Genomic DNA, 56,359 nt, shown 5'->3' on the forward strand with positions numbered 1-56,359 from the left:
GTGCAGATACTCGCCGAGCCAGGCCATGCCGTGCGGGAACTTCGCCGTGTCGACGACCAGACTGCCCTGTGCGTCACGGCTCTTGGTCATCCAGCAGTCGTCGACGGTCACCGTGTCGTAGCCCTTGGCGGCGAGCCCGGTGGACACGAGCGCGTCGGCGTTGGCGACCACCGTGGCCTCGTCGATGTCGCACATGTAGTGCGCCCAGTTGTTCCAGCCCATGGGAGGGGTGAGCGCGAGCGGGGTGTCCGAGGTCGCCCGGGGCTCGGCCGCCACCGGGGCGGGGGAGAGCACGAGGGCGAACAGGGCGGCCGCGGTCAGACAGGGGAGCGTTGCACGCAGGCGAGGCGGCACGGAGTCTCCTTGACGTGGGGGCAGTGACGGCAGTGACGTGCGGGCAGTCGTGCGCCCAGTGCAGCGAGGTGATTACCCACTGTCAACACAAGTCGCTGATTGTCGGCCGATGACCAGCAATATGGCTGCAATCGGTGTCACACGAAAGTGCAGATACGTCGTATGTTACGGTGTATCTATGCCGCGAAGATCAGCCGCCCTGGACCGCGCGACCCCCGAGGCCATCGCCGTCACCGCCCTGCGGATCCTTGACGAGCAGGGTCCCGGCCACTTGAGCTTCCGCACCCTCGCCGACCGGCTCGACGTCTCCCACGCCACCGTCCAGCGCCGCTGCACGGACCTCGCCGGTCTGCTCGACCTGTGCACCGAGCACCTCGCCGGACAGCTCCCCGAGATCCCCGCCGGCACCGACTGGGCGCAGGCCACCGAACAGCGGTTCCGCTCGCTGTACCTGCTGCTCACCGCCCACCCCGGGCTGCTGGTGCTGCGCGGCGGACGGCCCTGGCTCGGCCGGCAGCTGCTGGCCCGGCTCGTCGAGCCCGCACTCGCCGACAGCGTGGCCGCCGGGATGAGCGTCGCCGAGGCGATGACCGTCTACCGCCGCATGTACCTGCTGACCCTCGGCAGCGCGGCCTTCGTCGACCACCGGGATCCGGCGGGGGCCACCGCCGCCTCGCGCGCCGCCCTGGCCGCACTGGATCCCGGGGACTTCCCCGTGCTCGGCGGCGCCCTGCCCGACGTACTGCCCGCCCTGACGGACCACGAGGTGTACTACGGCGCCCTGCGCCAGCTGATCGAAGCCGCCCGGCCCACCACCTGATGGGGAGACAGTCCATGCAAGCAGCACCGGCCCAGCAGCTCGACTACGCAGCCGTACGCGCCGCCGCGGCCCGGATCGCGGGCGGGGTGCGGCCCGTCACGGTGGCGCCCGCGGCCGAAGGCGTCTGGTACGCGCTGGAGTACCTCCAGCACACCGGGACCTTCAAGGCGCGCGGCGCCCGCAACTTCCTCGCCGCCCACCACGAGGCCGGCACCCTCCCGGCCGCCGGGGTCACCATCGCCTCCGGCGGCAACGCCGGGCTCGCCTGCGCCTGGGCGGCCCGCGCGCTGTCCGTGCCCGCGACCGTGTTCCTGCCCGCCAACGCCCCGCGCGTGAAGGTGGAACGGCTGCGCGGGTACGGGGCCGAGGTGCGGCTCGTCGGCGACCGGTACGCCCAGGCGCTCGCCGCCTGCGAGGAGTTCGCCGCCGGGAGCGGGGCCCTCAGCAGCCATGCCTACGACCACCCGCTCATCGCGGCGGGCGCCGGAACCCTGCTCGACGAGATCCGGGCCGCCCTGCCCGGGCTGGACGCGGTGGTCGTCGCGGTCGGCGGCGGCGGCCTCTTCGCCGGGATCGCCACCGCCGCGCGCGAGCACGGCGTACGGGTGATCGCGGTCGAGCCGGAGAACTGCCGGGCCCTGAACTCCGCCCTGGCGGCGGGCCGGGTCGTGGACGTGACCGTGGACTCCGTCGCCGCCGACTCCCTGGGGGCCACCCGGGTCTCGGCGGACGCGCTCGCCGCCGCGCAGGAGAAGAACGTGACATCCGTCCTCGTGTCCGACGACCGGATCACGGCCGCCCGGCGCGGGCTCTGGGAGGAGCACCGGATCGTGGTCGAGGCGGGTGCGGCCACCGCCCTTGCCGGGCTGCGCGCTGCGCCGGAGCCCCTCGGCGACCGGGTCGCCGTCATCCTCTGCGGGGCCAACACGGACCCCCGGGACCTGGTGGGCCCGGGAGTCTGAGCCAGGCCGGTCCGCCCCGGCCTCAGTCGTTGTCGTCCGCGCCCTCGCGGACGACAACGACCGTACCGGCGGAGTACTGCACGACCTGCTGGCTCACCGACCCCAGCAACGCGCCCTTGAAACCCCCGTACCCGCGGGTGCCGACCACCATCAGGTCCGCCTCCTTCGAGGCGTCGACCAGGACCTGCGCCGGGGAGCCCTGCTCGACCCGCCGGAAGACCGGCACGCCCGGCGAGGTGCCGACGGCCGCGGCGACCGTGTCCGCCAGCTTCCGGCGCGCGGCCTCCTCGGCCGTCACCGCCTCCGCGTCGGAGGTCTCGGCAGCCGTCGGGCCGATGGCGAACGGATTGCGGTTCCACTCCCAGGCCATGACCGCGTGCACCCGGCCTCCCGTCATCGCGGCCTGCGCGACCGCCCAGCGCAGGGCTTCCTTCGAATGGTTCGACCCGTCCACGCCGACGACGATCAGCTGCTCGATGGGCTGCTCACTCACGGTGGGGTCCTCTCGCTCCGCCCGAAATGGTCACTCTCCTCCCTGTATACACGGACCAGGGGGTCCGACCTCGAACGACGATCGTTGCGACGGCCGGCGACTTTCGAGGACAGCCCGCGGCTCCCGCCCCTTGCGAGGGTGTGAGTGTCCAGGCGACCGACGCCGGACACGAACGACATGGAGGAACGGGCGTGGCACAGCGCAAGGGCTGTCTGATCGGGTGCGCGGTGGCGCTGGTGCTGGGCGTGGGTGTCCTCGTGGCCCTGGTCTTCGGTGTGGGGAAGTTCCTCGACATGGCCGACAACACCATGGTCGACCCGGCGGTCTACGAGGCCGTGAAGACCGGCGACGCGGAGGGCGAGGTCCGCGGCAGGCTCCCGTCCGGCGAAAGCTTCGTCAAGAGCGCCCTCAAGGAGGGCGGCCCGGTCGAGCCCGAGGGCAGCGCCTGCGCCTGGTACATCTCCAGCGGCGATCCGGAGGGCGGGAACGAGACCGTGCTCCGCTTCTGCTTCAAGGACGGCAAGCTCGCGGAGAAGACCAAGTACCCGATGAAGTAGCAGGAACGCCCGTCACGGGGCGCAGGGCCGCGGGGCCCGGACATCGGCGCGGTTGCCGTGCCCGGGCCGTCGCGGACATGCAGCGGTGGGCTCCCCGACGGGGCGCCGCCCGCCCCCTCTGCGCCGACCGCTCCGCCAACTCCTCTTCGAACTCGGCGGAGTTGACATGCCGCCCGCCTGCGCGCTCCCTCCGCGCGGCCCGCGCTCCTCGACATGACCCCGCTGGTCGGTACCTACCGCCGCGAAGGGGTGGTCGTCACCGTCGGCGTGGGGCCCGAAAGGCCGCTACTTCCCCTTGAGCAGCTGGTCGACCCTGGGCACGGACAGACCCATCAGAGCCGACACCTGCTTGAGGGTGCGCCCCTGCCTCAGCTCGACCACGGCAGCGATGCGCACGTCCTTGACCGCCTTGGCCACATCCGGCAGCAGCTGGTCCGTGAACAGCCGCGCCGCCCGTTCCCGTGCGACCGGGTCCTCGACGTCGGCGATGCGAGCACGGACGGCGCTCGTGTACTCGGCGGTCAAGATGCGCAGGTCATCGCGTGCCTGCTGGTCGGACAGGCTGGTGTCGGTCATGTGATCAGCGTACGCAGTCATGGTAGGAATTTAAGATGACCTTCCCTGTCAACGCGTGTCACGCCACACGCCAGAGGGCGAAGTGGGCTACCGGAACGGGGGGTTCGGTGTGCAGCGCGCCAGGTCTGCGGCCAAGTTCCGCAATCCGTCGAGCCGTTGCGCGTAGCGGGAGGGGGCCGACCGTCCGTCCACGGCCGTCTCACACATCGGGAGCGCCAGCATGATCCTCGAACTCGCCGTGATCTACACGACCCGGCTCGACGCCTGCCGCGACTTCTACCGCGGCATCGGCCTCGTCCTCGTGCCCGAGCGGCACGGCAACGGCCCCGAGCACTACGCGGCGATGCTCGACGACGGTGGCGTGCTGGAGCTCTACCCGGCCACGGGCCGCCCGGAGACCGGCTACCTGCGCCTGGGTCTGACCGCCCCGCCGAACGGCGCCGGGTTCCTGCCGCCGGGCCGGCACACGCTCACCGACCCGGACGGCCGCACGGTCGTCCTCACCGTCGCGGAGGCCGCCCCGGGCGAGGCCCGGACGGCGCCGAAGGCCGGTGAGCGGGCGGCCCGTACGACCGGCGCCGCCTCCCGCGCCGCCTCCACCGGCGCACCGAAGGGCGGTCCCGTCCCCCGGGAGGGCCGCGCCGGCGTCACGTACACCGAGATAGCCGAGCACTACGGAATGAGCGCCCGCTACCTGTCGGAGAACCCCCGGTGGGGACGGCACCCCGGGTGGCCGCGCGCGATCGGAAAGCGCGGCAGAACCATCGAGTTCGACGCGGAGGCCATCGCCCGGTTCTTCGGCGAGCACCACACCCGTGAAGCCACGCCGCTCGACCCGGACCGCTGCTACACCGTCGTCGAGATCGCCGAGGCGTCCGGTCTGCAGCCCGACAGCATCCGGTCGGACATCAGCCGCGGCCGGTGGCCCGCCCCGGACGAGATGGACGGCGACCGGAAGCTGTGGCGCGGCCGGACGGTCACCACGCATCTGGCCGGCCGCCGCATCTACCGCAACAAGCCCAAGTGACTACGGGGCGGCGCCGGTAGCGGTAGCAGCAGCGAGGCGGAGGTCGGCCAGGGGCAGGGCGATCCGCGCGGCGCGGCGCGCCGGGAGGCGGGCGGCACGATCCCCGATCCAGGCGAGTACGCGGGCCTGCTCGTCCGCGTCGCACAGCGCGAGGTGGAACAGCAGCTGCCGCCAGGCGCAGGCGGTGCTCCTGGCCGTGGCGGCCGCGCCGGTCGCGGCGGCGAACGCGCCCCGGGCCGAGGCGCCCCAGCCGTCCCGTGGGGCGACGTCCAGCTGCACGACCAGGGTGGCGAGGTTGAACGTGGTGAGGATCCGGGCCTGTTCGACGACCGCCGGGTCGCCGGCCAGTGGCCGTCCAGGGCGCCCGGCACGCTCGGCGCACAGCCGCGCGAAGCCCTCCCGGTCCCCGGCGTCCGCCAGCTCCAGCACCGCCGCGTAGTCGATCCCGTAGTAGCGCTCGTACACCGTGCCGCGCAGCAGCCCGGCGGCGGTCCGCGCGGTGCCGAGGACGTCCGGATCGGCCATCCCGCTGTAGGAGTCGGCGAACGGCTCAGCGGCGAACGACACGGGCAGTGCGGCCGACCGGGCGAGCCGCGACAGCACCAGAACGAGCAGGTTGGGCAGTCCGGCGCCCGGGAAGGCCCGCACACAGACCTCGGCGAGCATCCGCAGAGTGGTACGCGCCTGCTCCGCCGGGTCGGTGTCCCCGGGGGTGACCGCGCGGACCCAGGGCAGCGCGGTGGTCCGGGCATGCTGCTCCGGGGTCCACCACAACGGGTACCGCCGGTCCCGACGGGCCCGGTAGGTCGCCGCGATCAGGGTGCGCAGCGCCTCGTCGGCGTATCCCCGGGCGGTGAGCGTGACGATCAGCTGCCCCGCCACTTCGCCCAGCACCTCCGCGGACGGGATCGCTCCGTGCTCCAGCAGTGCGGCCAGGGGCGCGCTGCGCGCCGAGGCGACCACGGCCCGGACCGACGCCGGGACGGCGGTTCCGGCGGGCAGTCCGCAGGCCGCGGCCTCGTCCGTGGTCACCGGGACGAGGAGCGCCTCGACGTCGGCCACGCCGCCGCCCACGTCGAGCGGGGCGAGCCGGCGCAGGACGAGGGCCGCCAGGTCGTGGTGCGCGGGCCGGTCCGCCTGCTCGGCCTGGGCCCGGCGCAGCCGGGCGTGTCCGGCGGAGCCGGGACGGCCGCGCCGGGCGGCCATCGAGGCGACGGCGTGGCGCAGCAGTCCGGCGAGGCGGGGCGACAGTTCGCGCCCGGCGACCGTCTCCTCCAGCGCGCGGCGCAGGACGGCCGCATTGGACTTGGGGTCGAGGTGCTTGGTGCAGCTGGTGTGCGTGGCCGCGAGGTGGCGGTACCGCGCGAGGAGGGCGGCGCCCTCTGCGGGGTCCTGTTCGGCGCGCAGCCAGTGGCCGAGCAGCTCGTCCTCGAAGGGCCGCCAGACGGTGATCGCCTCGTGCTGCGTCCGGATCCCGGGGCGGGGGGACCGGCGGGCGAGCGTGCGGGAGACCTCGCCGACGGTGCGCACGTGCACGGCGTCCGCGTCGGGGGCGGGCCGGTCCGCGGGGTACGGCGCGAACCGCACCTCGCCGGCGAAGGGCTTCAGTTCCTCGACGAGTTCGGCTGCTGCGCCCCTCTTCCCGGCACGCAGCAGCCACGCCACGCAGAGCAGCGCGGCCTCCTCGGGTGCGCGCAGGTCGTAGCGCCCGCTGTCGAGCATCCAGCACAGCCCGGCGAGACCCTCCTCGGTGAGGCAGTGGTCGAAGAGCTCCGCGGGGGAGAGCCCGGAGGCGGAGAACATCGGGCCCGTCGGCTGCTGTCCAGCGTTGTCGTCCATGGCCGGCGTGGCAGGTCCTGCCCCTGCGCCCTCCGACTGTGCAGGTCGGTGCTCTGGCTGCTGAGCTACACGCCGTTCGAGGCGAAATCTAGACGGGGGCCGTCCCGTCGCACAACCCGCCTGCGGCTAAAGCGGTTTCGCCGCACATGAGTAAAGCGCATTAGTGCGAGCCGCCGTGAACCGGCGATAAAAAGTCAAAGTTCGCCGGACTGGCTGCTTCGCCTCGAATCGACACCCTCCCCGACCGCCTTTGTACTAAAGCGCATTAGTGCAGCTCAAGATGGTGCCGGTGGGGGCCTCGGAGACATCCTCGGACCCGGTGCGCCATTCGGCACCAATGCGTCACCGGCCAGCCGCCTCCCCGCCTCATTGACGAGGTCTTGCTTCCGGACCACCGTGGGCACCGCCTCCGGCAATGAGGCCGGACTTCTGCGAAGGCGGCGACGATGACCCGTTCGAACCCGACCCGTATTGCTGCAGCCCTGCTGACGACGCTCGCCCTCCTGTCGACCGGAGCGTGCGGCCTGGGCGGCGGGGCCGCAGACACGAAGGAGGCGGAGAGGACGGGCAAGGTGGCCGGCGGGATCACCTTCCGGACCCTCCAGCTGAAGCCCACGTTCACGGCCTACGTGCAGGGGGTCATCGACGCCTTCGAGAAGCGCTACCCCGAGGTCGAGGTGAAATGGGAGGACGTGCCGGGCGACGGATACAACGAGAAGCTCGTCGCGGACGCCCAGGCCGGAGCCCTCCCCGACGTGGTCAACCTCTCCACCGACTCCTTCCAGCTCCTCGGCGACCGGGGCATGCTCGCCGACGTCGCCCGGCTCGACGGGGCGATGGCCAAGGAGTACGTGCCGGGCGCCTGGGAGCAGTTCAAGCTGCCCGGCAAGGGCGACAGCGTGTACGCCTACCCCTGGTACGTCACGCCGGAGATCCTCACGTACAACAGAGAGCTCTTCGAGAAGGCCGGTCTGGATCCGGACCGGCCGCCGACGAGCGTGGAGCAGTTCTTCGACTGCGCCGAGCGGATCGCCGCCACGTCCGGCGGCCGGTACTCCGCCTTCATGGCCGACCCCAAGGGCCGGCTGCCCGGGGACTGGCAGAAGATGGGCATCCCGATCCTCAGCGAGCAGCAGGACCGGTTCACCTTCGACACGGACAAGGCCGTCCAGTGGGTGGAGCGGATGAAGGACCTCTATGCCAAGGGCGCCATGCCCAAGGAGTCCCTGCTCAAGTCGGACGACATCAACCAGCTCTACGGCGGCGGCAAGATCGTCTTCGGGCCCGGCTCCCCGGGCTTCGTCAAGGACATCAAGCAGAACGCCCCGCAGATCTACGCCAAGACCCAGGTCGCCGGAGCCGTCACCGGCAGCCTCGGCCACATCGGCATCTACGCCCAGTCGCTCGGCATAAGGAAGGACACCAAGCACCTCGACGCGGCGGCCGAGTTCGCGCGATGGGTCACCAACGGCCCCAACCAGGTGGAGTTCTCCAGGAAGGCCACCATCTACCCCTCCAACGCCCGGGGCCTCGCCGACCCGTTCTTCTCCGACAAGGGCGACGGCAAGGACGCGGAGACCCTCGCCCGTGCGGTCGGCGCCGACCAGCTGAAGACCGCCGCGCTCGACGCCAACACCCCCGTCCAGTGGACCAACCAGGTCGGGGACGCCGTCGTGCGCGAGATGCAGAAGGCCATCAAGGGCGAGCAGGACCCCCGGACCGCCGTGCAGAAGGCTCAGGAGGCCGCGAACAAGCTCCTCGCCGCCGCGGCCGACAAGTGACCGGCGGCGCCCTCGGCGAACGGGTGCGCAGCGGCGGTGGGGCACACGAGCGGCGGCGCGCAGCGGGGCGGCGGCGCGCCCTGCGGGCCATGGAGACCGACACCGGGCTGGTCCACCGCAGGTGGTGGACCCCCTACCTGTTCCTCGCTCCGGGCCTCGTGATGGTGACGCTGTTCAGCCTCTGGCCGTTCGTCAACACCGTCGTCCTCTCCTTCACCGACGCCCAGATCCTGCGCGGCGGCGGCTTCGTGGGCCTCGACAACTACCGGCGTGCCTTCGCCGACCCCGACTTCTGGGTCGCGGCCGGCAACAGCGTGCTGTACCTCGTGGTCGTCGTGCCCTGCCTGGTCCTCCTGCCGCTGGCCCTCGCGGTCCTCGTCCGGACGGAGATCCCCGGCATCGGCTTCTTCCGCTCCGCCTTCTACACCCCGGTGATCGCCTCCGCCGTGGTCGTCGGGCTGATCTGGCAGTGGGTGCTGCGCAGCGACGGTCTCGTCAACACCGTGTTCCAGCGGCTGCACTTGATCTCCGAGCCGGTCCCGTTCCTGACGGACTCCGCGATGCTGCTGGTCTCCGCGATGGTCGTGACCGTGTGGAAGGGCCTCGGCTACTACATGGTCTTCTACCTGGCGGCCCTCGGGAACGTCCCCGCCACGCTCTACGAGGCGGCCGCCATCGACGGCGCCGGACCCGTCCGCCGCTTCTTCAGCATCACCGTCCCCCAGGTGAAGCCGATGATGCTGCTGGTCGGAACCCTCTCCGCCATCTCGGCGCTGCGCGTCTTCACCGAGATCTACATCCTCGGCGGCGAGAGCGGCGGCCCCGGCGGCGGCGCCCGCACCCTGCCCTTCCTGATCCGCCAGGTCGGCCTCGGCTTCTCCGGCGAGACCGGCTACGCCTCCGCCCTCTCCATCCTGCTGTTCCTGCTGACCCTGGTCTTCAGCCTGCTGGGCCGCCGTCTGTCGAAGGGGGACGAGAGGTGAGCGCACCGACCGCTCCCGCCGGCGGGCAGCCGCCCCGCCGGCCCGCTTCCGGCCGCCGGCGCCGTCTGATCGGCCCGGCCGCGCGGTACGCCACGCTGGTGCTGATGCTCGTCGTCATGCTGGGCCCGATCGTCTGGCAGTTCCTGACCTCGATACGCGGCCGCACCGAGAACGTGTACGACGGCGTGCTGCCCTCGCAGCCCACCCTCGACAACTACGTCCGGGTCGCCGAGTCCTTCCCGCTGCTGCAGTACGTCGGCAACACCCTCATCGTCGCCGCCCTGGCGATCACCTCGAACATGCTCTTCGCGGCGATGGGCGGCTACGCACTCTCCCGGGCCGCCTGGAAGGGCCGCCGGGCCGTCTTCACCGTCCTCGTGGCGACCCTGATGTTCCCCTTCGAGTCCGTGATGATCTCGATGTTCCTGACGGTCCGCGAAATGGGCCTGGTCGACACCCTCATCGGGGTCTGGCTCCCCGGTGCGGTCTCCGTGCTCAACATCATGATCATGCGGGCGGCCTTCCTCGCCGTGCCCAAGGAGGTCGAGGAGGCCGCGGTCCTGGACGGGGCGGGCGAATGGACCCGCTTCACCCGGGTCTTCCTGCCCGCCGCCAAGGGCGCCCTGGCCGTCGTCTGCATCACCAGCTTCATGGGCGCCTGGGACGACTTCCTGTGGCCCCTGCTGGTCCTCACGGACAGCGACAACTACACCCTGCAGCTGGGCCTGAAGACCCTGGCCGGCGCCACCACCGTCAACGACCAGCGCCTCGTCGCGGCCGGCGCGATGGCCGCGCTCCTCCCGATGATGCTCCTCTTCTTCGCCCTCCAGCGTTTCTTCTTCAAGGGCGTGGGCGAGGGAGCCGTCAAGACCTGATCCCACTGCCCGTCCGTACCGACCACCCTCCCCTGGAGCAGCCGTCATGCACGACGACCGCAGCATCACCGAGCACCGGCTCCGCCGCGTCCTCAAGGACCGCGTCAGGCCCGCAGTCCACTCCCGCAGGATCCCGCTGACCGTCGAGCGCTGGGACGCCCCCGGCGAGCCCGTCCCCGTCAGCGAGGGCCTCGCGGCGCGCTACGGGCCCTGCGCGGTCGGCGACCCGTGGGGCCCGGCCTGGGGCACCACCTGGTTCAAGGTCACCGGCACGGTCCCCGCGGACTGGGCCGGCCGTACGGTGGAAGCCGTACTCGACCTCGGCTTCGACCGCATGATGCCCGGCTTCCAGTGCGAGGGCCTGGTCCACCGGGCCGACGGCGGCGAGGTCAAGGCGCTCAACCCGTACAACGACTGGGTGCGCGTGGCCGACCGCGCCGAGGGCGGTGAGCGGATCGAGTGGTACGTCGAGGCCGCCTCCAACCCGGTCCTGGTCGACCACGCGGTCACCTACGAGGGGGACCTGCAGACCGCCGGCGACCAGCCCCTGTACCGGCTCGCCCGGATGGAGCTCACCGTCTTCGAGACGGAGGTCTGGGAGCTGGTCCAGGACCTGGAGGTGCTCTACGACCTGATGACCCAGCTCGACACCGCGGACGCCCGCCGGTACGGGATCCTGCGGGCCGTCGGCGCGGCCCTGGACGCGCTCGACCTCGCCGACGTGCCCGGCACGGCGCCCGGCGCCCGCACGTGTCTCGCCCAGGTGCTCGCCGCCCCGGCCAACGCCTCCGCGCACCACATCAGCGCGGTCGGCCACGCCCACATCGACTCCGCGTGGCTGTGGCCGCTGCGCGAGACGGTCCGCAAGGTCGCGCGCACCGCATCCAACATGGTCAGCCTGATGGACGAGCACCCCGAGTTCGTCTTCGCGATGTCACAGGCACAGCAGCTCGACTGGATCAAGACGTACCGGCCCGAGCTCTTCGAGCGGGTCAAGAAGAAGATCGCGGACGGACAGTTCGTGCCGGTCGGCGGCATGTGGGTGGAGTCCGACACCAACATGGTCGGCGGCGAGGCCATGGCCCGCCAGTTCCTCTACGGCAAGAAGTTCTTCCTCGACGAGTTCGGCATCGAGACGCAGAACGTCTGGCTCCCCGACTCCTTCGGCTACACCGCCGCGATGCCGCAGCTCGTCAAGCTCTCCGGCTCCAAGTGGTTCCTGACCCAGAAGATCTCCTGGTCCCAGGTCAACAAATTCCCGCACCACACCTTCTGGTGGGAGGGCATCGACGGCACCCGCGTCTTCACCCACTTCCCGCCCGTCGACACCTACAACTCCGACCTCGGCGGCGCCCAACTGGCCCACGCCGCCCGCAACTACCGTGAGAAGGGACGCGGTTCGCACTCGCTGGCCCCCTTCGGCTGGGGTGACGGCGGTGGCGGCCCCACTCGCGAACACCTCGCCCGCGCCCGCCGCCAGCGGGACCTGGAAGGCTCCCCGAAGGTCCGGATCGAGCGCCCCGACGCCTTCTTCGAGAGGGCCCACGCCGAATACGAGGACGCGCCCGTGTGGGCCGGTGAGCTCTACCTGGAGCTGCACCGCGGCACCTACACCTCCCAGGCCAGGACCAAGCAGGGCAACCGGCGCAGCGAATCACTGCTGCGCGAGGCCGAGCTGTGGGCGGCGACGGCCGCGGTGCGGGTCGCCGGGTACGCGTACCCGTACGAGGACCTGGAGCGGATCTGGAAGACGGTGCTGCTCCACCAGTTCCACGACATCCTGCCGGGCTCGTCCATCGCCTGGGTGCACCGCGAGGCGCGCGAGACGTACGCGCTGGTGCGCGAGGAGCTCCAGGGGATCACCCTGGCCGCCCAGCAGGCACTCGCCGGTCAGGGCACCGAGGAACTGGTCTTCAACTGCGCTCCGCACACCCGCCGCGGCGTCCCGGCCGGCGGGGCGGGCCGACCGGCCGCGGCCCGGGAGCCGGTCACCGTGGAGGAGCGGCACGGCGGCGGCCACATCCTGGCCAACGGCCGGCTGCTGGTGGAGATCGACGCCCGCGGACTGATCGTCTCGGTCTACGACCTCCAGGCGCGCCGCGAATCGATCGCCCCCGGGGCCGCGGCGAACCTGCTCCAGATCCATCCCGACTTCCCCAACATGTGGGACGCCTGGGACGTCGACGAGTTCTACCGCAACCGGGTCACCGACCTCGTGGAGCTCGACCGGCTGGAGGTCACCGGGCACGGGCCGCGGGCGGCGACCGTACGCGTGACCCGCTCCTTCGGGCAGTCGACCGCGGTCCAGCAGATCACCCTGCGGGCCGGGGCCAGGACCGTCGACATCGTCACGGAGGTGGACTGGCACGAGACGGAGAGGTTCCTCAAGGCCGCCTTCCCGCTCGACGTGAAGGCCGAACGGACGGCTTCTGAGACGCAGTTCGGGCACGTGTACCGGGCCACCCACACCAACACCTCCTGGGAGGCGGCCAAGTTCGAGATCTGCGCCCACCGATGGATCCACGCGGAGGAGCCCGGCTGGGGGGTGGCGCTGCTCAACGACTCCACGTACGGGCACGACGTGACCCGTGACGTCCGGGCCGACGGCGGGCAGACCACCACGGTCAGGCTCTCCCTCCTGCGCGCCCCGCGCTACCCCGACCCGGAGACCGACCAGGGCTCCCACACCCTGCGGTACTCGCTCGCACCGGGCGCCGGGATCGGCGACGCCGTACGCGAGGGCCACGCGCTGAACCTGCCCGAGCGCGTGGTCACGGGCGCCGGCCCGGTCGCCCCGCTGGTCGCCGTCGACGAGGACGCGGTGGTGGTCGAGGCGGTCAAGCTGGCCGAGGACCGCAGCGGCGACGTGATCGTCCGCCTCTACGAGTCCCGCGGCGGCCGCGCCCGGGCCACCCTCACGGCGGACTTCCCCGTGGCGGCGGCCGGGGAGAGCGACCTGCTCGAGCGGCCCCTGGCGGGATCGGCGGTGGGTGTCCCCACCCCGGAGGGCCGGGTCCCGCTCGTCCTGCGCCCGTTCCAGATCGTCACGGTCCGCCTGCGCCGCGCCTGAACACCGAGGGGTCCCGCCCCGGCCCTCGGGGCCGGGCCCCTCGGTGGTGTCCCGCGGACGCGGCCGGGGCGGCGGGCGTGGCGTCGGGATTTGTGCGGGTTGTCGGGTGATGATGTCGCAGTGCGACTAGATCACGTGTCCTATGCGGTGGCCCGCGACAGCTTCGTCTCGACCGTTCAGTGGATCGGATCGGCCCTCGGTGCCGGGTTCGTCGACGGAGGCGTGCACCCGCGATTCGGCACCCGCAATTTCATCCTCCCGCTGAGCGGCGGCACCTACGTCGAGGTCGTCACCACACTCGACCACCCCGCCGCCGACCGCGCACCCTTCGGCCAGGCGGTCGCGCGCCGCGCCGCCGAGGGCGGCGGCTGGCTCGGATGGGTGGTCTCCGTCGACGACATCGCCCCGGTCGAGGCCCGCCTCGGCCGCACCTCGGCCGAGGGCCACCGTGTCCGCCCCGACGGGTTCGACCTGAGGTGGAAGCAGATCGGCCTGCTGGAACTGCTGGAGGAACCGCAACTTCCCTACTTCCTCCAGTGGCTGGTCCCCGACGCGGAGCGCCCGAGCGCCGACCCGCGCACCCCCACCACCATCCACGGGGTCTCCATCGCCGGCGACGCCGCGTCCATCGCCGAATTCCTCGGCGAACCGGCCGACCACCCCCTCGACCAGATCGACGTCACCTGGGTCGAGGATGAGGAACCGGGCCTGGTATCGGTCGAGTTCGCCACCGCCAACGGCCCGGTCACGATCTGACGGGGGCAGACTGCCCCCGTGGTGAAGTACCGAACCAACCAGGAGCGTCGGTCGGTCAACTGCCGGAATGCCGCGCCTCGTGGTGAAGTGCGGCTGCCGAGCGCTGCTCTTGAAAAGGCGTGGCTGGCGGGCAGTCGTGATGCGAAAATCGGGTCCGCAACTTGATCCACATTCGCGTCCCGGGGGTCCGCATGGATGTCGCTTCGCTGCTGCCGTTGACCACGGCCCGGTTGTCGCTGCGTCTGTTCACTCCCGGCGACGCCGACGACCTTCACGCCTACCAGAGCCTGCCGAGCGTGGCGCGCTACTTGTACCGGCCGGCGCACACGCGTGAGCGCAGCGAGCAGGCTGCCGCCGAGCGCGCGGCGCAGACGGCCTGGCGTACCGACGGGGACAAGCTGTCGCTCGCCGTCTGCCGACGAGATGAGCCCGGCGTCCTTGGCGAGGTGAGCCTCGCCCTGGCCGATGCCCGCGCCGCCCAGGCCGAGATCGGCTGGACTCTCGGCCCGGGTCACCAGGGGCACGGCTACGCGACCGAGGCGGCCGCGGCGCTGGCCGGGTTCGCCTTCGACACGCTGGGCGTGCACCGGCTCTACGCGCGGCTGGATGTGGAGAACACCGGGTCCGTGCGGGTCTGTGAGCGACTCGGGATGCGCCGGGAGGCGCACCTGGTCGAGAACGACCTCGACGGGGACCGCTGGGGCAGCGAGTACATCTACGCGGCGCTGTCTGCGGATCTCGGCAGTCGATCGGGCGATTGAGCTCGACGCCGCCGCCTGTTCGTGATCTTCCGCATGGGTCAACGATCCGATGAACGCAAAGACGCTGCCCAGGGGTGTCCAGGCCGATCGCGCCGGGCTCGCGGGCCCGACAAGATCCGAAAGAGACGGCCTAGACGCGCCTCAGGCCAGTTCGCTTCGCAGTACCGCCAGCCGCTCGGTGTCCGACGGGAGTTCCAGGCCGTCGAGGAGGGCCAGGCCCGCGGCGGGGTCGATGCTCCCGTAGGTGTCGTGGTGGCTCCGCAGGACGGCACGGAAGACCGCGTGGTGCAGGGCGGGGACGCGGGCGGCGGCGCGGAGGGCAGGGGCCTTCGCGGCCCAGGGCACCGGGCCCGAGTGCTCCAGGACCCGGCGGGCCCGGCGGAGCAGCGGCTCCGGGGCTCCGGGCTGTAGCCGTTCGCGGTCGTTGCCGAGGACCTCGGCGAAGGCCTCCTCGGCGGTCGGGGCGTATTCGAACCAGTCGAACCAGAGCGAGCAGGTGATCGCCTCGCACGCCGGCCCGGCCTCCAGCCGCCGGCGGTAGCCGTCCCACAGCAGGTCCGCCGGGAGCGGGCCCTGCGGGCCGAGGTGGGCCGTGTGGACCTGAGCGGTCACCAGGGGGTGCCAGCCGAGCAGGTCCATGAGTCCGAGGGCCACTCGCAGCCGGTCCGCGAGGTCCAGTCCCACGTCGGTGAAGGCCATCGAGCCGAGCCCGTTGCACAGGTCCTCCGAGGTGAGGATTCCGGCGGGCGGTTCCGCGTCGTACCAGGTGCCCTGACCGGTCCGGGTGACGCCGTCCTCGGCGAGCCAGCGCAGGGCGCGCTCGGCGTCGGTCGTGCGGTGTGCCGTCGGGTGTGTCGTGGGGTGCCCGGTCATCCCGCCGACGGTACGCGGGGCGGCGTGAACTCCGCCACAGGGTTGCCGGGAGCCCGGGCCCCGGGCCCGGGATTCCCGGGGGCGGGCGGCTCCCGGTCGCCGGATCCGGTTATGCACTTAGTTGCAAAACCGCCTTCCCCTCGCTAGAACAGGTTCATCACCCCCGCGCGAGGAGGCGCCCCACATGAGTTCCCAGAGCCGGTACCCGCACCTGCTGAGCCCCCTGGACCTCGGCTTCACCACCCTGCCGAACCGCGTGATCATGGGCTCGATGCACACCGGCCTCGAAGAGCACCAGGGCGGCTTCGAGCGCCTCGCCGCCTTCTACGCCGAACGCGCCCGCGGCGGCGCCGGCCTGATCGTCACCGGCGGCATCTCCCCGAACGACGCCGGCCGGCCCTTCGAGGGAGGCTCCCGCCTCACCACCGAGGACGAGGCCGCCGAGCACCGGGTGATCACCGAGGCCGTGCACGCCGAGGGCGGGAAGATCGCGATGCAGATCCTCCACTTCGGCCGCTACGCCTACCACAAGGACCTGGTCGCGCCCAGCGCCATCCAGGCCCCCATCAGCCCCTTCGTCCCCAACGAGCTCAGCGACACCGAGGTCGAGCGCACCGTCGAGGACTTCGTCCGCGCCGCCCGCCTCGCCAAGCTCGCCGGCTACGACGGCGTCGAGATCATGGGCTCCGAGGGCTACCTGGTCAACGAGTTCATAGCCGCCGCGACGAACAAGCGCACCGACCGCTGGGGCGGCGCGTACGAGAACCGCGTCCGCTTCCCGCTGGAGATCGTCCGGCGCACCCGCGCGGCCGTCGGCGAGGACTTCATCATCGTCTACCGCCTCTCCATGCTCGACCTGATCCCCGGCGGCTCCACCCTCGACGAGGTCGTCCACCTCGCCAAGGAGATCGAGGCGGCCGGCGCCACCATCATCAACACCGGCATCGGCTGGCACGAGGCCCGCATCCCCACCATCGCCACCTCCGTCCCGCGCGGCGCGTACACCTGGGTCACGAAGCGGCTGATGGGCGCGGTGAGCGTCCCCCTCGTCACCAGCAACCGCATCAACACGCCCGAGATCGCCGAGGAACTGCTCGCCGACGGCCGCGCCGACCTCGTCTCCCTGGCCCGCCCCTTCCTGGCCGACGCCGACTTCGTGGCCAAGGCCGCGGCCGGCCGCCCGGAGACCATCAACACCTGCATCGGCTGCAACCAGGCCTGCCTGGACCACACCTTCAGCGGCAAGATCACCAGCTGCCTGGTCAACCCGCGCGCCTGCCACGAGACCGAGCTCGTCCTGTCCCCGACGCGGACGAAGAAGCGCGTCGCCGTCGTCGGCGCCGGCCCGGCCGGTCTCGCCTGCTCCGTCTCGGCCGCCGGACGCGGCCACGCCGTCACCCTCTTCGAGGCCTCCGGCCACATCGGCGGCCAGCTCGACGTCGCCCGCCGCATCCCCGGCAAGGAGGAGTTCGAGGAGACCATCCGGTACTTCGGCACCCAGCTCGTGGAGTCCGGCGTCGAGGTCCGCCTCAACACCCTCGCCGACGTGGAGACCCTCCGGGGCTACGACGAGGTCGTCGTCGCCACCGGCGTCACCCCCCGCACCCCCGACATCGAGGGCGTGGACCACGCCAACGTCGTCAACTACCTCGACGTGCTGCGTGACGGCGCCCCCGTCGGCGAGCGCGTCGCCGTCGTCGGCGCCGGCGGCATCGGCTTCGACGTCGCCGAGTTCCTCACGGACAGCGGCGAGGGCGCCTCCCAGGACCCCGACGTCTACTTCCGCCACTGGGGCGTGGACACCGGCTACGCCGGGCCCGGCGGACTCACCGCCCCCGAGCGCCCCGCCCCGCCGCGCCGGGTGCACCTCCTCCAGCGCAAGACCACCAAGGTCGGCAAGGACCTCGGAACCACCACCGGCTGGATCCACCGCGCGGAACTCAAGCACCGCGGTGTCGTCTCCGTCGCGGGAGCCACGTACGACCGCATCGACGACAAGGGCCTGCACATCACGGTCGGCGGCGAGCAGCACCTCGTGCCCGCCGACACCGTGGTCCTGTGCACGGGCCAGGAGCCGCGCCGCGACCTCTACGAGGCCCTGCGCGCGGCGGGCGTCGAGGCCCACCTGATCGGCGGCGCCGACGTGGCGGCCGAGCTCGACGCCAAGCGGGCCATCAAGCAGGGCACGGAACTCGCCGCCGGCCTGTGACCGAAAGGGGATTGTGGCGGTCCGCCCGGACCGTCACAATCGCCCGGTGACGATCTCACCCGCAGACGCAGACAAGATCCTTGTCCAGAACTTCGCCCCCTGGGTGCTCGCCCTCGGACTGACCGTCCAGGAGACCGGGGAGCGGCACGCCGTACTGCGGCTGCCCTGGTCCGAGGAGCTGGCCCGTGACGGAGGCGGCCTCTCGGGCCAGGCCATGATGGCGGCCGCGGACACGGCCACCGTCATCGCGATCTCCGCCGCGCGCGGCGGCTACGGGCCGATGACCACCGTCCAGCAGTCCACGAGCTTCCAGCGGCCGGTGGTCGGAGCCGATGTACTGATCCATGTCCGGGTGACCAAGCTCGGCAAGCGGATGGCCTTCGCCGACATCACCCTAACCCCCGAGGGCGCCGAGGACCCGGCGGCCACGGCCTCCACGGTCTACGCCCTGCTCGGCTGACGACCGGTCGTCCTGCTCCTCGCGCCGTCCCCTATGCTCGCGGATCAGCTGGTATGGAAAGTTCATTCAGGGGGCGCGGAGCCGCATGGCCGACGAGATCACCTACGAGTACAAGACCGTGCAAACCGTTCGCGGCACCGACGGTCGGGTGATCTCGAGGATGCAGGGGGACGGCTGGGAGCTCGTCGGACAGACCCAGGGCATGCTGCGCTCCACGCTCGACTTCCGGCGGCCGAAGAAGCCGGTGCCGCGGCTCGTGATCGGAGCCGCGGCCGGCCTCCTCGTGCTCCTGGCCGGCGGCATCGCCGTGGGCGTGGCGCTCGAAGACGGAGGCGGGAAGAAGGACGGGGCGGACAAGCCGGCGGCGGCCACCGCGAGCGGAAAGCCGTCCGCGCCGTCGGCTCCCACCGCGGCCGCGTCGGCGGCCGCCGAGGTGATCACGTCCCAGAACAACCCGGAATTCGCGGCGCTGCTGCAGACGCCGGACTCGTGCGACGACGTGAACCGGGACTTCGCGGCCAAGTACAGGGGCAGGACGGTCGCCTTCGACGGCTCGGTCGTGCACGTGGCACCCGACCGTGCCGACGCCACCCGCTACGACATGCTCCTGGGCCCCGGCGACGAGGGTCCGAGGACGGTGATCGGTCCGGCCTTCAAGTACGAGGACGTCACCACCGCGGACCTGAAGCCGGCGGGCCGGGACGCCCCCGCCACCGTCCGCGCGGGCGACAGGTTCCGCTTCGTCGCCGAGGTGGGCGAATTCAACGTGAAACAGTGCCTCTTCTTCCTCGAACCCGTCTCGGCGGAGACCCGGTAGCCGAAAACGCGTTGGCGGGCGCCGGACCGGCTCGCCTACGCTCCCGCCGACGGCCGACACCACGAGGGCGGCCGACGGGCACGGGGGAGCGGGACCATCTCGGCGGAATCCACAGCTTGTGATCCACTGCCGCCGCTGCGGCGGAACAAGGACTTCAACGTCTTCTGGCTCGGCCAGGCGCTGTCCGTCCTCGGCGGGTCCGTGTCGTTGCTCGCGCTTCCGCTGCTCGTCCTCGACGCCACCGGGTCCATCGTCCAGATGGGCCTGGTCACGGTCGTGTCCGGTGCCACCGCCATCGGCACGGGGGTGTTCGCCGGGTACGTGGTCGATCGGGTGGACCGCCGCAGGCTCATGATCGTCTGCGATCTGGCGCGGGCCGTGCTCCTCGGCTCGGTCCCGCTCGTCTGGTGGGCCGCGGGGCCACAGATCTGGCTCCTGTACGTGCTGACCGCGCTGGCCGCCGTACTGAAGACGCTGTTCGACGTCTCGTACGTGACGGCCATCCCCAACCTGGTGCGTACGCAGGACCTCACGGCCGCCAACGGACGGCTGATGGGCACCTTCGCCCTCGGGACCCTGCTCGGGCCGGTGGTGGCCGGCTTCCTCACGGCGGGCGTGGGCGCGGACTGGGCGCTGGCCCTGGACGGGGCGACCTTCCTGGTCTCCGCCGCCAGCCTGGGATGGGTGAGATTCACCGCCCGCCCCGCCGGGGAGGCGGCGGACAAGGCCGTCAGCAAGGCCGGGAACGAGTCCGGGGCCGGGGTGCTCCGGGAGATGTTCGTGGTCGGCTTCCGCTTCCTGTGGGGCCACCCCCTGCTGCGCCCGCTGACCGTCCAGCTCACCCTGCTGACCTTCGTCACCATGGGCGCCACCGACCTGCTGATCTACCGCGTCCAGCACGACCTCGGCCGGGACGCGGCCACCCTCGGCTACGTGATCGCCGTCAGCGGGGCCGGGTCCGTCGCCGCCGCCCTGAGCGCGGGCCGGCTGCGCCGGGTCCTCGGCTTCGGCACGTGCTGGCTCGCCTCGATCGCGATGATCGCCGTCGGGGTGACGGTGACGGGCGTCAGCCGCAGCGTGCCGGTGATCGCCGCACTGGCCGCCGTCTTCATGTTCGGGATCACCCTGGGCGGGATCTGCACCATGACCCTGCGTCAGGAGGTGACCCCGGACCATCTGCTCGGCCGGGTCACGTCCGCGTTCTGGACCGTGCACAACGCCTCGGGCCCGGTGGGCGCCGCGGTGCTCACCCTGCTGGCCGCCCGCCACGGGGTCCCGGCGGTCAGCCTGGCGGGCGGGGCGCTGTGCCTGCTGATCCTCGGCGGCGGGCTGCTGACCCCGCTGCGCGGCAACCGCCACGGCGCCGGTGCCGACACGGCCACCGGCGCGGAGCAGGAACCGGCCGCCGGGCCGTCGGCGCGCGCCTAGGGTGCCCCTCTGGGATCGTTGATCACAGGTAGTCGCACCGAGGAGCGGACATGTCCGGACAGTTCGAGGCGAGTGTGGAGATCGACAGGCCCGTGGAGGCGGTCTTCGCCTATCTCGCCGACGGGCGGCACGACCCCGAGTTCAGCCCGCGCGTACAGGAGATCACCAAGAGCCCGGACGGCCCCACGGCCCTCGGCACGGTCTTCCGCAGCACGGTCAAGGACGCCGGCATGAAGACCGGCCGTGAGTTCCGCATCGTCGGCTACGACCCGCCGCACCTGATCCGCTGGACGGAGCAGACCCGCAACCTCGTCACGGCGGAGGGCGGCTACGACCTCGAGGGCCTGCCCGGTGGCCGCACGCGCGTCCGGATCCACAACACCCTCACCGGCCACGGCATCGGCAAGCTGCTCGTCGGCCTCGCGCTCGGTGCGGCCCGCAAGGACGCCCCCGAATTCGGCCGCCGCATCAAGGCGGCCGCGGAGGCGTCCCTCCCGGGCTAGACCGACCGGGGTCCCCCTGATTCCCCTCGAGGCCCCCGGAGGCCGCCCAGAGGCCCTCCAGGGGCTCTCCCGGGCCCTTACGGAGCCCTTACAGGGCCTCTCGGTCCGACCGGCGTCAGAACCTGCCGGGGACGGACGGGAACGGCAGCGGCTTCGACGGCGCCGTCGATCCGCGCCGCTCGGCGGCGGCCGGCGGGTTCTGGCAGGTCACGTCCTGGGCGGGCAGACGGCCCGTGGACAGATACGCGTTGACCGGAGCGTTGGCGCAGGAGGTGGGGTCGACGAGGTACACGCCGTGGCCCTCACCGCCCGCCGCCAGCACCATCCGCGAACCCTTGAGGGCGCGGTGCAGGCCCTGGCCGCTGACGAGCGGGGTCTGGGAGTCCCACTCGTTCTGCACCGTCAGCACATCGGCCTTCTTGTGCATCGGCGTGGCCGCCTCGACCGGCCGGTCCCAGAAGGCGCACGGCTTGATGTTGGACGCGAAGTCCCCGTACAGCGGGTACTTGGCCTTGTCCTTCACCGCGTCCCGCTCGTACTGCTCGGAGTACCGCGGCCAGCTGCCGGTGTCCCCGCAGACCACCGCCCAGAACACGGCGGTGCCGTTGTCCGAGGCGGGCTCGGCCGCCGCACTGCCGGTCAGCAGCCGCTTGAGCTCCGGCAGGTCCGCGCCCGCGGGCAACGGCTTGCCCTCGGCCGCCGCCTTGAGGGCCACGACCATGGGGGTGGCCTGCGTCGGGTAGAAGAACGCTCCGCGCGCGGAGCGGATCATGTCCCCGTCGACCTTCATGCCGTCGAGCTCGATGGGCTCCTTGTCGGCGCGTGCCACCAGACCCCAGAACGTCTCCGACACGGCCTTCGGGCTGTCGCCCAGCCCGTACTCCGCCGAGCGCTCCGCCGCCCACTGCGTCCACCGCGCGAAGGCCGGCTCGGCCTCGGTGGCCCAGACCTGGATCATGCCGCGCCAGATCCGCTGCGGGTCCACACCGCTGTCGAGCACGAAGCGGTCCGTGCGGTCCGGGAACATCTGCGAGTACACCGCGCCGAGGTAGGTCCCGTACGAGTAGCCGAGGTACGAGAGCTTGCGCTCGCCCAGGACCGCACGGATCGTGTCCATGTCCCGGGCCGTGTTGCGCGTGGTGATGTGCGGCAGAACCGAACCGGCCTTCTCACGGCACTTGTCGGCGACGGTGCGCGCCCACGTCACGTCGGAACCGAAGGTCTCCGGACGGTAGGCGCGGTCGAAGTTCTGCTCGGTGTCGGTCAGTCCGCAGCTGATCGGGCTGCTGGCGCCCACCCCGCGCGGGTCGAAGCCGATGAGGTCGTACTTCTCCCGTACGTCCTTGGGCATCGCATCGTTCATGAGCAGCGGCAGGTCGAGACCGGAACCGCCCGGGCCGCCGGGGTTGAGCAGCATCGCGCCGTGCCGCTTGCCCGGGTTCTCGCTCTTGATCCGGGATATGGCGAGGTCGATGGTGCGCCCGTCGGGACGCCGGTAGTCGAGCGGGACCTTGAGCGTCGCGCACTCGTACGAGGCCGGCTGCTCGGGGCTGCAGCGGTGCCAGGCGGGTTTCTGCCGCAGGTGGTCCGCGGCCGGGGCGGCGGAGGCCTGCGTCGCGGAGAGCAGGGGCACGGTGGTCGCGATGAGTCCGGCGGCGGCGAGCAGCGGTGCGAAGCGTTTCAGGCGCACTGAGCCGTTCCTTTCGGTGAAGTCGCTTACGCGTCCACCTTGTTGCACCTGAAGCCCGGCCGAATCATCCCGAAGGGTCGTGCTCTGTGCTCCTCACGAACGAGCCGACAACAGGACAGGTGGCCGACACGCCGCAGTCGGCCCCCGGTGGTGCACCGGGGGCCGACGTGTGCGGGTGGTCCGGGAGCCTCAGTGGCTCCCACCGTGCTCTTCACCGGATTCCAGGGTGCCGCCGAGCCGTCCGCGCAGTGCCGTCAGGGCCTCCGCGGTCGGCGCGGTGACGACCCATCGGTCCCCGACCAGGTAAGTGCCGCCGTACATCCGGGCCTCGGTCAGCCAGGAATGCAGTCCCTGCTCCGCGGCGAAGGTGACCATGCGGTAGACGACCTGCCCGGCCTCACAGCCGCCCTGGCGCAGTTCCTCGGCCTCCACGTTCACTTCGGCCGTGCAGCCGATGGCCGTGGCGATCTCCTCGAGGGACTTTCCGGGCGTCTTCGGCGCGGACTTGTCCGCCCCCGCCGAGGTGTGGTGCGTCTCCGCCTTCGCCTTCGCGGTGCAGCCGACGCACAGCAGCGCGGCGATGCACACCGCGGCGACGGCCGGAAGCGACGGGCGGATCCGCCGGGCGCGGCCCGTGCGGCGGTCGGTGGACGGCATGGCGACCTCTCTGGCTGATGGGGGAGGGGCCGTGGCGCCCGGGTGGGGAGGTACCCGGGCACCACGCGTTTCGGGGGGAGGACCGGTGCGCCGCAGGGGGGACCTAGCCGACGACCTTCGCCTTCTTTCCCTTGTCGGTGATGGCGAACCAGAGGCCCTTGTTGTTGTGTCCGGTGGTGTCACCGGGTTCCTTGTCCCCGGTGAACGAATAAACCGGCCAGCAGTCGATGGTCAATTGCTCGGTACCGTCGGGCCGCTTGACCTTTCCGATCAATTCGGGGGCGATTCCGTTTACCTTGTCCTTGTCGACCGGCTTGGCGGGCTTCCAGGTGTCGGTGCAGGCGTCCACACAGCCGATCTTCATCGGCCAGGCGCTGTCCTTGTCGAACCGGTAGAGCGTCTTGCCGTCCGCGTCCTCGACGAGGGTTCCGAGTTCCGCGTTCTGTACGGCGTTCAGTTCGCCGCCCTTCGCCGCGGCGTCCGTCTGCTCCTCCTCCTTCTCCTCCTTCTCCGCCCCGGCGTCCGCGCCCTTGGCCGCGCCGGCCGGCTTGCCGCCGGGCCCCAGCACGTGCCAGGTTCCGCCGACGCCCTCGCCGAGCGCGTCGCCCGCCTTGGCGTCCTTGGCGTAGCGGTAAACGGGCCACCCCGCGATGGTGAGCTGCTTGGTGCCGTCCGCCCGGTCGACGGAGCCGAGGAGTGCCTCGTCGATCCCCGCGCTGACCGAGGCGCCCTCCGCGGCGACCGCGGGCCACGCCGCGGCGCAGTCCCCCTCGCAGTTGGACTTGGGGGGCTTGGGGGTGTCCTTGTCGAAGCGGTAGAGCGTGAAGCCCTCGCTGTCGGTGACTCCGGCGCCCAGGCCCTGGACCTCGCTCACCTTCAGCTGTCCGGCCGGGCCGGTCTTGCCGGCCTGGCCCACGGGGACCGCGCCCGAACCGCTTCCGGCGCCGCCGCCGTATACGTCGCCGTAGGGGGATCCGACCTGTTTGCTGTCCCCCACCGGCTGGACCGTGTTTCCCTTTCCCCCGTAATTGTCCGAGCTTCCGCATGCGGCCGTCATCATCAGTACCGCGACCGCCGACCCGGCGAATATCTCACGACGCATTCTCTTCACGATCTCTCCTTCAGGTTCGGTTCCGCGTTTCCTTGCCCCCGGTAATTGATACGGGGCCCGCAGCGGCGGAAGCGGATATCCATGCGAATTTGTCAGATCGCGCCAAGATTGAACCCGGGGTATTGGTTCAGTCCTGGATGCGCAGTGCGAGGGCCGGGCAGCGCCGCACGGCGCGCTGCGCCTTCTGCCGCAGCTGCGCCGGTACGGGCATGGACGCCTGGGCGGGGAAGCCGTCCAGGTCGAGCCGCACCACGTCGGGCAGGACGTCCACGCACAGCCCGTGCCCCTTGCAGAGCGTCCAGTCGACCACCAGCCGCTCCGGACTCACCTCGTCCTCGGGCAGCGGAAGGGCGCCCAGTACCCGCCTGCCGCAGCCGCTGCCGAGCGCGTGGTCCCGGAACTCGTCCGGGAAGGTCCTGAGTGCCGAGGCGACGAAGGCCGAGGTGCCGTCGGGATGGCTGCACGCGCCGCGCTTCAGCACCGCCTTCATCCGCAGCTCCAGCATTTCGAGGGCGGGTCTGCCCCCGCCCCGGATGGCGTCGTCCAGTACGTCGGCTATGGCGGGCAGCCCCCGTACGCAGGGGCCGCACTGGCCGGCCGACTCCTTCGCCATCCAGCGGGTCACCCGTGCCACTTCGCCGGCCGGGCAGGTGTCCATCGGCAGGGGCAGCACCGCCCCCGCCCCAAGCCGCGCGCCGAGCCGGTCGAGCGACTCGCGTGACACCTCGGCGGCGCGCGCGGACGCGGGGTCGAGCCACTTGCCGTGATAGCCGCCGACCAGGACGCCCTGGCCCGGATCGGTGCCGCACAGTTCCAGGATGTAGGAGAGCGCGGCCCCGCTCGGCGTCTCGACGACCGTGGAGCCGGCGACGGTGAGCAGCACGGTGCCCGGCTCGCTGGGCAGGCCGGTCGTACGGTAGTCCAGCGCGCCGAGCCGGGCGGCGACGGCGAGCTGGGCAAAGGTCTCGGTGTTGGAGAACAGGGTGGGAAGGCCGTTCAGACCCCGGTCACTGGTGCGCACCTTCTGTCCCGAAGGCAGCGTCGGGCCGCCGTTCAGGCCGTTCACGTGCGCCGTTCCCTCTCCGGTGACGAAGCGCTCGGGCAGCCGCGTGATCTGCACCCGGCGCCCGGCCGGGCCGCGTTCCGCCACGGCCTCCCGCAGCGACTGCTCCACGTCCCCCCGGGTGACGCCCACCACGACGTCCTCGGAGTTCAGCGCGGCGGCGGCCAACAGGGCCCCGTCGAGCACCAGGTGGGGAGCGTGCAGGAGCAGCGCCGTGTCCTTGAGGCAGCTGGGCTCGCCCTCACTGCCGTTGACGACGACCGCGGTCTGCCCGGTCCCGGCGCGTGCCGATCGCATGACGGCACGCACCTTCTTCGCGAAGGGGAAGCCGGCTCCGCCGCGGCCGCGCAAGTCGATGTTGTCCGCGAGGTCGACGAGTTCGTCCGGCCGGTAGCGCGGCAGCGAGCCGTGTGTCGTCAGATGGGCCACGCGGTCGAGCCGCGCGGCCTGGTCGAGTCCGGCGAGGAGCCGGGGGGCGCCCACGCAGCCGAGGCTGGGGCGCGTGTCGTTGCTCACATCCACTGCTCTCGGCTGATGAGCGTCTCGGCGTCCGCAGTACTGCCGGCCCGGCTCGGTGCGTACACGGCGGTACGCGGCGGCTGTTCGGGCAGGGGCGGCAGGAGGGGTCCCGCGGACCCCGCTGTGACCGCCGCGGCCGGCCGCGAACCCCGCCGCGGCCGGGGAACGGTGGCCTTGAAGGGCGTCTGCGGCACGGGCTGGGGAACGGGCGGCCGTGAGGCCGCGTCACTTATCCGCATCCTGACGCGCAGCACGAGCACCCCCGCGATACCGAGGAGGCACAGTCCGTACGCCACGGTCACCCAGGTGTCGGCGGCGCGGCCCGACTTCAGTCCGTGTACCAGTGAGGCGCCCCACGCCGGATAGGCGCCGAAGTGCAGGGCACGCCACAACAGCGAGCGCCGCTTGGCGGCGAACACACTGCGGGTCGCACCCGAGATGGCCACCGCAAGGAAGAGGTAGCCCGCGAGGGAGCCGAGCCCGACCAGAACGGGCCGGGCGTCGTCCGTGAACGGCACCATCGCGGAAGCCGCCGTCGTCCGTTGTTCCGCGACCTTGACCCAGATGTGCAGGGCCAGGAAGCCGAGGCCCGACACGGCGAGGCCGCGGTGCGCCCCCTGGGCGAGCAGCCGGTGGCCCGAACCCAGGATCACCCGGTCGGTCGCGGCCAGTCCCCAAAGGACGGTGGCGGTGAGAGAGACGAGCGATATGACGCCCGCCCCGAAGTCGAGAAAGTCCCAAAGCTGGGTGAGGGCGCCCGCGCGGGCAGCCACGGTGATGGCCACGATGGCCGCGCCCACGGCGCAGAGCACGCCGGGGCTCAGCCTTCCGGCCTTGGGCAGGAGGGAGGGCCGTCGCAGGGCCCTCCTTCCGGCCGTCGGAGCCGCTGCCGCGTGACGGCTTCTGCGGCGGGCTCTGTGTGAGCTGGGCATGTGAGGCTGGGGCAGGGGCATCCAGTTCTCCTGTGCGCCTGGGCTCCGAGCACTCCACCTGGCGCTCGGCACCCGGGGGTTGTTGTCGTCTGTGCCCGGCAGCGCTGTGAAACTCCGCGCCGGCCGAGGGAACTTGGGGCCGGAGTGCAGCAGCATCGTGGAGCTGCACAGCAGCTCCACAGGATTTATCGAAACGTGATAATTTCTCGCACCGCGTCTCCTGTGCATCGAACAACACCGGAAGATTCCCCTCCAGCGGAGGTTGCGACAGGCCACCGCGCCGCCAGCCACCTACGCGTCCCCGACGGTAAAAACAAAGCAAAAGAACGGGACCGTAAGTGGTCGGACCTCTCCAGGAGGGAGTACGAGGGCCGCAACTCTCGTGTCAGACAAGGAAGTTGGCATGGGACGCAACCTCGGCGGGCTTGTCGCTCTTCCCCGGACAAGCCTCACCCCGGCACGAACGAGGAAAACGATGTGTGAACTTCTGAACCGCATCTGGTCCCGCCCACGCGGCGAGTGGACGCGCGTCCTGCGCAGGGAACTCCCCGCACTGGCCGCCGAGATAGTGGAGGAGCTTCTGCATGGAATTCCGGAATTTTCCGCACTTATCGATGACAACGATGCCATTGATGACGAGTTGTTCCGGCAGCGGGTGGAAGAGGCACTCCTCACCGTCCTCGGCTACCAGGAACAGCCCCGGGAACAAGCACCGGACGAGCACGATGAACGGGCCGAGAGCGAGGACGAGATCGAGAACCACGTCAAGGTCGAGAACAAGTTCCGGAAGAAGACCGGGCGCGCGATCGAGCACGAGATCGGGCACGAGATCGCGGCCATGGAGGAGTGCGAGGTCACGCACGAGGGCCGGCACGAGGGCCTCCGCGAAGCCCGCAACGGCGGTATCCGCGAGGTTCGGCACGAGGGCCTCCGCGAGGTTCGGCACGAGTCCCGCCGCGAAGGCGCCCGCGGAAGCGACCGGGCGCGGCAGGAACTCTTCAAGACCCTCACCGATGACAGGGCCGCGTCCGACATGTCCCTCAGCGAGCTCGCGGAGGCGGCCGACTGGCCCCTCCCGCCGGCCGTGCGGGCGATCGTGCCGGCCACGCCCGGCGAGACCCAGCAGCTCGCCGCCGTACTGGACCACTCCTTGGTCGGCATGTTCGCGGGCCGTCCGTGCCTGCTCGTCCCCAGCCCCGACCCGGACACCCGCGGCCCGCTGGAACACGTGCTGCGCGGCCGGTTCGCGGCCATCGGTCACGCGGTCCCGCTCCGCGACACCGCCTCTTCATTGCGCTGGGCGCTGCGCCTGTCGGCACTGACGCCCGCCCGCCCGGGTCTGGAGGCACGGGCCGTCTTCGTCGACGACCACCTCTCCACCCTGTTGCTTCTCCAGGACGAGCCGCTGGCCCACGCACTCGCCGCCCGATGGCTGCGTCCGCTGGCCGATCTGACCCCCCGGCAGAGTGAGCGGCTGGAGGTGACGCTGCTCGCCTGGCTCGAGGGCGGCGGGGCCCCGGAGGCCGCGAAGGCGCTGAGCGTTCATCCGCAGACCGTGCGGTACCGCATGCGCCAGCTGGAGAAGCTCTTCGGGACCGGCCTGCGGGACCCCCGTACCCGCTTCGAGCTCGAAATGGCCCTGCGCAGCCGCCGGCTGATGGCGCAGGTGCGGCGTCAGCACTCGCGGGTGGGCCGCAGGGCCGCCCGTGTCATCCAGGCCGACTTCACCCCCTTGGTCGTCGGCCGGATGGCGCGCGTCAACGGCCTCTGACCCGCAGCGCAACGCAGTCCGGCCCGGCCCCGAATCTCGGGGCCGGGCCGGACTGCGTTGCGGTTGTGCTGCTCTGCTTCGCACGGTGCAGAGGCCGTCCCGCTCGTTCATCGGCCGGAGGCCGTCACACCATCACGCCATTGCGTCGGCTTCGTCGTGTCTCCTGCGTCCCACGAACCTCACCAGGCTTGCGGCATCACTCACGCGTACATCTCATCAAGTCTGCTGCGTCCCACGGACCTCATCACGCCGGCCTCGTCACGCGTATGTCCTTGCCGTACCATCACGCCCACGTCGTCGCCGTACAGAACGACGTGTACGCCGCCGGGGCGTTCGGCGGCGTACACGCACGTGCGGTGTTGGCCCGAAGTCGGCTTCGGACCAACACCTTTCCCGGGCGGACGCGGTGGTGGAGGAGGGGAGCGTCCGGCCCGGGAGTGGAGGGGGTGTCCCCGCCGCCGTGGGGGATCAGCGGCAGGTGCGTCCTTCGTTGATGCAGCCGACGGCCTTGTTCATCAGGCCGTTCGACATCACGTTGATGAAGTCGTCGTGGTCGGTCACCGGCTTGTGGAGTTGCTCGGGGAAGCTGTCCACGGCGAACCGGGCGCCCGGAGCCACCCCGTAGGTGAGGCGCATCACCAGCTGCGGAATGGCCTTGAAGCCGTTCTTGCAGCGGCCGTTCTTGTCCGGGAAGGCCACGTGCGTGCGGTGGTTGGCACTGTCGATGTTCTTGCCGTCCCAGCAGCTCTGGAAGGTGAAGCTGCGCACCACGTCGCTGCCCTTCGGGCAGACCGGGTACTTGTCCTTCAGCTGGCGGTTCTCGAACCCGGTGCAGCTCCACGAGGCGTTCGCGTTGGCGTTGCCGTTGGTGAAGGCCTTGGCGTCACCGGTGATGATGCGCATGAAGCGGGGCATCGCGGTGACCTTGCTGACGGGGCTGCCCTTGAAGGTGATCGACACCTGCTTCGGCTGGAGGATGGTGCCGACATTGCCGTCCTGGCCGCCGCCGGGCGCCTTGGCGTCCCGCTCCACCTTGCCGTCGCGCAGGCGCAGCACGGGCCAGTAGTAGCTGGACTGGTCCCCGTTGCCGCAGGTCGTACCGGACTTGGCGAGGCTGTCGTTGGTGGAGAACGCGTCGGTGGAGTTGTTGCCCACGTAGTCGTGCATGTGGTGGGCGCCGTTGGAGACGCCGGGGGCGACGATGACGTTGTCGGGGTTGAAGTGGCCGTTCTCGTTGCGGCCGCACTGCGAGGAGAATGATCCCTTCGAGGCGTTGCCGGCCTGGGCGGGGTTGCGGACGTTCGGCTTGACCTTGGTGATGTTGACGAAGTCGCTCTTCGACGGACCGCCCTTCTGCCCGCCGGCCTGGGCGGCGACGCCCTGTTCGCCCTTGCTCGCGGCCGCTGCCGCGGCGTCGTCCGCCGCGGGCGCCTTCTTCATCGTGCAGGCGCTCAGGGACTGGATTTCCTTGGGGCGTTCGCCGGCACGTCCTATCGCGTCGGCCATGCCCGCGATGGTCTTGTCCCGCTGTTGCTTCAGATCGCCGAGGAGGGCGGCATCGCCCTTCGCCTGGCCGGCGGCGAGCTGCTTGTAGGCGTCGGCCACCTGGTCGTCCAACTTGGCGAGGTTCTCGTCGACCTCGGGCTTGGCCTGTTCGGGGACCGCGGTGAGTTTCTCTCCCACGTCGGGGCAGTCGATCGTGGATGTCATCTCCGTCGCACGGTTGCCGTCCTGGCCGGCGGACGCGTTCCCGGCGACGACGGCGACTCCGCCGCCGCCCAGTACGAGCGCGGAGATCACGCCCAGGAGCTTGTTCGACAGCCGTGGGCGTTTGTGGCCCTTTTTACTCATGCGATCACTTCACTTCGTCGGTTGGGCAGTGTCGGAAACCGCGTCGAAGTCGACGAGTCCGGTGTCTTCGAGGACCGTGATGTGGTCCAGCACGGTGGCGTTGGCGGAAGTGGCCAGGGCGCGGACCATGGAGTTGCGGGTCTGCGCCCGGATCCCGGCCAGCAGGGCGAACACCTTTCCGTGAGCTCGGCGCAGCAACTGGACGAACAGTCGTTCGTACTCCTCTCCGCGGGCAGCGCTGAGCTGGCTCAGCCATTCCTGCTGCTGCGGGGAGGGCTGGTTGGCCAGGTCGACGCCGAGCGCCTGGCCGGTCTGGATGGCCAGCCGGTCCAGTTCGGTGTGGCCGTCGATGAGATGCTGACCGGCCGTGCGCACGGTGGGGCGCGTCCCGCGCTGCTGCGCCTGACGGCCTGCGGGCAGTTCCCACAGTCCGGCGAGCCGGACCTTGCGGACGAAGTCACGGTCCGCCGCGGTGAGCGGTCCGTAGGCCGTGCTCAACGTTCCGCCGCCGTCGTCATCGGCCGCCGGCCCCGTGGCGGCGGCCGAGGCCCGGCTGCCGAAACTGTCCACGGGTATCAAGAGCGCGATCAGGGTGAGGGCAAGGGCGGTGATGACAAGGCCGCTTCCGATCGTGTATCTCGTGGCCATCGACAAGCTGCTGATGGATCTCCGCCGCAATGACAGCACTGTGCCTCCTCGCTCCAAGGGCCGGGAGGGGTGGCGGGGCAGGAGGGTCCGCACATGCCGTGCGGTGCACACCCGCATTCCCGGGGTGTGACGGGACGCTAGTGCCGGGCGTGGCGCCGCTGCCGGAGGACATCACCATCGGACAAACATCCTGGCGCTTCCGCGGAAGGCTGATATCTTGCCGCGCGTCCGGCCGTACACAGCGCGCCGCCGCCCCGTCATGCCTTCGGGCGGCCGGTACGGGGCGCAGCATTGCCGCAGATCCGGGCGAATCGGGTCAGTGAGCCGGGCCGGGAGCCCCGCCGAGATCCGTGCCACTCATGCGCCGTGCATCAATTTGCGTACAAAGAGCGGCTGTTGGGCTCCCGCGCGGCATCGCTGGTCGTACCGGACCCGTAGGCGGCCGCGGACGCGGTCCGCGCCGAGCGGGCCACTTCACATCGGTACGGCGCGGGAGGGCCGGTGGGCGCGAGCGGCGCCCGGCCGGCCCTCCCGCCGGCCCTCCCCGAGGATCAGGCGAGCGCTGCCGCCGCCGTGAGCATGCGCTCCCCGGCCGCCCGGGAGGGCCCCGGGGATCCCGGAGTGCGGTCCTGCCGCGAGACCGGCGGCTCAGGGGCAGGCCCGGCCGGGCGGGTGTCCGTCAGAAGGGCGATGAGGGAGGTGCGGGCACGGGCGACGCGGGAGCGGACCGTACCGATGGGGCAGCCGACGGCCGTGGCCGCCTCGGCGTAGGACAGCCCCAGCAACTGGGTCAGGACCAGGGCTTCCCGGCGCTCGGACGGGATCACGGCGAGCAGTTCCGCCAGGGCGATGCCGTCCTCGAAGCCCGGCACGTCGTGCGGCTGGGTCTGCTCGGCGGCCGTCTGCCAGTCGCAGCGGTCCGAGAGTCTGGGCCGGGCGGCCGCGTGGCGGAGGCTGTCCACCACCGTGCGGCGGGCTATGGACAGCAGCCAGGTCCGCGCCGAGGAACGGCCCTCGAAGCGGGGCAGGCTCGCCAGCGCACGGAGGAAGACGTCTTGGGTGAGGTCATCGGCCGCCTGGGCGTCGGCGCTGAGGTAGGCCACGTAGCGCCAGACGTCGCGGTGGAGCGCCCGGACGAAACGGTCGGTCTTCACGGGATCGCCGTCGCGGGCGTCCAGCGCCAGCCGGGTCACCTCGGCATCGGCGTCGTGGGTGCGCCGGGCCGCCGGCCGGCGGCCGGTGGTACAGGAAGAAGGGGTCGTCAGGGCAGGAGTCATCGCCAAAGGGTCCTTACGGGCAAGGGGTGTCCGGCGCCACGAGCGGCGGGGCCGGTGAGGAGCTCGGCCTGCCGGAAGGCATGACCGATGCCCGAGGCGCGGTGTGCGGGCGCGAGAGCGGTCGCGGACACGGCTCGGGGAACCAGCTGTCAGAGGACAGCGGTTCCCGTCGGCGGACCCCGTGAGGTGATGGCGTGGACGAGGAAGAGCCGGCGGGGCGCACGGTGCCCGCGCCGACGGCGGATCCGCGGGCGCGGCCGGTGCGCGGGAGCGGCCGTACGGAGCAGCATCCGCAGCGGGGTCCAGAGACGTCCGGCGACGGCGCGCACCACGCGGAAGGCGGCCCGCTCGCCGTGGGCGAGCCACAGCCCGCACAGCACGGCGGCCAGCAGGTGCGCGGCCAGCATCCCGGCCGGAGACATGGCGGCCGCTTCGTGCATGCCGCCCGGCAGCGACCCGCCGGTCATGCCGCTCATGCCGGTCGCGGCGTCCGCCGTCTCGTGCAGGGCGTGGTGCACGTGGCCTGCGGTTTCCGGTATCGCAGCACCGCCCGGCGGCCGCGACATCTGCCCGGATCCGGTCGTCGCGGCGGGCCGGACGAGGGACTGGGACAGGCTGAAACCGGTGTGGAGCACCGCCTGTACGGCGACGGCCGCCGTGGTGACGGTGAACAGTCCGCGCTCACGGCCCGCGAGGGCCCACGCCGTCGCCGCCGTGCCGGGCAGCGCGACGGCCAGGGCCCACCAGGGCACCGCCGCCCCCGACATGAGCAGGTGACCGGTGGCCGCGAGCAGCACGCAGAGGGCTGCGAACATCGCAGCCCTCAAGGCGCGTAAGGAGCGGACCGGGTTCATGGAGGGCTCATCCTTGCACCGGCCTCTCGAGCCGCACATGGGGGTGCGCACTTCCGGACAAGTTCCCGCGTCCCGCCTTGTCGTGGCAGGCCGCCCGACTCGTGTGGTGCAGGGCACAACCAGGAGGGGGAACCGGCCCCCCGCTCCATCCGACTGCCTACCCGCTCGATCACAGAGTTCAACGTCCTCGGAAGGGAGACTTCGTGGCGGCGGAGGGGACGGCGACCGCATCGCCGGCGGAGAAGGACGGCGGGGCGGGGCGGCAGTTGACCGCACTCCTCACCTGCGCCATGGCCTTCTCCATGCTTCAGCTGTTCCTCCTCGGGGCGCTCGGTCCGCGCCTGGTGTCCGAACTCGGAGTATCACCGACGGTGTTGGGGCTGACGACCACGATCGGCTTCGGAACCGCCGCCGTCCTGTCCCCGGCAGGGGGCCGGATCGTGGACCGGATCGGTCCGCGGCGCTCACTGGTGGTCCTGCTGCTGGTCTCCGCGGCGGCGCTCGCCCTGATCGGCTCCGCGCCCGGCCCCGGGCTGCTGCTCGGGGCCGTCGCACTGGGCGGCGTACCGCAGGCCCTGGCCAACCCGGCCACCAACAAGGCCGTCCTGCGCGCGGTCCCGCCCGCCCGGCGGGGCGCGGTGACCGGGCTCAAGCAGTCCGGTGTGCAGCTGGGCGCCTTCGCCGCAGGACTGCCGCTCGCGCTGCTCGCCGGCGGCATCGGCTGGCGGGGCGCGGTCTGGACGGGCGCCGGCGCCGCCCTGCTCGCCGGACTGTGGGCGCTGCGCGTCCTGCCCGCCGACCCCGCCCCGCCGCCCGCCGGGCCCCGTACGGCGCCGGCCCCGTGGGGGATGGTGGCCTGGCTGGCACTCTTCTCCCTGTTCCTGGGCGCCGGAATCGCCTCGGTCAACACCTATCTCGCGCTCTTCGGCGCGCAGCGGCTGGGCATGGGCCCGACGACGGCCGCCGCCCTGGTCGCCGTACTGGGCGTGGCGGGGATCGTGGGCCGGGTGGGATGGTCGAAGGCGGCCCGGCCCGGGCGGGCCGAGTGGCTCCCGGGCTGGCTGGCCTGCGGGGCCCTGGCCGCTGCGGTTCTGCTGGCGGCCGCGCTGGTGGCGGGCCCGCTGGTGTGGGCCGGGGCGATCGCCGCCGGTGTGTTCGCCGTCTCCGGCAACGCCGTCTCGATGGTGCTGGTCATGCAGCGGGCCGCCCCGGGCCGGGCCGGACAGGACTCGGCGCTGGTCGCGGCCGGGTTCTTCGGCGGATTCGCTGTGGGCCCCCCGCTGTTCGGCCTGCTCGCGCAGAGCGGACGGTACGGGCCGGGCTGGCTGCTGGTGGCGGCGGAGTTCGCGGCGGCGGGAGCCGTCGCGTTCCTCTGGGCCGTACGGGACCGGCGCGAGGCCGCGGCATGGGCGCGGGCATGAGCGCGGGCATGGGCATGGGCATGGGCGCGGGCGGGCCCGCAACCGGAACCCGGCGGGCCCTCGCGGCCGTCATGGAGCGGGTGGCGGTGACCGCGTCGGACGTGGGCGCCCGCTTCCCGCTCTACGCCCAACCGGACGACGGGCGGTGGACGACCACCGGGCGCGGTTCGTGGACCGGCGGGTTCTGGGCCGGGCTGCTCTGGCTCAGGGCGCGGTACACGGGCGACGAGGCCGACCGGAGCGCCGCCGCCGCGTGCACGGCCCGGCTCGAACCGTGGGTGGGGGCCGACACCGCCACCCGCGGCCTGATCCTCTGGTACGGGACCGCGCCGGCCGGCGACGACGCCGGGGCCGCAGCGCTCCGGGCCCGGGCCGCCCGGGCCGTCCTGGCGGCCCACGACGACGAACTGGGCATCGTGCCCTGGGGGGATGCCCTCGGCGGCCCCCGCTTGCTGGCCCGGGTGGACGGTGTGCCGGGGACCGTACCCCTGCTGGCCGACGCCGGGCCGCAAGGCCTCGTGGCGGCCGCCGCCCACCTCCACCGCCACCTCGACCTCTGCCTCGGCGCGAACCCCCCGGCGCTGCGGCCCGCCCTGCGCTTCGACGCGGGAGCGGGCTGGCAGCCCTGCGAGGATCCGCCGCCGGGCTGGAGCCGGGGACGGGCCTGGCTGCTGCTGGCGGTCGCCGACGCCCTGCTGCGCCCCGGCCTGGCGGCGGCCCTCTCCGCCGCCCGGCTCGACGAGGCGGTCGAACTCCTGCTCCCGCCCGGCGAGTTCGTGGTGCCGGCGGCCGACTCCGCCCGCCCGGACGGGCCGCTCGACACCTCGGCCACCGCGATCACCGCGGTGGCCCTGCTGAAACTCGCCCGTGTTCCCGGCCCCCGGGCGGGCCGGTGCGCGGACCGGGCCGGAGCGATCCTCTCGTGCCTCGCGGAGAGCCATGTCACCGGCAGGGACTCCGGGCGCCCGCCCGGGATGCTGCTGGACGGCTGCTACGACGCCGGGCAGGGGCTGGCGGTCCGGCACGAACTGATCTGGGGCGATTTCTTCCTGGCGCTCGGTCTCGCCGCCCTGCACGGGGTCGTCGACATCACCCGCGTGTAGGAGCTCACTCAGGGGCATCGCCGTCCTGCCCGTACGCGCGCAGGACGCGGCGGGCCACGGAGGTGATGTGCAGCTCGTCCGGCCCGTCGAGGACGCGGGCGGCACGTCCGGTACGAAAGAGCGCCGGCAGCGGGGTGTCCGGGCCGAGCCCGGCGGCGCCGTGCACCTGGATGGCGGAGTCCGCGACCTGCTGGAGCATGCGCGCGGCCGCGACCTTGGCGAGTCCCACCTCCGTACGGGCGTCCCGCCCGGCACCGACCAGTGCCACCGCCTCGTGGACGAGGGGGCGGGTGGTGCGCAGCGCGAGCAGGGCGTCGAAGACATGACTCTGGATCAGCTGCTGCTCGGCGAGGGGGCCGCGGGACCCGTTGCGGGTGGCGGCCCGCTCGCACATGAGGTCGAAGGCGCGCTGGGCCTGGCCGAGCCAGCGCAGGCAGCGCAGCGTACGGCCGAGCTGGAGCCGCTCACCGGCGATGGCGAGCGCCCGGCCGGGCTCGCCCAGGAGGTGGTCCGCCGGGACCCGGACCCGGTCGAGTTCGATCTCGTACTGGCCGCCCGTACCGAGGACGGGCAGTTCGCGCACGACCCGGAATCCGGGCGACGCGGTGGGCACGAGCAGCAGCGACAGCCCCGCGCGGTCACCGGCGTTGCCGCCGGTGCGGGCCATGACCGTCACCAGGTCGGCGCCCGCGGCGCCGGAGGTGAACCACTTGCGGCCGGTGACGAGCCAGCTGCCGTCCGGCCCCCGCTCGGCCCGGGTGCCGGTCCCGAACGGGTCGGTGCCGGGCACGTCCGGCTCGGTCATCGCGTAGCAGGTACGCATCTCCCCGGCGACCAGCGGCTTCAGGTACGCCTCACGGACCGAGTCCCCCGCATGCCGCGCCAGCATCGTCACATCCAGCAGCGGGGCGGAGCCCAGGGCGGCCGGGCCGTGGTCACTGGCGCCCTCCGCTTCGGCCAGCCCGGCGTATGTCCGGAAGTCCAGGCCGCCGCCGCCCAGTTCCGCGGGGAGCGGCAGGGCCCAGAGACCCTCGTCGCGAGCCCGGTCGCGCAGCGCGGCCAGTGCCTCGGCCGCCTCGGGGCCGCCCCCGTCCAGCACCGCCTCCCGGGGGATCACCCGGGTATGGACGAAGCGCTCGATGCGCTGCCTCAACTCCGCCGCCCCGGCGTTCTGTTGTGCGAGCGAGGCATGGTCCGTGCTCGGATCCGTCACTGCTTTCCTCCTCATTCCCGGGAACTCGCCGGAACGGACGACCGACTGACTGTTCGTGGAACTGGTCGGGTGCGCACGCTCCCGGGTTCCCGCGATTCGGCAAGACCCGGGCGCGGCCACCGCCGCGCCAGGAGAGGAGAGGCATGGCGTCACCAGCAACCACGCAGACGGTCCGGCCGCTCGACACACTGCGCTTCGACACATCGGGGCCATCGCAGATCACGAGCGTGGTCGCCGACCACCTGCGGCTGCTCGGCGCACGGACGGACCACCCCGCACCCGGGGACGCGTCCGCCGCCGGCACCACCGTCACCGGGTTCACCACGCTCACGGGCGGCGGTTTCGACCCGGCGCACGCGACCGTCACGTGGGCGGATCCCGCGAGCGGGCTCGTCGACGAAGCCACGGTGCAGGCCGCCACCGGCGTCATGGCCGTTCACGGCCGGCGCGACGGCAGCCCCCGCGGTCTGGCCGTGGACTACGCGGCCACGGCCGCCGGGGTCCTGACCGTGCAGGGCCTGCTCGCGTCCCTCGTGGGCCAGGCCCGTGGTGGCGCCGCCCGCGCGGTCACCACCGGTGCCGACCGGGCGGGGCTCCTCGCGGTGTCCCAGTACCTCGCCGCCGCCGGGGCGGACGAGGGCGAGGCCGCCGAACTGGCCCCCGGAGGTCCTCCGTTCACCTCCGCCGACGGCATCCTCTTCGAACTGGAGACGCTCGATCCGGGAGCCTGGGCGGCCTTCTGGAGGGCACTGGAGGCGCCTGCGGAGGCCTTGCGGGCCGGCTGGCGGCCCTTCCAGTTCCGCTACGCCACCGCCTGCGCCCCCTTCCCGGCCGCCCTCCACCTCACGGCGCGCAGCCACACCTGGGAGCGGATCCGCCGGGCCGCGGCGGCCTACGGCGCCGAGGTGTGCGCCCTGCGCCCGCTCGCCGAACGGGCGGCGGAACACGATGGCGCGGCTCCGTGGGCGCTGGCGCCGACGGTCACCGGACGTCTCACCGCCCGGTCGCACCGGCTGCCCGGCGCGGCACATTCCGGCGGACCGCTGGCCGGGCTGACCGTCCTGGAGGCGGGCCGCCGCATCCAGGCACCGCTCGCCGCGCACCTGCTAGGCCGCCTGGGCGCCGACGTGATCCGTATCGAACCTCCGGGCGGCGACCCGCTGCGCGGCATGCCCCCCGCCTGCTCCGGGATCTCCGCGCGCTGGCTCGCCCTCAACCGGGGCAAGCGGGCCGTCGAGATCGACATCAAGAGCGAGGCCGACCGGCGACGGCTGCGGGAACTGGTCGCCGGGGCCGACGTCTTCCTGCACAACTGGGCGCCCGGCAAGGCCGCCGAGCTCGGCCTCGACTCCGAGGACCTCGCCCGCGTCAATCCCGCGCTCGTCTACGCGTACACCAGCGGCTGGGCCGACCGCATCGAGGACGCCCCCATGGGCACCGACTTCATGGTGCAGGCCCGTACGGGCGTCGGCGAGGCCGTCCGCCCCGCGGGAGAGGCCCCGGCGCCCTCGCTGATGACCCTGCTCGACGTGCTGGGCGGGCTGCTGGGCAGCGAGGCCGTCCTCGCCGGACTGCTGCTGCGCGAACGCACCGGGCACGGCGTACGGGTGGACTCCTCCCTGCTCGGCGCGGCCGACACGCTGACCGCCCCCGCCCTGCGCCGGGCGGCCCGCGGCGAGAACCCCCGGCGCCCGGCCGGGTTCCGGGTCCCACTGGCGACGGCGGACGGCCTGCTCGCGCCCGCCGATGCCGATGCCCGCGCCGCGGCCTCCCACGACCTGGGCGCCCTGTCCACGGCCGAGGCCCTGGCCCGGCTGCGCGCAGACGGGCTGACCGCGACCGCGGTCACCACCGAGCTGTCCGACCTGCACCACGATCCGCGCTTCACCGGCTCGATCAGCCGCGACGCGCACGGCGCCCCCGCAGTCCCCGACCCCTGGAGCTTCGCATGACCGCCGACAGGCTCGTACTGCGCGACCTGCTGCCCGCCGAACTCCGCCGGTCCTGGGTGGTCGACGGGACCTGCCCCGATCTCGACCTCTACAGCCTGTTCCGGGCCCGTCAGATCGCCGACCTGCACCGGACGGCCGTCATCGACGCCAAGGGCAAGCTCTGCTACACCGCCCTGGACCGCAAGGTCCGATGTCTGGCCACCGGCCTGAGGGAGCTCGGCATCGGCCCGGGCGACGTGGTCGGCGTACAGCTCCCCAACCACCGCAATGCCGTCATCGCCGATCTCGCGCTGGCCGCGCTCGGCGCGATCGCGCTCCCCTTCCCGGTGGGCCGGAGCGTCCTCGAGGCCGAGTGCCTGCTGCGCCGCGCCGAGGCCGTCGCCGTCATCGCGGCGACCGAGCACCGGGATTTCCGGCACGCGGCCGATCTGAGCACGCTCACGGGGGCGCTCCCGGCCCTGCGCCACGTCATCGCGGCGGGGAGGCCGGGATCCGTGACTGAAGGAACGATTCCGCTGTCGGAGCTGCTGCGCTCCGACCCCAGCGGCTTCGTCCCGGCCCGGCCCGACCCCGACAGCGCCGCACGCATCCTCGTCTCCTCCGGTTCCGAGGCCGAGCCGAAGATGATCGCGTACTCGCACAACGCACTGGCCGGCGGCCGCGGGAACTTCCTCGCCTCCCTCATCCCGGACCGGACCCCGCCGAGCTGCCTCTTCCTCGTGCCGCTCGCCTCCGCCTTCGGGTCCAACGGCACCGCCGTCACCCTCGCCCGGCACGGCGGCACCCTCGTCCTGCTCGACCACTTCACCCCGGAAGCGGCGCTCGAGGCGGTGCGCGAACACCGGCCGACGCACATACTCGGCGTGCCCACCATGGTCCGCATGATGCTCGAACGCCTCGACGGGACGGGCGAGAAGCTGCCCGCGCCCACCGCACTCGTCCTCGGCGGGGCCCCGCTCGACGCGACCACCGCGGCCGCCGCGGCCGAGGCCTTCGGCTGTCCGGTGGTGAACCTCTACGGCTCCGCCGACGGCGTCAACTGCCACACGGGGCTCGGCAGTCCTGTGCCTCCCGCCGATGGGACCGGAGTCGTCGCGGGTCATCCCGACCCCCGGGTCGCCGAGATCCGGATCGCCGACCCGGACACGCACGAACCGCTGCCCGACGGGGCCGTAGGCGAGATCATCTCGCGCGGCCCGATGACCCCGCTGTGCTACGTGGGCGCCCCCGACCTGGACGCCCGCTACCGCACGCCCGACGGCTGGGTCCGCACCGGTGACCTCGGTTACCTCGACTCCGACAGCGTCCTGCACATCGTCGGCCGCCTCAAGGACATCGTCATCCGCGGCGGCGCCAACATCAGCCCGGCCGAGGTGGAACGCGTCCTGACCGCGCACCCCCAGGTCCGGGACGTGGCGTGCGTCGGCGTCCCCGACCCGCTGATGGGGGAGCGGCTGGCCGCCTGCGTGGTGCCCCGGGGCGGCCAGCCCCTCACACTCGCCTCCCTCGGCGAACACCTCACGCGGCGCGGGCTGGAGCGGTCCAAACACCCCGAGCGGCTCCTGCTGATCGCCGAACTCCCCCTGACGGCGGCCGGCAAACCGGACCGCGCGGCGCTGCGCGAACGCCTCACGGCCCCCCCGCTCGCCCAGGCCGGCTGACAACCGCCCCGGCCGCCGGATGGGTCACGGCCTCCGGCGTGGGTCATGGTGGCCGAGCGCCCCGCGGGCGGGCGCTCCGGCGCTCCGGCGGATGGCCGGTTGACGCGGGAGCGCGCGCGGATGGGTGCAGCGGGTCGGGAGCGAGCCGAGGGACACACGAACGGGGCCGGGCGAGGGAGCGGGGCGGGATCGCCCGCTGCCCCCGCCCGGCCCAGGCTCGTGCCGTCGAGCGGCTGGACAGGTGCACGACCTAGGAAGCGCCCATGGCCTTCTTCAGCTCGGCCGCCGCGTTGCGGTAGACCGCCAGCAGATCCAGGTCCTCACCCGGGTAGTTGACGATCTTCACCTGCTTGGCGCCGGAGTCCGGCAGCACCGTGCCGGTGGACATGTGCGCGTTGTCCAGCACCAGCTCCGGCTTCTTCGCGGAGAGTTCGGCCAGCTGCGCCGGGGTCACGGCCTCGGGCCCGTACGTGCCCACCGTGGTCGCGCCCGCGAGCTTCGCCGACCAGGCGGTGAACACCTGCGTCACGACGGACGGGCTGCGGCCGCCGGGCCAGCCCGCCTGCACCTCCTTGTTCAGCTGCGCGTACTGGGTGTCGAAATCCGTCTTCCACCGCGTGGCGGCGTCGCCGGTGCCGAAGAGCCCGGCCAGCCTGGCCACTTCGGCCGCCGCCTTGTCCGGGTCGTTGTCGAGGTTCACCTCGACCAGTTTGGCCTTGGAGCCCGCGGCCTCCTTGATCTTCGCGGCGTACGGCTCGAAGGGCGCGTAGAGCACGAAGTCGGCCTTGGCCACGGCCGCGAGGTCCGACGGCTTGGGATCGTAGTCCGGGGCGTGGTGCACGGACTGCGGCACGATGACCTTGACGTCCTCGGCGCCCGCCGCCTTCGCGAACGCGCCCTCCCAGGTGGTGGTGACGACCACGACCGGCTTGGCGGCCTGCGGGTTCACGCCCTCCTGGGACTTCGTGTCCTCGGGCGAGGGGTCGTTCCCGCAGGCGGCGGTCAGGAGCAGCGCCGCGCTCAGTGCGAGGAGGGAAGGGATACGGACGCGGGTGCGCGCCATGAGCTGATTCTCCGTTCGGGTATGAAATGCACCGCGAGGACCAGTGCCCCCGCGGTCAGGACGAGGACCGGGCCGGGCGGCCAGTCCAGCCACAGGGCCAGCAGGAAGCCCGTCAGGTTCACCACGACGCCGATGCCGACCGCCCACAGGGTGATCGACTTCAGCGAGTTGCCCAGCCGGCGCGCGGCGAGTGCGGGCAGCAGGGTCAGGGCGTCGACGAGCAGCGCCCCGGTGAGTTTGATCGCCCCGGCGACCGCGATGGCGACCAGTACCAGCAGCGCGGCCGTCAGCGCCCGCACCGGTACGCCGGAGCACTGGGCGAGTTCACGGTCGTACAGCAGCAGGCCGATCTCGCGCCGCCGCCACCAGAACAGGCCCGGCACGACGACGGCCAGTACGCCCAGCACGACGAGGTCGGCGGTGCCCACCGACAGGATCGACCCCCACAACAGGGCGAAGGCGCCGGAGGCGTTGACCCCCGACACGGCCAGCAGCAGGAGTGCCGCGGCGATGGCCAGGCTCATCAGCAGGCCCATCGCCCCCGACAGGCCGTCCGGGGTGCGGGCGAGCGGGGCCACGCCCGCACCGGCCAGCGCGCAGGCCACCAGCGCGCACAGCATGGGGTCGAGCCCGGTCAGCAGTCCGACGGCGATGCCCAGCAGGGCGACGTGCATCATCGCGAACCGCACCGGCATGATGTCGAGCCCTACGATGACCACCCCGATGACCGGCAGGCCGATCGCGGCCAGCAGCAGGGCCGCGCCGGCCCGTTGCACGGGCAGCAGCTGGAGGAGTTCACCGAGGTCGGCGGCGGCGAGGATCACCGCACCTCCCGCAGCCGGCCCGCGGCCATCTCCAGTACGCGGTCGCAGCGGTCGGCCAGAGCCCTGTCGTGCGTCACCACGATGAGGGTCACCGGCAGGGAGGTCAGGACCTCCGCGGCCTCCGCCTGCCCGTCGAAGTCGAGGGCGGCGGTCGGCTCGTCCGCCAGGAGCAACTCGGCTCCCGCGGCGATGCACCCGATGGCCCGGGCCAGGTACATCCGCTGCAGCTGGCCGCCGGAGAGCGTATGCAGGGGGCGCCCGACGAGCGGCCCCACACCGAGCCGCTCCGCTGCCTCGGCGGCCTCCGCGGGCGCGTTGCTGGCGGCCAGCAGTTCGGCGCCCAGCAGGGGGAAGCGGCCGGCGGCCGGCTTCTGCGGGATCCAGGCGCAGGCCCGGCGCCGCCAGGCCCACTCCGCGGGCGAACGGCCCTCACGGCCGCCCACCCGGATCGATCCCGTCGTCTGGCGGTGCAGACCGAGGACGGCGCGCAGCAGCGTCGTCTTGCCCGAGCCGTTGGTCCCGGTCAGTGCCACGCGTTCACCGGCGGCGATCTCCAGATCGACGTCGGCGACGGCCTTCATCCGGCCGTGCCGGCACACGACCTCCCGCATCCGCACGTCCAGCCCGCCCATCACACACCTCCTCCGCTGCGCGGGAAGGCGAAGCTCCGCCTCCCACGGGGGAGTAGTCGGATGCGGGGCGCCCGGGGTTCCCGGCCGGCCGGGACCGGTTCCGTACGTACCGCCCCGTGGGGCGAGCCGGTCGGGTGGTTCTGGTGCGCGGGCGCGAGAGGGACGGCGCGGACCGGGCCGGATGGCCCTACGGTCTCTCCCGTGCGGCCGCTCCGGACCGCACCGCGCGCCTACGCAAGAGGTCGAACCTTCATGAGTCTCAGCATCCGCAACCAGATCGCGGGCACCGTCACGGCCGTCACCGTCGGCGAGGCCATGGCGACGGTCAAGGTCCGTCTCGAAGGAGGCCAGGAGATCACCGCTGCCATCACCGCCGAATCCGTCAAGGACCTCGGCATCGCCTCGGGTTCGAAGGTGAAGGCGCTCGTCAAGGCCACCGAGGTGGCCCTGGCCACCGGCCCGGTCGAGAACATCTCCATCCGCAACCAGATCACGGGCACGGTGGCCGATGTCGCGGCCGGCCCGGCCATGGCCGCCGTGAAGGTCAACGTCAGCGGGGGCGAGCTGACCGCGGCCGTGACCGCGGACGCCGTCGCGGCGCTCGGCCTGATGGCCGGATCCTCCGTCGTGGCGCTGATCAAGTCGACCGAGATCTCCCTCGCCACCGCCTGATCCGCACCGCGCTCACCAGGGCTCAGATGCCCGGCGCCGCCGGGGCGCCGAACCACACGTGCGTCACCGCGCTGACGTAGCGCGCCCCGCACCGGTCCGAGGGGACCACCAGCTGCGCCCCGCACTCGTCCAGGTCCTCACCGTCCAGACGGGTGGCCAGCAGTACCGGGCTGTCCCCGAAATCGGCGTCCAGCTCGGCCCAGGCGAGGACGGTGTGGTGGCCGTCCCCGCCGCTGACGGTCAGCAGGAACCGAGATCGGTCCTTGCGGCGCCGCGCGTCGAAGCCCGGCCCCGCGCTCGCGACCACGTCGCGCAGCAGCACGCCCTCGAAGACATGGTGCTGCGGGCCGTTGGTCGCGCAGTCGAACACCACCTCGGCGCGGTGCCGCGCCCATTCCCGCAGGTCCGCGACGCTCAGCAGGGCCGGGCGGTCCAGGTCGCCGTGCAGCATGAGTGTGGCCATACGGATCCGATGCCCAGATGTCGCTGTTCGGGAAACGCATATGCCACTCGTGTCTCACTATCTGAGTCGCATATGAGACTGATCTAGCCCCTCGCTGCTTGTATCTTCTGCCAGACCACATCCCTCGTCACCGGCATTTCGGTGAAGCGCACGCCCGTCGCGTCCCGCAGGGCGTTGGCGAAGGCCGGTCCCACCGGGTTGAAGGGGCTCTCGCTCATGGACTTGGCGCCGAGCGGCCCGATCGCGTCCGAGGTCTCCATGAAGTGGACCTCGGTGCGCGGGACATCGGCGTACTGGGGCAGCCGGTAGCGGCGGAACGCCGCCGTGGTCACCTCCCCGCGCCCGTCGACCCGTACGGTCTCGAAGAGGGTGGCGCCCAGCGCCTGGGCCACACCGCCCTCCACCTGGCCGCGGCACTGCATCGGGTTCATGACCTTGCCCGCGTCCGCCGCGTGCACGCTGCGCAGGATCTTCATCTCGCCGGTGTCCGGGTCCACCGCCAGGCGGAACCACTGGGCGTTGAAGGCCACCGAGCGGGGCGAGCCGCCCCAGTGGCCGTCCGCCGCCAGCTCCTCCAGCCTGCCCCTGTCGTACGCGGCCTCGTACAGCTCCTTCAGGGTGACGATCCGGCCCGCGCAGTCGAAGGTCTCGGGGCCCAGCTTGCACAGGTGCCGGGCCACGCCCGTGTGCCGGGCCGCGAAGGTCAGGAGGCGTTCCGCGAGCGAGTGGGCGGCCAGCATCACCGCCTTGCCCGCCACCACCGTGCCGGCCGAGCCGAACGCGCCGGTGTCGTGGCGGACGACGTCCGTGTCGGACTGGCGGACCGTGATCCGGTCCACCGTCGTGTTCAGCGCGCCCGCGGTGATCTGCTGGTGGACGGTGGTCGTGCCGTTGCCGAACTCCGCCGTGCCGACCGCGATGTCGTACGTGCCGTCGCGCAGCAGACTGACCCGGGCATCGGCGAAGTGGCCGCCGGGCGGGCCGGTCGCGATCATCGCGACCGCCGCGCCCGTCCCGGTGAGCCAGCCCTCCGGAACGTCCTCGTGGCTGCGGTCCTCGGCGATGGCCCTGCGCACCACGTCCATGCACTGCTTCATCCCGTACGAGGCGATGAAGAGGTCCTCCTCGTGACCGATCGGCGTCACCATGTGGTCACCGGGCCCGATGACGTTCTTCTCGCGCAGGACGAGCGGGTCCATGCCGAGCCGGATGGCGAGCTCGTCCATCGCCGATTCGACGGCGAAGAGGACCTGGCCCAGGCCGTAGCCGCGGAAGGCGCCCGCCGGGACGCCGTTGGTGTAGACCGAGTACGCCTCCACCTCCTTGTTCGGCGCCTTGTAGACGGCGAAGGACTCTCCGACGCTGTGGAACATGACCGCCGGGCCGTGGTTGCCGTAGGCGCCGGTGTTGGAGACCACGCGGATGCGCAGCGCGGTGAGGGTGCCGTCGGACGTGGCCCCGATCTTGATGGTGATCTTGAAGGGGTGGCGGGTGGTGGCCCCGTAGAACTGCTCGGCCCGGGTGAATTCGAGTTTCACCGGCCGGCGCAGCTTCAGGGCGGCGAGGACCACGATGTCCTCGGTCAGCATCTCCTGCTTGCCGCCGAACCCGCCGCCCACGCGGCCCGCGACGACGCGGACCTCGTCCTCACCCAGGTCGTAGAGGGCGCACAGCGCCCGCCGGGTCAGGAAAGGGGCCTGTGTGGAGGAGCGGACGGTGATGCGCTCGCCGTCGCCGTCCTCCTTGGGTTCGAAGTACGCGACGCTGCCGTGGGTCTCCAGGCTGGCGTGCTGGACGCGCTGGGTCCGGTAGGTCTCCTCGTAGACGACGTCCGCCTCCGCGTACCCCTTCTCCATGTCGCCGAGCGTGTGGTGGACCTCGCCGCACGTGTTGTTCTCGGCGCGGAAGATCCCCGACCCGGGGCCCTTGGGGTGAAGGACGGGCGCGCCCGGGAGCATGGCCTCCTCCGGGTCGATGACGTACGGGAGCTGCTCGTACGTGACGAGCACGCGCCGGCAGCCCTCCTCGGCCGCCTGCTCGCTGTCGGCGACCACGGCGGCGACGCGCTGGCCGACGAAGCGGACCACGTCGTCCAGGACCCGGGTGTCCATCGGGTCCTCGGTCGGATGCTCGTGGCGGGCGGACGAGTACAGGCGGTCCGGGGCGTCGTGGTGGGTGAACACGGCGTGTACGCCCGGTACCTGGAGGGCGTCCCTGGTGTCGATCCCGACGATCCGGGCGTGCGGGTGCGGGGAGCGCAGCAGCTTCATGTGCAACAGGCCGGGCACCTCGACGTCGAAGGTGTAGCGGGCCGTGCCGGTGACGACCTGGGGTCCCGCAGGGGCGCCCAGGGACTTGCCCACGGCCTTTCCGGCCTCCGGGGCCTCGGTGTGCTTCACCCCGCGCACCGCGTCCTCGATGGCCCGGTAGCCCGTACAGCGGCAGATGTTGCCCTTGAACGCGCGCGGGAGGTCCTGGAGCTTGCCGTCGTCGTGGGCGGTGCCCTCCTCGGCCTGGAGGGCGGCGGTGGTCATCAGGAAGCCGGCCGTGCAGAAGCCGCACTGGAAGCCCTGGGCGTCCAGGAACTGCTGCTGCGCCGGATGGAGTTCGCCGCCGGAGCAGGCCAGTCCCTCCACGGTGGTGACGGACCGGCCCTCGGCGCGGACGGCCGGGTAGAGGCAGCTGTGCACCGGCTGCCCGTCGACGTGGACCGTGCAGGCGCCGCAGTCGCCCTGATCGCAGCCCTTCTTCACACCGAACCAGCCGCGCTCGCGCAGATAGGTGCGCAGGCACTGGCCGGCCCGGGGCTCGGTGTCGAAGCGCCGCTTGTTGATCTCGATCTCGTACGTCATCGGTCGTCCTCGCTGGTGAGCTCGCGGCGGATCTCCTCGGCCAGGCGCAGGGCCATGTGGCGTCGCCATTCGGGCAGTCCGTGGATGTCGTCGTACCACTCGTCGGGCCGGACGCCGCCGTCGATCGCCGCGCGCAGTGCGGCGGCGGTGGGCGGCAGCGCGAACCAGAATCGGAAGGGGCGGGTGGTGGCGGCGCTGACCGTGACGGCGAGGGAGCCGTCCGCGGGGTCGCAGGCCCCGATGACGAGGGCGCCGGAGCGCCCGAGTCCGTACAGGGACGCCTGCCGGAAGGCCGTACGGGAGTCCAGCGCATTCGGGGGCAGGCGGACGGACCGCAGCAGCTCGCCCTCGCGCAGGTTCTTCACGCCGGCGCCGAGGATGAAGTCGGTGACGGGCATCCGCCGGGTCGCGCCGTCCTGACCCTGGAGGAAAACGGTGCCGTCGAGGCCGGCCGTGAGGGAGACCATCGGACCGGCGGGGAGGCCGTTGCAGAGGTTCCCGCCGACGGTCGCCATGTTCCAGATCTTGAAGCTGGCGAGGAAGGCCCGGCAGCACTGCTCGAAGAGCGGCGCGGCCGTCGCGGGCAGGGTCCGGGCGAAGCGCGAGAGCTCGGTGATGGTGCAGGTCGCGGCGATGTCCAGGGAGCCGTCGGGCTGCCAGGACAGCGGCGGCCAGCCCATGCGGGAGAGGTCGACCAGGCGGCGGATGTGCGGCTGCGGCTCGGAGAAGAGGTACGTACCGCCGCCGAGCCAGGCGTCGCCGGGACGCCAGGGCTCGCGGCGGCGGGCGTCGCGTACGTCGAGCACCGTGTTGAGATCCAATTCGCGCCACCAGCCTTTCTGGCCTGACAGGAGGGTTTCCGCCAGTGAAGCAACGGGAGCGGGGCCGGGACGACTGGTCCCGGCCACGGAATCGGACGACCCCGCAGTCCTCGCTCATGGAGGATCAACCAAGAGGCATACCGTGTGCTTCACCTAGCATTTACGATGACTCGGCCTCTGTTCACCTCGCGAATGTGGGCATCGCCCACCGCAAGGAGTCCCCGCCATGCACGTCCTGGACCTGCTCCAGCTCGACAGCCTCGGTCTCAGCCTGCTCTGGGGCGAGGAAGCACTTCTCGGCCAGGAGGTCGTCGGGGTCACCGCCACCGACCTGGAGGAGCCGGTCCGGTTCCTGGGCCCCGGGGAGCTCGTACTGAGCGGACTGGTGTGGTGGGCCGAGGGCGACGTCACGAAGGCCGACCGGTTCGTCGGCGCCCTCGCCGACGCCGGAGCCACCGCCCTGCTGGCCGGCGAGGAGACCCACGGCAGGGTCCCCGAGGAACTCGTCGCCGCCTGCCGGGCCCACCGGGTGCCGATCGTGGCCGTCCCCGCGCGCACCAGCTTCCGGGCGGTGACCGAGGCGGTGTACCTGCGCCAGTGGGGCGACCTGAGCCGCCGTCCGACCCGGCTCTTCGCGCTCCCCGAGAACGTGCGCGGTGAGCTCAGCCGGCTGGTGGAGGAAGGGGCCGGACCGGAGGAACTCCTCGACCGCGCCTGCGCCCACCTGGGCCGGGTGTCCTGCTATCTGCTCACCGCCAGCGGCCGCACTGTGGCCCGTACGCCCTCCGCCCCCGAGCTCCCCGCCCGGCAGGCGTCGGCCGCCTCCGCGCGCGGCGGGGTCTGGCTGCGCGTCGAGGCCGAGAGCTCCCCGTACGACGCCTGGCAGCTGCACGTCCCGGACCCGGACGCGGCGCCCCCGCGGGTGCTCCACGAGATCGCCGAGGTGCTCGCCCAGTGCCGCAGCGGGCAGACCCGCCGGGCCGCCGCGCAGCGGCTGGCCGGACGGGAACTGATCGGCGTCCTGGAGGGGACGCCCGCGGGGAACGCGCCCGCGGACACCGGAGCCCTGGAAGAGGCGCTCGCCAAGGCCGGCCTGCCGGTGGGCGGCTCGTACCGGGTACTGGCGGCGACCTCGGGCGACGCGCTGGCGGAGGGGCTCAGCCACCTGGAGGGCGCCGCGTACGCGGTGGGGCGGACCGCGGCGGTGCTGTACGAGGACCCGGCCGCCGCGACCGACGTGGCGGGCCGGCTCCGCGCGGTGTGGCCGATGCTCCAGCAGTGCGGGGGACCGCAGACCGAGCTCCGCCTGGGCCTCGGGATCCGGGCCGGGGGCCTGGAGGGGCTGCGGGCCTCGCTCAGCCAGGCCCGGTTCGCCCTGACCGCGGCGGACGAGGCGGTTCCGGTGCGCGGGGTCGAGCAGCTGGACACGCTCGGGGAGCTGATGGCGGGGATCCCGCCGGAGGTGCGGTCGGTGTACGGGGCGCGGATCCTCGGGGCGCTCGGGGACGGAATGCTGCGGGAAACCCTGGAGGTCTTCCTGGCCAACAACTGCTCCTGGGCGCGCACGGCGGAGGCACTGCACCTGCACGTGAACACCGTGCACTACCGGATCGAGCGGGTGGAGGTCCTGACGGGCCGTGACCTGTCCCGCCTCGACCACAAGCTGGACCTGTACGCGGCGCTGCGCTGCGGCTGACGGGCGCGGCGGTCGGGGAGCCGCGGCCGGGAGGGGCAGGGCCGAGGGGCCTACGGCAGTTCGATGTGGACCTCGGTGGACTTGACCCGGGCCGTGACGGTGATCCGACCACGATGCCGAGCTGCTCGACCGACTCCCGGGTCACCAGGGACACCACGCGGTGCGGACCCGACTGGATCTCCACCTGGGCGGCGACGTCGTCGAGCCGTACGGCGGTGACGATCCCGGCGAAGGAGTTGCGGACGGACGTGAGGGCGGCGCCCGGCGGCAACCGGTGCAGCCCGGCCGCCCGTTCCTCGGCGAAGGCGGCGAGGACCGCGCCGTCGACGGTCCGCGACCCGTCCGCGGTACGGCCGGCGGCCAGCCGGCCCGTCTCCGTCCACCGGCGGACGGTCTCGGGGCTCACGCGCAGCAGCTGGGCGGCCTGCCCCAGGGAGTACGTCGGCACGCCCGCAGCATAGGCGGCGCCGCGCAGCTCCGGACGAGGAGGCACCCGGGACCGCCGGTCCCGGGTGCCTCCCGTCAGCACGTGCCGCCGCCCGCCGCCGACTCTGCTAGTGCTGTGACCGGAAAGGTCCACCGGGTCGCGGCGCCCGGCACGGCACCTCGCCGCGTTGTCGGACCACGCAAGTACGTCCAGTACGAGCCGTGGCCCTCCGCCTTGCGATGCACCGCACCGGACACCGCGACCCCGGCACACCATTCCGGCCACAGCACTAGGAAGCCGTGCGGCACTGGCCGGACCGGGGCCCCTGGACGAGGGTGCCCGTGTGAACCAGCTCCGGTGCGTTGCCCTCGCAGCGCAGGGGTCCGGTGACCTGGTTGGCCCGGAACGCGGGGGCGCCCGCGTCGGGCAGTGGTCCATTGCCGCTGTTGCCGTCGATCCGAACGGGTCCAATGACCGTGTTGGCCGAAGCCTGGAGACCGCCGGTGTTGCCCTCCAGGGTCAGCGGTCCCTGGAAGGTGTTGCCGCCGCACCCGGCCGTCTCGCGGTCCGAGCCGGCCAGGACGTGGCCGGTGCTTCCCGTGACGGAGACGGGGCCGGTGAGACGTGAGTGGCAGATGGTGACGGCGAGCGCGCCCTCGGCGGACACCGGGCCCGTGACACGGGCGTCCGTGACGGCCAGGGACCCGCCCGGCGCCACCTTGACGGGACCGGTCTGGCTGCCGCCGGAGGCGATGCAGAGCGCCTGGCCGGCGGCCACCGTCAGGGTGCCGACGCGGGCCGTCGTGATGCACGGCCGGCTGAAGCCGACGGCGACCTCGGACGGCGCCGCCGTCGCCCCCGGCGCGTGGCTCGTGTCCCCGCCGTACGACGCGGTGATCGCGTGGGGGCCGGGCCGCAACGCGGCGGTGCGCAGCAGGGCCCGGCCGCCGTCGAGGGGCACGGCCGCCAGCGGGGTCGTCCCGTCGAAGAAGGTGACCGTCCCGCCCGGCGTCACCGGGCCGGCCGCGGAGACGGCGGCGGTCAGGGTGACGGGGTGCCCGAACAGCGGTGCGGCCGTGTCGGCGGCCACCGTGAGCGTGGCCGTGTAGCGGAACGAGACGACGGCCCGGCCGTTGCCGCGGTTCACACCGGGCAGCAGGGAAACGTCGGTCGCCGCGGGGGCCGCGAAGCCGCTGCCGCCCCCGCCACCGGCCCCGTACAGGTTGTCGGGGTTCCCGCCGCCGGAGCCGCCTCCGCCGCCGAAGTAGCCGCCGCCCCCGCCTCCGCCGCCGAAGTAGCCGCCGCCCCCGCCTCCGCCGCCGTTGCCGCCGCGTGCGCCGTTGCCGCCGGGGCCGCCGCTGCCCGGATTGGGCTGCCCGGTATTGGGGTCGATGTCGCTCCCGGCCGTTCCGGGGCCGCCGAGGGCGGAGTTGGGGCTGCCGGTGCCGTGGGCGCTCCGGGTCGCGCCGCCGCCCGCCACGCCGGATCCCGGCTGGCCGCCGCCCTGTCCGCCGGGTTCGCCGGCCGGGCCGCCGCCGTGGCCGCCGCGCAGCAGGGGCCCGCCGTTGCCGGCGCCCCCGCCGCCACCGGCGACGAGGATCCGGTCGGCCGGGCCGAAGGCGCCGACGCGTACGTCGGTGGCGCCGCCGCCGGAGCCGCCCCCGCCGTGCGCGCCGCCGCCTCCGGCCCCGTGGCCCGTGCCGCCGGGCCGGGCGTACTCGCCGCGCCGCGAGCTGCCGGAACTCCCGGCGCCGCCCACCGTGATCTGCAGGTTCTGCCCGGCGCTCACGGCGAAGGTCGCGCGGGTCCCGCCGCCGAGCCCGCCGGGTGCCCCCTCGTTCGGGGGGTTGGGGGTGACGAAGCCGGCCGCGCTGCCGCCCTCGGCGCCGAACACGTCGATGGTCGCCGCGCTCACGCCCTCAGGGACGGTGAAGAGGTCCGTACCGACCGCCGTGTAGGTGCAGGCGGGGGGTGAGGCGGTGAACGTGCCGCCCGCGCCGCAGGGCAACGGCGATGGTGCCTGGGCCGGATCGGCGGTCGCGGGTACCGCCGCCAGCACGGCTGCCAGCAGACCGGTCACGCCGGCCGATACTGCTGCCTTGGATCTGAAGAGTCTCAACGAGGTTCCAAACGAGAGTACTTGGGAAGAGGTGCGCTGCTGTCGGTGGCTCAGACGCCGTCGTCGGCGCAGAGCGCCCAGGCGTCGGAGTAGGTGCCCGGAGAGCTGCCCCCGCCGGTGTGGGTGACGGCCGTCCAGTAGGAGGCGGTGGTGGTTCCGTCGCCGACCGGGGTGCCGCCGGAGTTGCTGGGGTAGCTGCCGTTGAGGTGGTCGCCGACGGAACCGGGCCCGGTGAAGCTGGTGGTCGTGACGTTGCCTCCGCTGATCGCGGCGCCGCCGCCGACCAGCTTTCCGTCGTTGCCGCCGCAGCCGACCGTGACGGTCTGGCCGCTGGTCGCCGCGGTCGGACCGCTCACCTCGCTGTGGCGGACCGTGACCGTGGCGCCGCTGACGTCGATGTTGTTGCCGCTGCAGATCGCGTACGCGTACGTGGTGTTGTTGCTGTTGCCGCCGCCACCGTTCCAGCCGACCGCGCTCCAGGAGTCGGGGTCGCTCTCACCGTCGGCCGCGGCCTTCTGGCCGAAACCGTGGGCGGAGTCGTTGAAGGTGGGGAAGCTCGCGATCGGCTTGAGGCTGCCGACGCCGGCCGGGGTGATGCGGGCGCCGCCGCCGAGCAGCCGGGTGTTGGCCGGGCAGGTGGCCGTGACCAGGCCCACCGTGCCGCTGCTCGTCGGCCCGGCGAGCTTGTTCATCACCACTTCGGTGTGGTTGATCAGGCTGCTGGTGAAGCACATCGCGTACGGCGTGCTGGAGAAGGAGGCGTTCACCGCGCCGCCGCTGCCGCCGATGCCGAGCCAGTGGGTCACGTCGGTACCGACCACGCCGGTGGAGCCGGTGTACTCGGTGCTGCCGTCGGGGCTCGGCGAGGTGCCGTTGATCTTGTTGCCGTTCGACGATGTGCCGGTGCCGATGGCCTGGTTGACACCGCCACCGGAGATCAGGCCGCTGCTGCAGGCGGCGTTCGTCGATATCTCGGAGAAAGGCGAGCCGGGCCCCATGGTGGCGCCCGGGGTCTTCACGGTCACGCCGACCGTGTTGGCGTACGCGATTCCCGGCACGGCAAGGGCCAGCAGGGCGGCCACGACCAGCGCCTTCCTGGCGGCAGGGCGCCGCAGAAGCATCTTTCGCATCAGAATCTCCCCTTCGGAGGTGGATCTCGGCTTGCAGGCGGCCGTGGCCGCACGGCCTCCGACGCATCCGTGGTGGTTCTCGGGACTTCGGTCCGACCGAGGTGCCCGCACGGCGTCGACCCGGATCGGGGACAGCGGTGACGGGACGGGGTGTGCGGATTGCGCATGCGGAATGTATCAGCCGGATTGGGCGGCAACTGCAGTCGAATCAGTGATTTCACCTAGCAAATGCGGTACTCGCTGGTAGCCGGCCCGGATCCTCCCGCCGGTCCGTTTTGGTCATCAATGAGGTTTTTCCAATCCCTCACCCGGGTGGTGGCGAATCCCTGGTGAGGCTCCTGAGGCTGAAGGGGCCGTTGAATCGACCGTCCGATGAAGGGAAGGAGGTGAGTGCGATGACCGGTTCGCTGCACACGCGGCGTCTGCTCGTGGGGGCCGCGTCGGCCGGACTGCTGGCCGGCGGGTCACTGCTGGGCCTCGCCGGCACCGCGAACGCCGCCCCCGCGGCATCCGCCACGGTGACCTCGACGCTCACCGGAGACCGCGACCGCGACCGTGACCACCGACAGAACCGGTGGGACCGGTGGGACCGCCATGAGCGGTGCACCTGGGTGAAGGGCCACTGGGAATCGAAGTGGCGCCACGGCAGCGGGCACGACGGCTGGTGGGGCAAGGACCACTCGAAGCAGAACTGGAATTCCGGCCACTGGGCCAAGCACTGGGTCCCGGGCCACTGGAACTGCCACGGCAAGTGGTAGCGCGGACCGACCGGCACACAGGGGTTCCGGGGTCACCGCCCCGGAACCCCGTCCGTTCCCGAGGAAGAGTCATGGACACCGCAACCGCATCCCCGGCGCGGCCGGGGACCGTGCACCACCCTCTGCCGTCAGGGCCGCAGGCCGCCCGGGAAGCCCGCCGCAGCGCCGCGCGCACCCTGGCCCTGCACCCCGGGCGCTGCCCGCACGAGACTGCCTGCGACATCCTGCTGATCGCTTCCGAGCTGGTCACCAACGCCGTCCGGCACGCCATGCCCCCGTACGCGCTCACGATCAGCCTGGAGAGCGGGCGGGCGGGCATCTGCGTCAGCGACGGCTCACTCTCCCTGCCGCAGCGGGGCGGCGGCCCAGGGGTGCTCGCCACGCGGGGGCACGGGCTGCAGATCGTCCGGGCGCTCGGAGCCGACCTCTTCGTCAGCCGCTCGCCGCGCGGCAAGCAGGTCATCGCCGTACTCACCTGGCCCGACGCCTGAGGCCCGGCGGCCGACGGCGCGGTTCCCTCCAAGGAGGGAACCGACGGCAGTTCCCGAGCGTGAACGCGCTCCCATCCGCACGCACGTCCGCTACGAAGAACCATGAGACTCACCCCCCGGACAAGGACCACCATGCGATGGACGCCCCGCCCCCGGCCGGAGCCCGCCCTGTGAACCAGCCGATGCCCTTCGGCCCCGGCCCTGCCGACCGCACCGACCTGGCCCAGGTCATGGGGCAGGTCGCCCAGGGCGACAAACAGGCGTTCTCCGTCCTGTACGACGCCCTCGCCCCCCTGGTCCTCGGGATCGTGATCAAGGTCGTACGCGACCGGGCCCAGTCCGAGGAGGTCGCCCAGGAGGTCATGATCGACCTGTGGCGGCAGGCCGCCCGCTACCGCCCCGACGCCGGCAGCGTCACCACCTGGGCGGCGACCATCGCCCACCGGCGGGCCGTGGACCGGGTCCGCTCCGCCCAGGCGTCCGCCGACCGGGAACGCGCGCAGGCCGCCCGCGAGCACCGGACGGCCTTCGACGAGGTCGCCGAGCAGGTCGAGATCCGGCTGGACAGCGAACAGGTCCGCCGCTGCCTGCGCGGCCTCACCGAACTCCAGCGGCAGGCGGTGACCCTCGCCTACTACCGGGGCCTGACCTACCGCGAAGTCGCCGAAGTCCTGCGCGCGCCGCTCCCCACCGTCAAGACACGCATGCGCGACGGACTGATCCGGCTCCGCGACTGCATGGGGGTGACCACATGAACCGGCCCCGGACCGACGTCCACGCCCTCACCGCCGCCTACGCCCTGGACGCCCTCGACCCCGGCGAACGCGAGCCGTTCACCGCCCACCTCGCCCGCTGCGAGGAATGCCGCCAGGAAGTCGCCGAGTTCCGGGCCACCGCCGCACGTCTGGCCGCCGCCGTGGGCCAGCCGCCGCCCGCCGCCATGAAGCAGCAGGCCATGGCCGCCGTCGACGGCGTGCGCCAGCTCCCGCCCCGGAGTTCCGTGCTGTCCCCGGTCCCGCTGCGCGGCGCGCTGCGCCGCAGGGCCGCCCTGTTCACCGTGGCCGCGAGCGTGACGGCCGGCGCCCTGTTCGCAGGTCTGGCCGCGTGGCAGCACCAGGAGAGCCGCCGCTACGAACAGCAGGCCCGCCAGAGCGAACAGCGCCTGGACGACGTCACCACGGTCCTGACCGCTCCCGATGCCCGCGCCGCCCATGGACGCACCAGCAACGGAGCCTCGGCCGCCGTCGTCTCCTCGGCGGTGCGCAACAAGGCCGTCTTCACCGCGAGCGGCCTGCCTGCCCCCGTCCCCGGCACGACCTACCAGCTCTGGCTGGACCACGAGGGCACCATGAGCCCGGCCGGATTCATCCAGCGGGACGGCACCGTACTCATCGACGGCGACGCCGCCGGCGCCGACGCGGTCGGCCTCAGCCTCGAACCTTCCGGAGGATCCCGGCAGCCCACCACGACCCCGCTGCTCCTGATGGACCTGCCGGCCTGACCGCCACCGCTCCGAAGCTGCGACGGCGCCCCCGGGCGGTGTT

The 56,359-nt window shown here is 72.5% G+C and carries 50 protein-coding genes, 1 tRNA gene and 1 pseudogene (2 of these 52 cut by a window edge); 26 read left to right on the forward strand and 26 right to left on the reverse strand.

The window, feature by feature from the left end; genetic code table 11:
- A protein-coding gene (locus OG753_RS34190; protein ID WP_405791304.1) for a ricin-type beta-trefoil lectin domain protein crosses the window boundary here: on the reverse strand, window positions 1-354 show its beginning. 1,323 nt of this gene lie to the left of the window's left edge; the window shows 354 of its 1,677 coding nt (coding positions 1-354); it begins with the start codon at window positions 352-354; its stop codon lies off the left edge, out of view.
- 178 nt (window positions 355-532) lie between these two features.
- Here OG753_RS34190 and OG753_RS34195 point away from each other — a divergent pair, with 178 nt between their 5' ends.
- Together OG753_RS34195 and OG753_RS34200 are read left to right on the forward strand one after the other, a co-directional pair.
- Window positions 533-1,174 carry a TetR/AcrR family transcriptional regulator C-terminal domain-containing protein gene (locus OG753_RS34195; RefSeq protein ID WP_327265520.1) on the forward strand — a complete coding sequence of 214 codons (642 nt, stop codon included), beginning with the start codon at window positions 533-535 and terminating at the stop codon, window positions 1,172-1,174.
- A gap of 14 nt (window positions 1,175-1,188) precedes the next feature.
- Window positions 1,189-2,136, forward strand: coding sequence for a serine/threonine dehydratase (locus OG753_RS34200; RefSeq protein ID WP_405791305.1), 948 nt, complete (start codon window positions 1,189-1,191; stop codon window positions 2,134-2,136).
- A gap of 22 nt (window positions 2,137-2,158) precedes the next feature.
- Here OG753_RS34200 and OG753_RS34205 read toward each other — a convergent pair whose 3' ends face one another.
- A complete protein-coding gene (locus tag OG753_RS34205) occupies window positions 2,159-2,629 on the reverse strand; it encodes a universal stress protein (protein WP_327265522.1) in 471 nt (156 codons plus the stop codon).
- Between the two features lie 191 nt (window positions 2,630-2,820).
- Here OG753_RS34205 and OG753_RS34210 point away from each other — a divergent pair, with 191 nt between their 5' ends.
- Window positions 2,821-3,186 carry a hypothetical protein gene (locus tag OG753_RS34210; RefSeq protein WP_327265523.1) on the forward strand — a complete coding sequence of 122 codons (366 nt, stop codon included), beginning with the start codon at window positions 2,821-2,823 and terminating at the stop codon, window positions 3,184-3,186.
- Window positions 3,187-3,471: 285 nt separating this feature from the next.
- Here OG753_RS34210 and OG753_RS34215 read toward each other — a convergent pair whose 3' ends face one another.
- Window positions 3,472-3,762, reverse strand: coding sequence for a hypothetical protein (locus OG753_RS34215; RefSeq protein ID WP_327265524.1), 291 nt, complete (start codon window positions 3,760-3,762; stop codon window positions 3,472-3,474).
- Between the two features lie 220 nt (window positions 3,763-3,982).
- On the opposite strand from OG753_RS34215, the gene OG753_RS34220 reads away from it, so the two are divergent.
- Complete coding sequence (locus OG753_RS34220; protein WP_405791306.1) at window positions 3,983-4,789, forward strand: hypothetical protein; 807 nt, start codon at window positions 3,983-3,985, stop codon at window positions 4,787-4,789.
- Here OG753_RS34220 and OG753_RS34225 read toward each other — a convergent pair whose 3' ends face one another.
- Window positions 4,790-6,628 (reverse strand): hypothetical protein, encoded by a 1,839-nt coding sequence (locus OG753_RS34225; RefSeq protein ID WP_327265526.1) that lies wholly within the window; start codon window positions 6,626-6,628, stop codon window positions 4,790-4,792. It abuts the gene before it with no gap.
- Window positions 6,628-6,703, reverse strand: a tRNA-Cys gene (locus tag OG753_RS34230). The genes OG753_RS34225 and OG753_RS34230 overlap by 1 nt, the downstream gene beginning before the upstream one ends.
- A gap of 371 nt (window positions 6,704-7,074) precedes the next feature.
- On the opposite strand from OG753_RS34230, the gene OG753_RS34235 reads away from it, so the two are divergent.
- The 6 genes from OG753_RS34235 to OG753_RS34260 all read left to right on the forward strand — a co-directional run bounded on the left by OG753_RS34235 (window position 7,075) and on the right by OG753_RS34260 (window position 14,854).
- On the forward strand, window positions 7,075-8,409 hold the full coding sequence (locus tag OG753_RS34235; protein WP_405791307.1) for an ABC transporter substrate-binding protein: 1,335 nt from the start codon (window positions 7,075-7,077) through the stop codon (window positions 8,407-8,409).
- A gap of 89 nt (window positions 8,410-8,498) precedes the next feature.
- Entirely contained in the window at window positions 8,499-9,392 is an 894-nt protein-coding gene (locus tag OG753_RS34240; protein ID WP_405791308.1) for a carbohydrate ABC transporter permease, read from the forward strand.
- Window positions 9,389-10,267, forward strand: a complete 879-nt coding sequence (locus OG753_RS34245) for a carbohydrate ABC transporter permease (protein ID WP_405791309.1) — start codon at window positions 9,389-9,391, stop codon at window positions 10,265-10,267. Before OG753_RS34240 ends, OG753_RS34245 begins: the two co-directional genes overlap by 4 nt.
- A gap of 46 nt (window positions 10,268-10,313) precedes the next feature.
- Window positions 10,314-13,337 carry an alpha-mannosidase gene (locus OG753_RS34250; RefSeq protein WP_405791310.1) on the forward strand — a complete coding sequence of 1,008 codons (3,024 nt, stop codon included), beginning with the start codon at window positions 10,314-10,316 and terminating at the stop codon, window positions 13,335-13,337.
- Between the two features lie 120 nt (window positions 13,338-13,457).
- A complete protein-coding gene (locus OG753_RS34255; RefSeq protein WP_327265531.1) occupies window positions 13,458-14,093 on the forward strand; it encodes a VOC family protein in 636 nt (211 codons plus the stop codon).
- Between the two features lie 191 nt (window positions 14,094-14,284).
- Window positions 14,285-14,854, forward strand: coding sequence for a GNAT family N-acetyltransferase (locus OG753_RS34260; protein ID WP_327265532.1), 570 nt, complete (start codon window positions 14,285-14,287; stop codon window positions 14,852-14,854).
- A 141-nt stretch (window positions 14,855-14,995) separates the two neighbouring features.
- Here OG753_RS34260 and OG753_RS34265 read toward each other — a convergent pair whose 3' ends face one another.
- Window positions 14,996-15,727: a hypothetical protein gene (locus OG753_RS34265; RefSeq protein WP_405791311.1), complete on the reverse strand. Its 732-nt coding sequence runs from the start codon at window positions 15,725-15,727 to the stop codon at window positions 14,996-14,998.
- Window positions 15,728-15,911: 184 nt separating this feature from the next.
- Between OG753_RS34265 and OG753_RS34270 the strand changes: the two genes are divergently transcribed.
- From OG753_RS34270 to OG753_RS34290, 5 genes are all read left to right on the forward strand, one after another.
- Entirely contained in the window at window positions 15,912-17,936 is a 2,025-nt protein-coding gene (locus OG753_RS34270; protein ID WP_405791312.1) for an FAD-dependent oxidoreductase, read from the forward strand.
- A gap of 46 nt (window positions 17,937-17,982) precedes the next feature.
- Entirely contained in the window at window positions 17,983-18,396 is a 414-nt protein-coding gene (locus tag OG753_RS34275) for a PaaI family thioesterase (RefSeq protein WP_327265535.1), read from the forward strand.
- A gap of 85 nt (window positions 18,397-18,481) precedes the next feature.
- Entirely contained in the window at window positions 18,482-19,213 is a 732-nt protein-coding gene (locus tag OG753_RS34280; protein ID WP_405791313.1) for a DUF4839 domain-containing protein, read from the forward strand.
- A gap of 126 nt (window positions 19,214-19,339) precedes the next feature.
- On the forward strand, window positions 19,340-20,641 hold the full coding sequence (locus tag OG753_RS34285) for an MFS transporter (protein ID WP_405792910.1): 1,302 nt from the start codon (window positions 19,340-19,342) through the stop codon (window positions 20,639-20,641).
- Window positions 20,642-20,691: 50 nt separating this feature from the next.
- Entirely contained in the window at window positions 20,692-21,144 is a 453-nt protein-coding gene (locus tag OG753_RS34290; RefSeq protein ID WP_405791314.1) for an SRPBCC family protein, read from the forward strand.
- Between the two features lie 115 nt (window positions 21,145-21,259).
- Here OG753_RS34290 and OG753_RS34295 read toward each other — a convergent pair whose 3' ends face one another.
- From OG753_RS34295 to OG753_RS34315, 5 genes are all read right to left on the reverse strand, one after another.
- Window positions 21,260-22,834: an alpha/beta hydrolase gene (locus OG753_RS34295; protein ID WP_405791315.1), complete on the reverse strand. Its 1,575-nt coding sequence runs from the start codon at window positions 22,832-22,834 to the stop codon at window positions 21,260-21,262.
- Between the two features lie 189 nt (window positions 22,835-23,023).
- Complete coding sequence (locus tag OG753_RS34300) at window positions 23,024-23,491, reverse strand: hypothetical protein (RefSeq protein ID WP_327265540.1); 468 nt, start codon at window positions 23,489-23,491, stop codon at window positions 23,024-23,026.
- A gap of 103 nt (window positions 23,492-23,594) precedes the next feature.
- Window positions 23,595-24,593: an SCO0930 family lipoprotein gene (locus OG753_RS34305; protein WP_327266997.1), complete on the reverse strand. Its 999-nt coding sequence runs from the start codon at window positions 24,591-24,593 to the stop codon at window positions 23,595-23,597.
- A gap of 136 nt (window positions 24,594-24,729) precedes the next feature.
- Window positions 24,730-26,181 carry an NADH-ubiquinone oxidoreductase-F iron-sulfur binding region domain-containing protein gene (locus OG753_RS34310; RefSeq protein WP_327265541.1) on the reverse strand — a complete coding sequence of 484 codons (1,452 nt, stop codon included), beginning with the start codon at window positions 26,179-26,181 and terminating at the stop codon, window positions 24,730-24,732.
- Entirely contained in the window at window positions 26,178-26,996 is an 819-nt protein-coding gene (locus OG753_RS34315) for a hypothetical protein (protein WP_327265542.1), read from the reverse strand. Before OG753_RS34315 ends, OG753_RS34310 begins: the two co-directional genes overlap by 4 nt.
- 595 nt (window positions 26,997-27,591) lie before the next feature.
- On the opposite strand from OG753_RS34315, the gene OG753_RS34320 reads away from it, so the two are divergent.
- A complete protein-coding gene (locus OG753_RS34320) occupies window positions 27,592-28,887 on the forward strand; it encodes a helix-turn-helix domain-containing protein (protein WP_327265543.1) in 1,296 nt (431 codons plus the stop codon).
- Between the two features lie 468 nt (window positions 28,888-29,355).
- Here the strand turns inward: OG753_RS34320 and OG753_RS34325 are convergent, their stop codons facing one another.
- The 4 genes from OG753_RS34325 to OG753_RS34340 form a co-directional block, all read right to left on the reverse strand.
- Entirely contained in the window at window positions 29,356-30,738 is a 1,383-nt protein-coding gene (locus OG753_RS34325; protein ID WP_327265544.1) for a DUF1996 domain-containing protein, read from the reverse strand.
- 9 nt (window positions 30,739-30,747) lie between these two features.
- On the reverse strand, window positions 30,748-31,386 hold the full coding sequence (locus OG753_RS34330; protein ID WP_327265545.1) for a DUF4142 domain-containing protein: 639 nt from the start codon (window positions 31,384-31,386) through the stop codon (window positions 30,748-30,750).
- A gap of 551 nt (window positions 31,387-31,937) precedes the next feature.
- The gene (locus OG753_RS34335; RefSeq protein ID WP_327265546.1) at window positions 31,938-32,663 is read right to left on the reverse strand and encodes a sigma-70 family RNA polymerase sigma factor; all 726 of its coding nucleotides are present in this window, start codon (window positions 32,661-32,663) and stop codon (window positions 31,938-31,940) included.
- Window positions 32,664-32,812: 149 nt separating this feature from the next.
- Window positions 32,813-33,478, reverse strand: a complete 666-nt coding sequence (locus OG753_RS34340; RefSeq protein ID WP_327265547.1) for a hypothetical protein — start codon at window positions 33,476-33,478, stop codon at window positions 32,813-32,815.
- A gap of 242 nt (window positions 33,479-33,720) precedes the next feature.
- Between OG753_RS34340 and OG753_RS34345 the strand changes: the two genes are divergently transcribed.
- Together OG753_RS34345 and OG753_RS34350 are read left to right on the forward strand one after the other, a co-directional pair.
- Entirely contained in the window at window positions 33,721-34,938 is a 1,218-nt protein-coding gene (locus tag OG753_RS34345) for an MFS transporter (protein WP_405791316.1), read from the forward strand.
- A complete protein-coding gene (locus OG753_RS34350; RefSeq protein WP_405791317.1) occupies window positions 34,935-36,041 on the forward strand; it encodes a sugar ABC transporter permease in 1,107 nt (368 codons plus the stop codon). Before OG753_RS34345 ends, OG753_RS34350 begins: the two co-directional genes overlap by 4 nt.
- Before the next feature lie 4 nt (window positions 36,042-36,045).
- Here OG753_RS34350 and OG753_RS34355 read toward each other — a convergent pair whose 3' ends face one another.
- Window positions 36,046-37,254 (reverse strand): acyl-CoA dehydrogenase family protein, encoded by a 1,209-nt coding sequence (locus tag OG753_RS34355; RefSeq protein WP_405791318.1) that lies wholly within the window; start codon window positions 37,252-37,254, stop codon window positions 36,046-36,048.
- Between the two features lie 143 nt (window positions 37,255-37,397).
- Here OG753_RS34355 and OG753_RS34360 point away from each other — a divergent pair, with 143 nt between their 5' ends.
- The gene (locus tag OG753_RS34360) at window positions 37,398-39,206 is read left to right on the forward strand and encodes a CoA transferase (protein WP_405791319.1); all 1,809 of its coding nucleotides are present in this window, start codon (window positions 37,398-37,400) and stop codon (window positions 39,204-39,206) included.
- On the forward strand, window positions 39,203-40,867 hold the full coding sequence (locus OG753_RS34365; RefSeq protein WP_405791320.1) for an AMP-binding protein: 1,665 nt from the start codon (window positions 39,203-39,205) through the stop codon (window positions 40,865-40,867). Before OG753_RS34360 ends, OG753_RS34365 begins: the two co-directional genes overlap by 4 nt.
- Window positions 40,868-41,117: 250 nt before the next feature.
- Here OG753_RS34365 and OG753_RS34370 read toward each other — a convergent pair whose 3' ends face one another.
- Genes OG753_RS34370 through OG753_RS34380 form a run of 3 tightly spaced genes read right to left on the reverse strand, consistent with a single transcriptional unit; the run spans window position 41,118 to window position 43,386 of the window.
- Window positions 41,118-41,930: a metal ABC transporter solute-binding protein, Zn/Mn family gene (locus OG753_RS34370; protein ID WP_327265553.1), complete on the reverse strand. Its 813-nt coding sequence runs from the start codon at window positions 41,928-41,930 to the stop codon at window positions 41,118-41,120.
- Complete coding sequence (locus tag OG753_RS34375; RefSeq protein WP_327265554.1) at window positions 41,888-42,754, reverse strand: metal ABC transporter permease; 867 nt, start codon at window positions 42,752-42,754, stop codon at window positions 41,888-41,890. The genes OG753_RS34370 and OG753_RS34375 overlap by 43 nt, the downstream gene beginning before the upstream one ends.
- Entirely contained in the window at window positions 42,751-43,386 is a 636-nt protein-coding gene (locus OG753_RS34380) for an ATP-binding cassette domain-containing protein (RefSeq protein WP_405791321.1), read from the reverse strand. The genes OG753_RS34375 and OG753_RS34380 overlap by 4 nt, the downstream gene beginning before the upstream one ends.
- 252 nt (window positions 43,387-43,638) lie before the next feature.
- Between OG753_RS34380 and OG753_RS34385 the strand changes: the two genes are divergently transcribed.
- A complete protein-coding gene (locus OG753_RS34385; RefSeq protein ID WP_405791322.1) occupies window positions 43,639-44,058 on the forward strand; it encodes a molybdopterin-binding protein in 420 nt (139 codons plus the stop codon).
- 22 nt (window positions 44,059-44,080) lie between these two features.
- On the opposite strand, the gene OG753_RS34390 is transcribed toward OG753_RS34385, so the two are convergent.
- The 3 genes from OG753_RS34390 to OG753_RS34400 form a co-directional block, all read right to left on the reverse strand.
- On the reverse strand, window positions 44,081-44,521 hold the full coding sequence (locus OG753_RS34390; RefSeq protein ID WP_405791323.1) for a molybdopterin-dependent oxidoreductase: 441 nt from the start codon (window positions 44,519-44,521) through the stop codon (window positions 44,081-44,083).
- Between the two features lie 83 nt (window positions 44,522-44,604).
- Window positions 44,605-47,373 (reverse strand): molybdopterin-dependent oxidoreductase, encoded by a 2,769-nt coding sequence (locus OG753_RS34395; RefSeq protein ID WP_405791324.1) that lies wholly within the window; start codon window positions 47,371-47,373, stop codon window positions 44,605-44,607.
- A complete protein-coding gene (locus OG753_RS34400; protein WP_405791325.1) occupies window positions 47,370-48,194 on the reverse strand; it encodes an FAD binding domain-containing protein in 825 nt (274 codons plus the stop codon). The genes OG753_RS34395 and OG753_RS34400 overlap by 4 nt, the downstream gene beginning before the upstream one ends.
- 226 nt (window positions 48,195-48,420) lie before the next feature.
- On the opposite strand from OG753_RS34400, the gene OG753_RS34405 reads away from it, so the two are divergent.
- On the forward strand, window positions 48,421-49,890 hold the full coding sequence (locus OG753_RS34405; protein ID WP_405791326.1) for a PucR family transcriptional regulator: 1,470 nt from the start codon (window positions 48,421-48,423) through the stop codon (window positions 49,888-49,890).
- Between the two features lie 50 nt (window positions 49,891-49,940).
- Here the strand turns inward: OG753_RS34405 and OG753_RS34410 are convergent.
- From OG753_RS34410 to OG753_RS34420, 3 genes and pseudogenes are all read right to left on the reverse strand, one after another.
- Window positions 49,941-50,338 (reverse strand): annotated as a pseudogene (locus tag OG753_RS34410) (molybdopterin-binding protein).
- Window positions 50,339-50,606: 268 nt separating this feature from the next.
- Complete coding sequence (locus tag OG753_RS34415; protein ID WP_405791327.1) at window positions 50,607-52,397, reverse strand: Ig-like domain-containing protein; 1,791 nt, start codon at window positions 52,395-52,397, stop codon at window positions 50,607-50,609.
- A gap of 89 nt (window positions 52,398-52,486) precedes the next feature.
- Window positions 52,487-53,566, reverse strand: coding sequence for a hypothetical protein (locus OG753_RS34420; protein ID WP_405791328.1), 1,080 nt, complete (start codon window positions 53,564-53,566; stop codon window positions 52,487-52,489).
- Window positions 53,567-53,961: 395 nt separating this feature from the next.
- Between OG753_RS34420 and OG753_RS34425 the strand changes: the two genes are divergently transcribed.
- The 4 genes from OG753_RS34425 to OG753_RS34440 all read left to right on the forward strand — a co-directional run bounded on the left by OG753_RS34425 (window position 53,962) and on the right by OG753_RS34440 (window position 56,316).
- On the forward strand, window positions 53,962-54,324 hold the full coding sequence (locus OG753_RS34425) for a hypothetical protein (RefSeq protein WP_327265564.1): 363 nt from the start codon (window positions 53,962-53,964) through the stop codon (window positions 54,322-54,324).
- A gap of 71 nt (window positions 54,325-54,395) precedes the next feature.
- Window positions 54,396-54,815, forward strand: a complete 420-nt coding sequence (locus tag OG753_RS34430; protein WP_405791329.1) for an ATP-binding protein — start codon at window positions 54,396-54,398, stop codon at window positions 54,813-54,815.
- 182 nt (window positions 54,816-54,997) lie between these two features.
- Window positions 54,998-55,570 carry an ECF RNA polymerase sigma factor SigK gene (gene sigK, locus OG753_RS34435; protein WP_327266998.1) on the forward strand — a complete coding sequence of 191 codons (573 nt, stop codon included), beginning with the start codon at window positions 54,998-55,000 and terminating at the stop codon, window positions 55,568-55,570.
- On the forward strand, window positions 55,567-56,316 hold the full coding sequence (locus OG753_RS34440) for an anti-sigma factor (protein WP_327265566.1): 750 nt from the start codon (window positions 55,567-55,569) through the stop codon (window positions 56,314-56,316). Before sigK ends, OG753_RS34440 begins: the two co-directional genes overlap by 4 nt.
- Window positions 56,317-56,358: 42 nt before the next feature.
- Here the strand turns inward: OG753_RS34440 and OG753_RS34445 are convergent, their stop codons facing one another.
- Window position 56,359: a 1-nt sliver of a GNAT family N-acetyltransferase gene (locus OG753_RS34445; RefSeq protein WP_327265567.1), read on the reverse strand. Its footprint extends 449 nt past the window's final position; a 1-nt sliver of its 450-nt coding sequence is all that appears in the window; the start codon falls outside the window, past its right edge — the gene reads right to left on this strand; only part of the stop codon is in view: it crosses the right edge, with 1 base visible at window position 56,359.

It is taken from the genome of Streptomyces sp. NBC_00029, assembly GCF_045160505.1.
Taxonomy (GTDB): domain Bacteria; phylum Actinomycetota; class Actinomycetes; order Streptomycetales; family Streptomycetaceae; genus Streptomyces.

Bases quoted from the DNA above. Each gene is read 5' to 3' on its own strand.
- OG753_RS34340 (WP_327265547.1), bottom strand. From the start codon at position 33,478: ATGTTCGCAGCCCTCTGCGTGCTGCTCGCGGCCACCGGTCACCTGCTC.
- OG753_RS34390 (WP_405791323.1), bottom strand. From the start codon at position 44,521: ATGGCCACACTCATGCTGCACGGCGACCTGGACCGCCCGGCCCTGCTG.
- OG753_RS34280 (WP_405791313.1), top strand. From the start codon at position 18,482: ATGGCCGACGAGATCACCTACGAGTACAAGACCGTGCAAACCGTTCGC.
- OG753_RS34420 (WP_405791328.1), bottom strand. From the start codon at position 53,566: ATGCGAAAGATGCTTCTGCGGCGCCCTGCCGCCAGGAAGGCGCTGGTC.
- OG753_RS34370 (WP_327265553.1), bottom strand. From the start codon at position 41,930: ATGGCGCGCACCCGCGTCCGTATCCCTTCCCTCCTCGCACTGAGCGCG.
- OG753_RS34330 (WP_327265545.1), bottom strand. From the start codon at position 31,386: ATGGCCACGAGATACACGATCGGAAGCGGCCTTGTCATCACCGCCCTT.
- OG753_RS34220 (WP_405791306.1), top strand. From the start codon at position 3,983: ATGATCCTCGAACTCGCCGTGATCTACACGACCCGGCTCGACGCCTGC.
- OG753_RS34270 (WP_405791312.1), top strand. From the start codon at position 15,912: ATGAGTTCCCAGAGCCGGTACCCGCACCTGCTGAGCCCCCTGGACCTC.
- OG753_RS34215 (WP_327265524.1), bottom strand. From the start codon at position 3,762: ATGACCGACACCAGCCTGTCCGACCAGCAGGCACGCGATGACCTGCGC.
- OG753_RS34335 (WP_327265546.1), bottom strand. From the start codon at position 32,663: ATGACTCCTGCCCTGACGACCCCTTCTTCCTGTACCACCGGCCGCCGG.
- OG753_RS34430 (WP_405791329.1), top strand. From the start codon at position 54,396: ATGGACACCGCAACCGCATCCCCGGCGCGGCCGGGGACCGTGCACCAC.
- OG753_RS34305 (WP_327266997.1), bottom strand. From the start codon at position 24,593: ATGCGTCGTGAGATATTCGCCGGGTCGGCGGTCGCGGTACTGATGATG.
- OG753_RS34265 (WP_405791311.1), bottom strand. From the start codon at position 15,727: ATGACCGGGCACCCCACGACACACCCGACGGCACACCGCACGACCGAC.
- OG753_RS34240 (WP_405791308.1), top strand. From the start codon at position 8,499: ATGGAGACCGACACCGGGCTGGTCCACCGCAGGTGGTGGACCCCCTAC.
- OG753_RS34350 (WP_405791317.1), top strand. From the start codon at position 34,935: ATGAGCGCGGGCATGGGCATGGGCATGGGCGCGGGCGGGCCCGCAACC.
- OG753_RS34425 (WP_327265564.1), top strand. From the start codon at position 53,962: ATGACCGGTTCGCTGCACACGCGGCGTCTGCTCGTGGGGGCCGCGTCG.
- OG753_RS34250 (WP_405791310.1), top strand. From the start codon at position 10,314: ATGCACGACGACCGCAGCATCACCGAGCACCGGCTCCGCCGCGTCCTC.
- OG753_RS34360 (WP_405791319.1), top strand. From the start codon at position 37,398: ATGGCGTCACCAGCAACCACGCAGACGGTCCGGCCGCTCGACACACTG.
- OG753_RS34195 (WP_327265520.1), top strand. From the start codon at position 533: ATGCCGCGAAGATCAGCCGCCCTGGACCGCGCGACCCCCGAGGCCATC.
- OG753_RS34260 (WP_327265532.1), top strand. From the start codon at position 14,285: ATGGATGTCGCTTCGCTGCTGCCGTTGACCACGGCCCGGTTGTCGCTG.
- OG753_RS34440 (WP_327265566.1), top strand. From the start codon at position 55,567: ATGAACCGGCCCCGGACCGACGTCCACGCCCTCACCGCCGCCTACGCC.
- OG753_RS34405 (WP_405791326.1), top strand. From the start codon at position 48,421: ATGCACGTCCTGGACCTGCTCCAGCTCGACAGCCTCGGTCTCAGCCTG.
- OG753_RS34395 (WP_405791324.1), bottom strand. From the start codon at position 47,373: ATGACGTACGAGATCGAGATCAACAAGCGGCGCTTCGACACCGAGCCC.
- OG753_RS34225 (WP_327265526.1), bottom strand. From the start codon at position 6,628: ATGGACGACAACGCTGGACAGCAGCCGACGGGCCCGATGTTCTCCGCC.
- OG753_RS34200 (WP_405791305.1), top strand. From the start codon at position 1,189: ATGCAAGCAGCACCGGCCCAGCAGCTCGACTACGCAGCCGTACGCGCC.
- OG753_RS34325 (WP_327265544.1), bottom strand. From the start codon at position 30,738: ATGAGTAAAAAGGGCCACAAACGCCCACGGCTGTCGAACAAGCTCCTG.
- OG753_RS34235 (WP_405791307.1), top strand. From the start codon at position 7,075: ATGACCCGTTCGAACCCGACCCGTATTGCTGCAGCCCTGCTGACGACG.
- OG753_RS34320 (WP_327265543.1), top strand. From the start codon at position 27,592: ATGTGTGAACTTCTGAACCGCATCTGGTCCCGCCCACGCGGCGAGTGG.
- OG753_RS34385 (WP_405791322.1), top strand. From the start codon at position 43,639: ATGAGTCTCAGCATCCGCAACCAGATCGCGGGCACCGTCACGGCCGTC.
- OG753_RS34365 (WP_405791320.1), top strand. From the start codon at position 39,203: ATGACCGCCGACAGGCTCGTACTGCGCGACCTGCTGCCCGCCGAACTC.
- OG753_RS34290 (WP_405791314.1), top strand. From the start codon at position 20,692: ATGTCCGGACAGTTCGAGGCGAGTGTGGAGATCGACAGGCCCGTGGAG.
- OG753_RS34380 (WP_405791321.1), bottom strand. From the start codon at position 43,386: ATGGGCGGGCTGGACGTGCGGATGCGGGAGGTCGTGTGCCGGCACGGC.
- sigK (WP_327266998.1), top strand. From the start codon at position 54,998: ATGCCCTTCGGCCCCGGCCCTGCCGACCGCACCGACCTGGCCCAGGTC.
- OG753_RS34300 (WP_327265540.1), bottom strand. From the start codon at position 23,491: ATGCCGTCCACCGACCGCCGCACGGGCCGCGCCCGGCGGATCCGCCCG.